Below are 57114 nucleotides of genomic sequence, written 5' to 3' on the forward strand. Positions count from 1 at the left end.
CAGGCCGAGCTGGTGCACCAGCGCGCGGTCCAGGCCGACATCGTCATCACCACCGCACTGATCCCGGGCCGCAAGGCACCGGTGCTGCTGCAGGAAACCACCGTGGCGCAGATGAAACCCGGCTCGGTGGTGGTGGACCTGGCCGCGGCACAGGGCGGCAACTGCCCGCTGACGGTGGCCGACGAAGTGGTCAACCACAACGGCGTCATCATCATCGGCCACACCAACCTGGCCAGCATGGTCGCGGCCGACGCCTCGGCGCTGTATGCGCGCAATGTGCTCGACTTCCTCAAGCTGCTGATCGACAAGGACGGCAAGCTCGTGATCAACACCGACGACGACATCGTCGGGGCCTGCCTGATGACGCGGCGCGAAGAACTGGCGCTGGCCAGCTGCACGGGCATTCAAGGAGATATCGATGGAAATGGTTAGCCACACGGTGATCAACCTGATCATCTTTGTACTGGCGATCTACGTGGGCTACCACGTGGTCTGGACGGTGACCCCCGCGCTGCACACGCCGCTGATGGCGGTGACCAATGCGATCTCGGCCATCATCATCGTCGGCGCCATGCTGGCTGCGGGCCTGACCGAAGGCTACGTTGGTCGCGCAATGGGCACGCTGGCGGTGGCGCTGGCGGCGGTGAATGTGTTCGGCGGCTTCCTGGTCACGCAGCGCATGCTGGAGATGTTCAGGAAGAAGGCACCCAAGGCGCAGACAGAAGCCAAGGGCCAGCCTGGCGGAGAACTGGCGGAGGTGGCGCAATGAATGGCCTGTCGATGAATATGGTGACGCTGTCCTACCTGGGCGCGTCTGTGTGCTTTATCCAGGCGCTCAAGGGGCTGTCACACCCGACCACGGCGCGGCGCGGCAATACCTTCGGCATGGCCGGCATGTTGGTGGCGGCGCTCACCACGGTGGCGCTGATCTTCAAGCTGAAGAGCGAACTGCTGTCCGGCGGGGCGGACCCGTCCGTGCCGGGCACCGGCCTGGCGCTGATCCTGGCGGCGCTGGTAGTGGGCGGCGGCATCGGCGCCTACGTGGCGAAGAAGGTGCAGATGACCAAGATGCCTGAGTTGGTCGCAGCGATGCACTCGCTGATCGGCCTGGCAGCCGTGTTTATTTCGGTGGCGGCCGTTGCGGAGCCCGCTGCCTTCGGCATCACGGTTGCCGGTTCGCATGACATTCCGCTGGGCAACCGCATCGAGCTCTTTATCGGCTGCTTCGTCGGCGCCATCACGTTCTCGGGCTCGGTGATCGCCTTCGGCAAGCTGGCCGGACGCTACAAGTTCCGCCTGTTCCAGGGCGCGCCGGTGGTGTTTGCCGGCCAGCACTGGCTGAACCTGCTGCTGGCGGTGGCGATGGTGGGCTTCGGCATCGCGTTCTTCCTGACGCAGGCATGGATGCCGTTCCTGCTCATGCTGGCGATCGCCTTCGTGCTGGGCGTGCTGATCATCATCCCGATCGGCGGCGCCGACATGCCGGTGGTGGTGTCGATGCTGAATTCGTACTCGGGCTGGGCGGCGGCGGGCATCGGCTTCTCGCTGAACAATCCGATGCTGATCATCGCGGGCTCGCTGGTGGGTTCCTCCGGTGCGATCCTGTCGTACATCATGTGCCGGGCGATGAATCGCTCGTTCTTCAACGTGATCCTGGGCGGCTTCGGCGGCGATGCGTCGGCTGGCGCGGCCGCCGGCGCGCAGGCGCAGCGCAACGTGAAGTCCGGCTCGGCCGACGACGCCGCCTTCCTGATGGGTAACGCCGAGACCGTGATCATCGTCCCCGGCTACGGCCTGGCGGTGGCGCGCGCGCAACACGCCCTGAAGGAACTGACCGAAAAGCTGGCCGAGAAGGGCGTGACCGTCAAGTACGCGATCCACCCGGTGGCCGGCCGCATGCCGGGTCACATGAACGTGCTGCTGGCCGAGGCCGAGGTGCCGTACGACCAGGTCTTCGAGATGGAAGACATCAACAGCGAGTTCGGCCAGGCCGACGTGGTGCTGGTGCTGGGCGCCAACGACGTGGTCAACCCCGCGGCCAAGACCGATCCCAAGTCGCCGATCGCCGGGATGCCGATCCTGGAGGCGTACAAGGCCAAGACCATCATCGTCAACAAGCGCTCGATGGCAGCCGGCTATGCCGGCCTGGACAACGAGCTGTTCTACATGGACAAGACCATGATGGTGTTCGGCGACGCCAAGAAGGTGGTCGAGGATATGCTCAAAGCAACGGACTGATCCCGACGAAGACCGGGAGGAGGTGGTGCAAGCCACTGGGCGAAGGCAGCCACGTCCGCTCTAAGACGGCCATCCCAAAATATCATACGGTCTGTGTTTGCAGGCACTCTATTTTTATGACAGATGTTATTATAAATAGACTGAAAACAGAGTTGCGTAGCGCCTGACCGCTCCTGGAACGCCTCGGCCGCAGGAAGATCGCAACGGCCTGCCAGGGAGGATGATCGACATGAGCACAGCTTTTAGCAATTCCGACATGCAGGGAAACATCCAGCGCGTGGATTTCGGGCGCGTTTCGGTCTTCTTCGGCGAGAAAAGCGGAAAGTATCCCGACGGAAATCAGGTATTGATACGAGGCTCGGAGACTCGCGCGGCGTTCGACACGCCGCTTGTCGCGAACTACATCGGCCCCGAGTTTGACGCGACCGAGCTGGTGGTGATGGGCCATGTACATGAGGACCATATGGCCGGTTTGCATCGTCTTCCGTATGCATCGGTATATGTGCACGAACTGGATTTACCAGCGGCAAGGAGCTGGGAGGGCATGATCGCCGCTTTCGGCAATGCGGAGTACGCATCGGAGACGCTGCTCAAGTTCCAGCGCGAATTCTTTTATGCGCCGCGGCCTGATGCGCAAGGCTACGTCGATGGCGCGTGCTGGGATCTGGGGCAGGCCGGCATTCGCGCTTTCCACCTTCCAGGGCACACCGCGGGCCACACCGTTCTTCTTGTTGAACCGGAGGGAGTGGCTTTCACGGGCGACATCGACCTGACTGGATTTGGGCCTTACTATGGCGACGCGGGGTCCAGCCTGGCGGACTTTCGTCGCAGCCTGGCACGGCTGCCCGAGATTCCGGCCAAGGTTTGGGTTACGTCCCATCACCGGGGCGTCTACACCGATCGCGAGCACTTCCTGCGTGATCTCGCTGCCTATGTGGCCAAGCTGGACGAGCGCGAACAGCGCCTGATGGCCATGCTGCGCGAATCGCCAAAGACACTGGCGCAGCTGGTCGACCTGCGGCTGCTGTATCCGCCGGGCTATGAAGGCTTGTGGGTGGTCAACGCCGAGACCCGTACGATTTCCCAGCATCTGGCGGAGCTGCTGGCTGACGGGCAGGTTGAGGTGAGTGAAGACGGCGTCTATCGGATGAGGTGACATACCTTGGAGGCCATTTCGGCGGTGGCCCTCGGGCCATGTCCCGATGCAGATCGCTGAAGCAGCATCGCATCGGGTTGGCATCGGCAACGGTTTGAGGATATCCGTCGCGCTCAGAAGTTGTGGCGGATACCTAGTGCGGCGCCGAACATGCTGGTCTTGCCAGCACCGGGCTGATAGCCGTTGTTGAACGCAATGGATGCGGTGTCCAGGCACAGGCCGGCATTCTTCGCATAGGCGGTGGTCAGGTACAGGTCCGTACGCTTGGAGAGGCGGTAGTCGGCGATGAACATCAGCTGCCTCGGATTGCCGGCAGGCCTCAGCGCCGGCAAGGTCGAGGGCCGGAACGTCTGGTAGTAGTAGTCCAGCGTCAGGCTCAGGGCAGGCGTCATCTCGTAGTAGACGCCAGCCCAGTACAGATTGTCGCGCGTCAGTGTCTGCCCCGGCGCAGTCGACATGCCCCAGCGGTATCCACTCATGAAGATCGCGGGCCCGACGGCGTAGCTGGCTGCTGCGGCGGCCTTCTTGAATGTGCCGGTACCGGCGAAGTTGCTATTGCCGATGATGCTCGGGTTCACCTGATCATAGGTCACGGTAGCGCTGAACGGCCCTGCCGTATAGGACGCCCGGGCACCATATCCGGTATCGCGGCGAAATTGGCCCGGAACCTCTCCCGATCCGCCAAGGCGGCCGAGGTCCACGGTGCCGCTGCTTCCGCCGGTGCCAAAGCTCCAGTGGGCCCCGACGCTGACCGGACCGAAGGTCCCGGAATACTTGACGGTGTTGTCTTCGCGGTACACCGGTCCGATCTGGGCGATGACGGGTTCATACAGGCTCGACATGGCGGCCGGCGAGAAGTTGGCCAGTGCCTCGAGCATCGAGGTGTATTGGCGCCCGAAGGTGATCTTGCCGTAGGTGGCGCTCTGCAGGCCGATGAATGCCTGCCGGCCAAACAGGCGGCCGCCTTGCTGCATGGTGCCATCGTCGCCGCCGACGCCGCTTTCCAGCACAAAGACGCCGTTCACGCCGCCGCCGAGATCCTCCACGCCGCGCAGACCCCAACGCGAACCAGACAGGCCTTCGCCGTTCAGCGCGTATCGATTGGCCGAGCCGCCGCCCGCGCTCTTGAAGTTGGTATCGATCTCAAGGTTGGTGTCCAGCGTACCGTACAACGTGATGGAGGACTGAGCATGTGCCGCGCCTGCGAAGGCACCAAGTGCTGCCAGTGCGATAACGGGCGTCGTGCCCCAGTTGCGTGCCACATTGCGCGGCACTCGGTGTTTCTCCTCACGGCGCTGTTCCATGACGACGGCATCATCCTTGCTCAACGCATTACGCCTGAATGCATCCATCAACAATCTCCATGTTTGTCAGTTGCCTGGCGGCCGCATGCAAGGACATCGGCCGCGCACTCTTTCTGAAGTCCTGCCCGGCGATTCGCGCGAATCTTGAATTAGCATAACGAGCGTGATGTTAAATAGAAAGGTCGGGTATTCCCTGCGTGGTCCCGGCAAGGAGAGGGGCACAGGCGTTGCCATTTGCTGGCGTGTGCGGACTCAGGCTGCGTGATCCGGATGGAACGGTCCGCACCTGGGAGTTGCTGGAGGCGAGAACGCTGGAGAGGCTAGAATCAGAACATAACGTCGATTCTGTAAAATCAGGCTCCTGGCGGCTAACCAGTGGGCATCCAGTTATCGAGATTTTCAAGAGACAGAACAGAACAATGGACAGCGACGACGATATCGAGCAGGTCTCAACCCGGGGTCGTCCGGTCGGCGACCGCGAAGCGAAGCGCAAGGAGCTGCTGCGCGCGGCATCAATGGTGATTGCACAGGAGGGATATGCCAACGCATCGCTGCGCAAGGTTGCCAAGCATGCGGGCTACACCACTGGCGCGGTGACGTATTACTTCGCGAACAAGGAAGAGCTGGTGGTGGCGCTGATGGAAAGCGCATTCGACCGTTTCGACGCGATGCTGGAGTCGGCCCGGGAAAGGGGTGACATCCTCGCGCCGTTCGAAAGCTGGATCAGGCTGACGGACCGCAGCACGAGGTTCTGGCCGGCGACATCGGAGTTGCTGGCGCAGGGGCGACACGAGCCAGCGTTTGCGGAAGTCATCGCCAGGCGCTACGCGCGTTATCGCCGCTTGCTCGCCGCCATTGTCAAGGACGCTCAGGAACGGGGGACGGTCCGCAACGATATTTCGGCAGACATCCTCACCGACCAGCTCGTTGCCATGGGCGACGGGTGGATGATGATGTACCCCATCGAGCCCAAGCGATTCACGCCAAAGCGAATGCGGGCGCTGATCGATGCCCTGGCGGTGCTGGTTGCGCCTGTGCCAGGCGAGCAGAAGCCTGGCGGACGGGCGGCGCGCGCGTAGCACCGGATCAGGGATGATGGGCGCCATCCAGGGCGCGAGCGACGTCAGCGGCAGCCCTGGTGCCGGTCTCGATGGCACCGTCGATGCCGCCAACCCCGATCGGCGCTATGTCCGCTCCTGCGAAATGGATGCGGCCGTGGGGCCGTCGCATCAAGGGAGCTGCCTGCGTCAGATTGCCGGGGCGGTGATGCATCCATCCGCCTTTGGAAAACGGGTCGTTCGCCCAATCCTGGCAGACGGTGTCCACCACTTCGATGTCCGGAATAAAGTCCCGCAGCGCCTGCTGTACTGCCTCGCGGTCATTGCCGTCCAGCGTTGAGGGATCGGCGCAGAAGCACACCACCAGCGTATCGCCATCGTCGCGGCGTTCGGCATGGGCGGTATTGATGGGATGCTTGCCCGCCGGCGCATAGATCACGAAGGGCTCGATCTCGCCCCTGACCCGTACCCAGATCTTGCTGGGCATGATCGGGTTCTTTTGTTCGATCATGGCGCGCACGGGTTGCGGCAGCGCAGGCGTGACGGAAAACTCGCTCAGCATGTTCAGCGGCAATGCCACCACGGCGCGCCGGGCCCGGATATGCTGTCCATCGCGGGTGGCCACAATGACCTCGTGCCCATTGTCATCGACTGCGGCCACCGGCGTCGAAAGGCGCAACTCGGCTTTCGACTCGGCGCTCATGGCGTCGATCAGGCGACCGGTGCCGCCCTCGATCGGCCAGTGCCCGGCGATTTCCTTGAACGCGCTCCAGTTGCCGAAGCAGATCGCGCACCAGAACAGCAGTTGCGCGAGCCCCTGTTCGTGTTCGGAGCAAACCAGGATGGACATCGCGTTGACCAGCAGGTCACGGTCGTGCGCGGAGAGTTCAAGCGCGTCAAGCCGGTCGCCGATGGTCTGCCTGTCGATCGCGCTGACATCGGCGGCTGCCAGGTCATCTACCTGGGGAAAGTGCATCCGGGCATCGGCAAAGAAGCGGGCGACCAGCGGCGCGGTCAGTTGGTGGAGTTGCTCCCACGTCCCGACGTGTACCACGCCGCCGGCGTACCAGTAAGCTCTGGTCACCGGCATCGGTGTCGCCAGGCCGATGCCATAGCGCTTGAGTTCGCGCCACACATGCGCCTGGGTCCAGTGCACGTAGGTGCCGCCCAGATCGAGGTGCAGGCCAAGGGCCTTTCCCCACCAGGTCCGGCCGCCAATCCGTTCACGCGCTTCGAGCAGTACCACTGAATGGCCTGCCATGCTGAGGTCCCGTGCAGCAGTAACGCCCGCAAAGCCAGCGCCAATCACGGCAACATCGTACAGATCTGTCATGAGTACATCCGTAGTGAGTTTCGGGGGATGCAGGGGTTTCGCAAGGCCCTGCTGTGATGCAATCGCGTAGCAGCCGCCGGCGCTCCTTCATGCGGCGCGTGCCTTGCGGTTCGAGCGTTCATCGAGCCTGCTTGCGACCTTCAGGGCGCCGTTGAGAGCAAACCAGCGCAGCGGCTCGGGCAGCGTCAATGGGGGGACGTGTTGCATCAGCATCGCAAGCAGCGGGTTTTCGATACCGCAGATCTTCTCGGCCAGCATGTGTCCGACCATGCCCTGTGTGCCGACGCCGTGGCCGGAACATCCCGCCGCGTAGTAGATGTTCCGATCCGCTCCGGTGGTGCCGATCACCGGCAGGCCATCGTCGGCATAGCTGATGTACCCGCTCCAGCAGCGCCGGATGGCGATCCCCTTCAGGGGTGGAAAGCGGTCGTGCAGGGCCATCCGCAGCGCTCGATACTGGCCGTGCTCTGGCACGTCCGGCGTCTGCGAGCCGAACGGGTAGCGCAGGCGCTTGGTCGTCACGACAAGCGTGTTGCGCGCCGTCAGGCGATGGCTTTCCATGACCCAGTGCATGGTCGTGATGCCTTCGCGACGATGCCACCCAAGCGCTGCCAGCTGGACGGGTGAAAGCGGTTCGGTTTCGATTGCCGAGAGCCGCAACGGCACCACCTTGTCCGCCAGCGGGCCGAGTTGGGGCGTATCGGCGTTGGTGGCCAGGATCATGACCGGCGCGCTGACGCTGCCGCGCGGCGTCCGCACCTTGACGGTCGGTCCTTCGGTGTAGGACAGCAACGGCGTGTTCTCGTGGATCGTCACGCCCGCCCGCAGGGCCGCGCGCCGCAGCCCCAGGACGTACTTGCCGGGATCGAGCGTGCCGCCGTTCGACACGTAGCTGCCGAACAGGAACGCTGGCGGGATGCCGCGTGCGCGCATCTCGGCCTGGTCCAGATACTCCGATGGGCATCCGAGTTCGGCGCTGATGCGCATATCGTCGCGCACCCTGGCTTCCTGCGAGGGGTCGATGCCGGCACGGATCAGTCCCGACTGGTTGTAGTCGCAGTCTATCCCGTGCTCGGCGAACTTGCCTTCGGCGAAGCTGACGCCGTCCTCGTAGAAGCGGACGATCTGCCTTGCCTTCTCATGGCCTGCGCGCTTGAGGAAGCGGTCGTACTTGAGTCCCTGGCCGCCGGCGAGATAGCCCGCATTGCGGCTGCTCGCTCCATAGCCGCAGAATTCGCGTTCGAGGACGACCACCTTCACGCGGTGCCGGGCAAGCTCCAGCGCCGCGCAAAGGCCGGCGAAGCCGGCGCCGATGATGACCACATCGGCGTTGGTGTGGCCCTCGAGCGGTGGCTGCAGATCGGCTGGCTTTTCTATCCAGCCGCCCAGTGTTCGGTATGTCTTGAAGTCTTCAGTCACGTTGCCGTGCTCCTTGGTCTGGAGATCCATGCTGTCGGGACACAACCACCCGGCAATTTTCGGACATGCCGTGTCAGGCGGCCATGGGCGTGTCCGTGGATTGACGCACGCCGTTTGCAGCGCCGGGCCCTTCGTCGGTAACGGCTTCCAGCGAGCGGTTGGTCGTGCGCGGGCCGAACAGGGCGACGGGGATGGAGAACACGATGTAGCAGGCTGCCGCGGCGAGCATTACGCCCGCCATGCCGTTTGCGGAGAACAGCGCGGCGCCCAGGACGCCGGCGGCCGCTCCGCCGAACCGGCCGCCAGAAATCACGATGCCGCTGCCCAGGGCGCGCAACTGCGTCGGAATCGTCTCCGGGATGTAGGTGTAGTACGCGTTGACGACGAGTCCGGTGATGATGGAGGCGAGGCCCCCCGCACCGATCACCACCCAGCTGGTGGCCGAGATGCCGAGCACGACCAACGGCAGTGCACTGAGCACGGACACGACAAGGATGGTGGACTTGCGTTCATACCGGTCGAGAAACAGCATGGCGACGAACGGCGTGATGCCATAGATCACGTTCCACAGGAACAGGATGAAATACGCATCGTCCTCGGAGTACTTGAGGCTGTACACGAGCGAGTAGACGCCCCACTGCCCGAACAGGTAGTAGCCCAGGGTGGCGCCGAAATAGCCAAGCGTGAGAATTGCTATGGTTCGAAGAACGGCCTTGTCGTTGATGAGGTCGCGCAGCGTTGGTGCTGCGGCGTTCTGTTGAGTTGCGGAAATTCCGGGTTCCTCGAGCGGACCGCGGCGCAGTGCGCGTGCTTCGAGTTCGCTGACGATGCGTTCGGCGCGGTCGGACCGCCCGCGCGACACACACCAGCGCACCGATTCGGGCAGGATGACGCGTGCCAGGGGCGCAATCAGCAAGCCGACGCTGCCAGCAAGGAACAGGTTGCGCCAGGCACCGGTACTGCTGTGCGGCAGATAGAACATTGCCAGTGCCGCAGCTCCGATGCCGGAGACCACGAACCCGATTGTCACGATGGAGACGAAACGGCCACGTGCCTTGCCGGGAAACATCTCGGCGATATAGACAAGCAGCACCGATGTGGCGGCCTGCACGCCGATACCCGTGACGACGCGGGAGGCCAGTATGGTCTCGTAGGTAGGCGCGAAGGCGGTCGCTAACGCGCCCAGCGAGTACAGGACGGTGGTCCATACCAGAACCGAGCGTCGTCCCCACCTGTCAGACAGGCTTCCTCCCGCCAGCGCGCCGATAATCATCCCGATGAAAAACGCGCTGCTGATGAGGCCGATCTGCTCCGTGCTCAGATTGGTATGGGCTTTGATCGTTGGACTGGCGTAGGCAAAGATGGCGTTGTCGTAATACTCCAGCATCAGGTTGGCCGCGAGCAGCGCGGCCCAGACGTAGTGGGAAGCCATCACCGGCAGGCGGTCAAGCCTCGCCAGGATGCTGGATGGCTTATCCGGCCTGACGACCGTATTGGGACGATTCATGTCGGTGTCTCCATCAGCTTTGTCGCTGTTCTTTTTTTCTTTTGGGATCGTGTGCCGCGACCCCGGTGTGCAAACGGGGCCGCGGCATCCGGCAGTCAGCCGGCGCCGCAGCCGGCGACCGCAATGGCGCGTATCTCGACGAGGAACTCGGGGCGGGCCAGCTGGCTTACGCCCACGCCTGTCCACGAGGGATAGCGGTCGGGTAGGTATTCATCCTTGACCTTCACAAACTCATGGATGTCGCCGCGCAAGTCGGTGTGGAAAGTCATGATCTCCACGATATCGGCCATGCTGGCTCCCGCGGCTTCGAGGACCGTCTTCAGGTTTTCAAACGCCTGTCGGGCCTGCGCTTCCATTCCCTGTCCCACCGTGGCCGTCGCCAGATCGAACCCCACCTGGCCGGACACCCAGATCATGTCGCCGACACGGGTCGCCGACGAGAAATGAAGCTGGTCGTAGTGCCTTGCCCGTGCAAGGCCGGGATTGATCATTTGTCGTTTCATGGCTGCTTCTCCGTCCAAGGCGATATCAGGCGATCTGGCGGAAGACAGGCGAGCGGAACGGCTCGCCTTCATTGAGCTTGGCCATTTCTTCGCTGAATAGGGGCCCGTTACGGGCATAGCGCGGGTTCGACAGCGGCAGGGCGCGGAACGTGGCGTCGTCACCGAAGAATCGAAGTACCAGGGTATGGCGGGTCGGACAGTCGGCGTCGACGGCGGCTCCTCCGTGCAGCGAACGCGGATGCAGGAATACGACGTCGCCGGGCGTCACGCCCCAGGAGAGCACGTCCCAGGCGTTCGGATCTTCGGCGAGTTCCTTGTCGATATGCGGAAGGCGGGGCAGAGTGCCGTCGCCGTAGAGCGGATCGGTCGGGTCATCGGCATTCGCGAAGCTGGCCCCGTCGTACTGGATGCCGAGATGCGAGCCGCGAACGATCTCCAGCGAATTCCCCTTTGGAATGGGCTGGAAGGTGATCCAGGCGTTGCCCCAGTGCTTGCCGGCCCAGGGCAGGTTGGCGGTGTCCTGATGCCACGGTCCGCGGCCGCTTTGGCCACCTTCCTTGGCGAACACCTCCTCGGCGAAATACCAGACATGCTCCGATCCCCATAACTCCTGGAATATCTTTCCGAACGGCAGCGTCGAGACCAGATCGTCAAGCTTGTCCTTGACGACCGGATTGGCGTTGTCGATATGGGTCTGCAGGCTCGTGCCGTCCAGCGAGCGGAAGTGATACGGACCCGGATTGGCGACGTTCCACTTGAACGCCTCGTAGCACTGAGCGAGCTGCGCCGGGTCAAGACAGTTTTCTACAAGTACGGCGCCGTCATTGCGAAACGCCTCTCGTTGGGATTGGGTGGTGAGCATGATCGGTCTCCTTCATTCCTCGTGATGGACGCTGGCCGGCGCGATGGACGAACAATAACTCGCAATTCGAATTAACACAACAGGTGTTGTGTTAATATGCGGGCGTTGTTCCCGAGCACGGGCAATGGCACAATGTCATCCATGTAGTCATGGGCTGGGCCGACGAACCTCAGCACACGTTCAGCATTCGTGGCAGGCGTTACGGCAAAGCTGATGAGGGCGTCTTGCGGTACTCCACCGTGAGCCGCAATACCGCAGGACGTTCGGGCGACTGTCGATCGGTCCCATCCGAAATCCCCGAGCCGGGTCCGATCCACGCGATCGGCATTGACGGCGGCGGCCTTCGACGGGGCGCCGCCAGGATGGCTGGTTTGAAGTGATCGTCGGGAAGTCCCTGCGGGATCAGGACCGCGGGCATAGTCTTGCCTACGTGCACAAGCTGGAGCGTCGACCGGCCGATCGTATGTGGAACTTCCTGCTACGAGAAGGTCCGCCACATCTTCGCTAGGCCAGTGATTTGTTTCCTCCGCCAGAGCCAGTCCCTGCCTACATCACGCGCCCGAACCACCACAACGACAGCAGCCCCGCACACGTGGCCAGCAACGCCCCCAGCGCGGCGAAGAACGCAGTAATTTCAACCTGTTCGCGCTTGCCAAACGTCAGCCGCATATTGAGCGCCCGGTACACCCTCTTCAGCTGCGCGGCATCCGCAAGCGGGAAATACTCTGCCCCTGTCGCATTGGCGACTTCCTTCAATACCTTCTCATCCAGCCTGACGCGCGCCGACCAGCCATCGACCGAGAGCACCACACCGTCGGTCGTGCCAACCCCGACGGTATAAACGCGCACGCCGTGCGCCGCGGCAAGCTGCGCCGCCTGCGTCGCGGCCGGGCCGGTGTTGCTTTCACCGTCGGAAAACAGGACGATTGCCCCGGAGGGATAAGAGCCGGGCGTCACGGCTTCGCCGCTGTGGGATGCGTCCGGCTTTTGCAGCGGCGTGGTGTCGCCGTTCATGAGGCGCTCGGCGTCACCAGCCGTCTGCGGCAGCAGCGTCGTCAGCGCGATGAGCAGGCCATTGCCCAGCGCGGTGCCGCCTTGCGGCTTGAGGCGGTCGATCGCCGTGGCCGCGGCATCCTTGCTGCGGCTGGGCGCCTGTGCCACGGCGGCGGTGCCGGCCATCGCGACTACTCCCGCGCTGACGCCCGCGGGCAGTGTGTCGAGTAGAACCTTGGCCGCTTGCTGGGCGGCGCGGATGCGGCTGGGCTGGATATCCTGCGCGCGCATGCTGCCGGACAGATCGATGACCACGACCACGGTCTCGATGTGCGAGGGCAGCATCATCACTGCCTGGGGTCGGGCGATAGCGAAGGTCAGCGCGGCCAGGGCCAGCAGGAGCAGCATGGGCGGCACGTGGCGGCGCAAGGTCGCACCGCCCCTGATGGCAACGCCGACGGATTTCAGGGTGGGATAGTGCACCGTGGCGTGGCGCCGGCGCCTGTCGAGCCATACGTAGCCAGCGGACAGCACGAGGACGAGCGTGAGCAGCCACAGCATGCCTGGCCACAGGAAGCTGAAGACGGGTAGCCGGCTTATGGCATCGGTCATGCTGCCTCCTTGGGCCCGTTCTCCTGCTTTGCTGTTGCGGCGGCACCTTGACGGTGGCGGCGCCGGCGGGTGAAGTGCAGCAGGGCCAGGTCCAGGCGGGCGTAGGTCGACAGCGTCAGGCACGCCACGCCGGCCTGGGTGAAGGCCAGGCGCAATTCGTCCTCGCGCGCCTGGGCGGCGGCGGCGAAGCGTTTGCGGAAGGCCGGGTCGTGCGTGTCGACGAACATCTGCTCGGCGGTTTCGGCATCCTGCAGCACGACCAGGCCCAGGTCGGGCAAGGTCATCTCCAGCGGGTCGACCAGCCGCACGGCGACGACCTCATGGCGCCGGGCCAGCATTTGGAGCGATGCCTGCCAGCCCGGGGCGCTGATGAAGTCGGAGACCACGAACAGCACCGATCGATGTTTCGCGACCGCCCGTGCGCGCTCCAGCAGGTCGCGCAAGCGGGTGTCGCCCGGCGACGCGGCCGGTGTGCCATGCATGCGGTCGAGCAGGTGCAGCAGGTGCCGGCGCCCCGAGCGCGCCGGCACCACCGACGCGCCCGCGTCTGTGGCCCCGCCGTAGAGCAGGGCGCCGACCCGGTTGCCATAGCGCGTCAGCAGCAGCGCCATGACGGTGGTGAAGTCGCTCAGCAGGTCACGCTTGCTCACGCTGCCGGAACCGAAACCGACCGATCCGCTCAGGTCCAGCAGGAACCAGACGGAGACCTCCCGGTCTTCCTGGTACTCACGCACGTGCGGTGTTTGCAGCCGTGCTGTCACGTTCCAGTCGATGTGCCGCACGTCGTCGCCGGGGCGGTATTCGCGCAGGTCGGCAAGATCCAGCCCAAAGCCGCGGAACAGCGTGCGGTAGTCGCCCTGCAGCAGGCCATCGAGGCGGCGCACCACGGTCCATTCCAGGCGGCGCAGCAAGGCCTCGGTCTGCCTTGCGTCGACGCTGGCCAGCGCCGTGCCGGCGGGCATGCTGCCGGGTGCGGCCTCCGGGCCGCTCCGGCGCCGCCTATTGCGCAGGCGCCCGAACATGGGATTCCAATGGGCGCTCCGGGACCGGCAGCGCCTGCAGGATGCGGGTGACGAGCTGGTCGGCAGTCACGCCGTCGGACATGGCCTCGTACGAGAGCACCAGGCGGTGGCGCAAGACATCCGGCACGAGATCGACCACGTCTTCGGGCAGCGCATAGTGCCGGCGGCGCAGGAACGCCAGGGCGCGCGCGCCTTCGATCAGGCCGATGGTGGCGCGGGGGCTGGCACCGAACGCTATGTATCGATCCAGGTCCTCCAGCCCGTAGCCTCCAGGCTTGCGGGTGGCCGCCACCACGCGCACTGCATACTGGAGCAGGCTCGGATCCACATAGATCCTGCCGCATTCGTCCTGCAGGCTTGTCAGGCGCTCCGGCGTCGCGATGGGGCTCACGCTGATGCTGGGGCCGGTGACACGGTTGACGATGACGGCCTCCTCCTCCTCGCTGGGATAGCCCACCAGGACCTTCATCAGGAAACGGTCGACCTGCGCCTCAGGCAAGGGGTAGGTGCCTTCCGTTTCTATCGGGTTCTGCGTGGCCATGACGAGGAAGGGCGTGGGCACCAGATGGGACTCGCCGGCGATGGTGACCTGCTTCTCCTCCATCACTTCCAGCAAGGCGCTCTGCACCTTGGCCGGCGCGCGGTTGATCTCGTCGGCCAGCAGCAGGTTGGCGAAGACCGGGCCCCGCACGGTGGAGAACTCGCCCGTGCCCTGGTTATACATGCGCGTGCCAATCAGGTCGGCCGGCAGCAGGTCAGGCGTGAACTGGATGCGCTTGAAGGAGCCGCTCATGGTCCTGGCCAGCGTCTTGACGGTCAGCGTCTTGGCCAGGCCCGGCACGCCTTCCACCAGCAGGTGGCCACCCGCAAGGATCGCCACCAGCACCCGTTCGAGGAAGTGGTCCTGCCCCACCACCACGCGCTTCACCTCATACAGCAGGCGTTCCATCAATTCGGCGCTGTCCACTGCGCCCCGGGTTTGGTCGTTCATAGGCCCCCGCGATTAGAAAGGAGAGGATCCGATGGAAGCGCCGGCGCTTTCGATCGTGACAGCAAAGCCGATGCCGAGGAAAGTGCCGCTCTGGTTGGGGTTGAGGATGGCGGTGACGATCCCTACCACCTCGCCATCCAGATTCACCAGCGGTCCGCCGGAGTTGCCCGGATTGGCGGCGGCGTCGAACTGGATGAGCTTGTCCAGGTCCCGCTTGCCGTCCGGCAAGACGAACCTGCGGTCGAGCCCCGACACCACGCCGGCAGACACCGACGGGCCGATGCCGAACGGAAAGCCGACCGCGACGACTTCAGTGCCGGGCGCGAGGTTCCGGCTGGAACCGAGCGTCGCCGGCGGCAGGTCGTCGGGGATGGAACTGGGCCGGATCACGGCTAGGTCTTTCTCCGGGAACGCCTGCACAACCGAGGCCTCGGCCGTGTGGCCGTCGTGGAACCTGACCTCCAGGCGCAGGGCGTCGGCGACGACGTGGTAGCTGGTGAGAATGGTGCCGCTTTCGGTCACGACCACCCCCGAACCGATGTGGCGGGCTGTGCGCTTGCCGCCGGACTCGCCCTTGCTGCCCGGTGGGTCGCCTTTTGCGAGTTCATCGCCCGAAGGCGGCGGGGATAGCGGAGCCGATTCGGGAGGTGCCTTGCGGCGTGTGGCAGGGGGATCACGCTTGGCGTGTGGGGCGGATGCCGCTTTCTTCGGCTTGTCCGCAGCCTTTTCGGCTGGCGCATAGCTGCGAACTTCCACCACCGACTCGCGAACCGCCTCTGCCGCCCTGGCTGTGCGCGAAGGCAGGCGCTTGGTTTCCAGCGTGTGCAGCACGGCGGAGTCGATGTCGGCTTGCTTGAGGACGCGCGGCGTCGGCTGCAACAGCCAGGCAGAGCCAACGACCGCCGCGAGCACCAGCGCCACCGCTGCCGAGACCCATCCGTAGATCGTTACCCGTCTCATTGCCGCTCCCGAGGTCCCGTCCCGCCGTGAAAAATACAGTACCATCGTCTTACCCACGCGCCAAGGAGCAGGTGCATGCAGTTTCTCTGGCCGCAAATGCTCTGGCTGTTGCTTGCGCTGCCCCTGCTGGCAGCCGCTTACCTGTACCTGATTGCGCGGCGCAAGAAAATCGCGCTGTTGTATGCCAGCCTTGCGCTGCCGCGCGCCGCCCTGGGTCCCGGCCAACGGCTGCGGCGTCACATTCCGCCACTGCTCTTCCTGCTCGCGCTGGGCGTGGCCCTGCTGGCTTGCGCCCGTCCTACGGCGACGATCACGCTGCCGTCCGACACCATCACCCTGGTGCTGGCCATGGACACCTCCCGCAGCATGGCGGCGACCGACGTTGCACCAACCCGGATCGGCGCATCCAAGCAGGCTGCCCGGGATCTCATCGTCGGGCTGCCGGCCAGCGTGCGCCTGGGCATGGTCTCTTTTGCCGCCACCGCGACCGTGGTGCTGCCCCCCACCGACAACCGGCAGGACATGCTCGACGCAATCGATCGCTTCCAGCTCCAGCTCGGCACGGCGACCGGCAGCGGGCTGATCCAGGCGCTGGCAGTGTTGTTCCCCGACGATGGCATCGACCTGGAAGCCATCCTTTTCAGCGGCGAGTCGCTCGCACCCGGTCCCGGCGGCAGATCGCTGACAGAGGCCGCCGCGGCGGACGCCGTCCGCAAGCGCGAACAGGAACGGCCGGCGGCGCAGCCCGGCTCGTATCGGCACGGTGCGGTAATCCTGCTCAGCGATGGCCGCCGCACCACCGGCCCGGACCCGCTGGACGCTGCGCGCATGGCCGCCCAGCGCGGCGTGCGCGTCTATACGGTGGGCTTCGGTACGCCGCAGGGCGGAGCCGCGGCAGAGTCGGGCCTGTCTTACTACATGCAGCTCGATGAACCCGCCTTGCGGGCGGTAGCGGCGATAACGAACGGCGAGTACTTCCAGGCTGGCTCGGCTGCGGACCTGAGCCAGGTGTATCGCCAGCTCAGCGCCCGCTTCGCGCTCGAGCGCAAGGAAACCGAGATCAGTGCATTGTTCTCGGCAGCAGCGGTCCTGCTGCTGGGGGTGGCGTGCGGGCTCTCGATGCTGTGGTTCCGGCGGTGACCTGAAGCACGGTTGATGAAGCTGCCGGGTTCATTCCCTGAGCCATCCATGGGCGCAGCGGGTGTATTTCCGGCCTGGATCTCACCCGGGAACCGAGACGCCACACGCTAATGGCCGCATGATCCATGCCGTCTTGCGCATGGACTGCGCCAGCTTTCCGCCCCCGGCGGCGCCACAAGGAGCTGGATGGGCGCCCAGACAGTGACGGAAACAAATGTGCCGCATCTACACGAGCCGCACAAGCAGAAGGATAGCCAGTGAACGGATCAATGGAACGGGCCTGCCACTGCGTCAGTCGAAATCCCCCCGATCGGCTGCGAAGCGAACCAGCGTCAGGAAATGGCAAAGTGGCTGCACCGTTCCCAGTGGGAATCGTCCGACTTCTAGCGGCCTTCTTCGACAAGTCCATGCACTTCAACGGTGGCAGAATGGCTTGTGCCCGCTCTCCCGTCACAGCTTTGACGGAGAGGCACGCCACGCGAGGTTGACGACATTGTGCTGACCCTTACGGATGTCTCCAAGACATACAACGGCGCCCGACCGCGCACGGTTCTCCGCGGAGTCAGTCTTGCGCTGGACGCCGGCGAATTTGTCGCCGTCATGGGCGAATCGGGCGTGGGCAAGTCAACGCTGCTCCACCTGATCGCCGGTCTGGATCGGCCCGACAGTGGCCGCATCCAGTTCGACGGACAGGATCTGGGCAAGCTGGACGACGATGCCGCAACCTTGCTCAGGCGTCGCAAGCTGGGGTTCGTGTTCCAGGCCTTCCACGTGCTGCCGAATTTGAGCGCGGCGCAGAACGTGGCGCTGCCGCTGCTGTTGAACGGCCTCGAGCAAAAAGGGGCGTCGGCGCGCGTTGCCGAGATGCTCGCCGCGGTTGGGCTTGAGGGGCGCGAGGACAGTCTGCCGCGCGAGCTTTCCGGCGGGGAGTTGCAGCGGGTGGCGATTGCGCGTGCCCTGGTACACCGTCCAATGCTGCTGCTGGCGGATGAGCCGACTGGCAACCTTGATCACGAGACGGCCGCGCGGGTGCTGAGCCTGCTGCGCAAACTGGTCAACGCAAACGGCACGGCCGCGATTATCGTCACGCATTCGGCAGTGGCTGCGGCGACGGCGGATCGCGTCTTGCAATTGACGCCAGGCGGATTGACGCCGCTGGGGCCACAGCCGCCGATGAGCGCGGCCGCCTAAGCCATGCGAACGCCGCGCTCACTCGGCCTTGCACTACTCCTGGGCGAATTGCGCGCCCATCCCGGACGCGCCATCATCGGCATCCTTGCCGTGGCCATCGGTGTGGCAATGGGCTATGGCGTGCATCTGGTCAACCACGCTGCGTTGGCAGAGTTTTCCCAGGCGGTGCGCTCCTTGATGGGGAATGCCGATCTGGAGATCCGCGGGCCGCGCATGGGCTTCGACGAATCGCTCTATCCGCGCATCGCGGGCCTGCCGGAGGTGGCGTCGGCCAGCCCCGTGGTGGAAGTCAATGCGCTGGTGCCGGGGCGCACCGGTGCGCTGACGCTGTTTGGCATCGATGTGTTCCGGGCGGCGCCTGTAACACCCAATCTGATCGGGCGGCCCGCCGAGGAGCGCGCGGGCAAGCTCGACGTTCTCGATCCCGACGCCGTGTTCCTGTCGCCGGCGGCGCTGAGCTGGCTCGATCTCAAGCCCGGGGACCCGCTCACCGTACAAGTCGGGCTGACCGCGCTTACGCTGCGTATTGCCGGCACGCTGCCGGCGGCGGGCGAGGGCATGCGCCTGGGCGTGATGGATATCGGTGCCGCGCAGTGGCGCCTCGACCGGCTTGGCCTGCTGCAGCGGATCGACGTCAAGCTCAGGCCGGGAGTGGACACCGACAACTTTGCGCAAGCGCTGGCCGCGCTGCTGCCGCCAGGGGTGGTGGCGGGTTCGCCGCAGGACAACGCGCGCCGGACTTCCAACCTGTCGCGCGCCTATCGGGTGAACCTGAACGTGCTTGCCCTGGTGGCGCTGTTCACAGGCGCCTTCCTGGTGTTCACGATGCAGGCAGTCTCGGTGCTGCGGCGGCGCTCGCAGCTTGCACTGTTGCGCGCCCTTGGGGTGACGCGCGCTGGTCTGCTGCGGCTGCTGCTGGCGGAAGGCGCGGTGCAAGGCGCGCTCGGCGCGATGCTCGGCCTGGCGCTTGGCTTCTTCCTCGCCGCCACGGTGCTCGGGTACGCGGGCGGAGATTTGGGCGGCGGCTACTTTGCAGGTGTAAAGCCCAAGGTCCGGTTCGACGCGCTGGCAGCGCTGATCTTCTTCACACTCGGCCTGTCGGCGGCGGTGCTCGGCAGTCTCGCACCGGCATGGGAGGCCGCACGCGCGCGGCCGGCGCAGGCGCTCAAGGCGGGCGATGAGGAGACACCGCTCAAGCGGCTACGCTCGCCGTGGACCGGGCTTGCTGCGATGGCAGCCGGGCTTGTGCTGACGCCACTGCGGCCGGTGGCGGATCTGCCGGTCTTCGGTTATGCGGCGATCGCCCTGTTGTTGGTGGGCGCCATCCTGCTGATGCCACGGCTGGCGCATCTCGTGTTCGGCTTGCTGCCCTCTTGGCGACGGGCTGTGCCGCAGCTTGCCCTGACCCAGCTCGCCGGCGCACCGGGCCGCGCGGCCATCGCGCTGGCCGGCATAGTCGCCAGCTTTAGCCTGATGGCGGCGATGGCGATCATGGTGTCAAGCTTTCGCATCTCGGTGGACGATTGGTTGCACAATGTCCTGCCGGCCGACCTTTATCTGCGTGCTTCGTCAAGCGGCGACAGCGCGTATTTCTCGCTTGACGACCAGGCGGCCATCGCCAGCGTCCGTGGCGTTGCGCGTGCCGAGTTTCTACGTTCGAGCCAGATCCTGCTTGATCCCGAGCGCCCCCCCGTCACGGTCATTGCCCGGCCGATCGATCCGCGCAATCCGGGCGCACGGTTGCCGCTGACGGCAGCGCCCGTCGCGGCGCAGCCGGGGGATCCGCCGGCGGTATGGGTCAGCGAGGCGATGGTCGACCTCTATGGCTTCCGCCCGGGGCAACGTATCACGCTGCCGCTGCAGGGCCGGCCCGTCGCCTTCCTGGTGGGCGGCGTGTGGCGCGATTACGCACGCCAGCATGGTACGGTCGTGATCAGCCAGGACGATTATCGACGGCTCACGGACGAGCGGCGTGTCACTGACGTTGCCCTGTGGCTGGAGCAGGGCACCGGCCCGGCGCAGGTCAAGGAGAGGCTGCGCCAGCGCGTCGCCGGCGGTGAACACATTACCTTCGCCGAGCCTGGCGAGATTCGCACCGTCACCTTGAGAATCTTCGACCGGAGCTTCGCCGTGACCTACCTGCTGGAGGGCATAGCGGTCGTGATCGGCCTGTTCGGCATCGGCGCCAGCTTCAGCGCGCAGGCCCTGGCGCGTGCGCGCGAATTCGGCATGCTGCGGCATCTCGGCTTCATGCGTTGGCAGATCGGCGCGATGCTGGCACTGGAGGGCGCGTTACTCGCTCTGCTTGGCGTGGTAGCCGGTCTTGCGCTGGGATGGATCATCGCCCTGATCCTGGTTCACGTTGTCAACCCGCAGTCGTTCCACTGGACCATGAGTTTGCATTTGCCCTGGGCATTCCTCGCCCAGTTGGCGAGCGCGGTGGTGGCGGCGGCCTCGCTGGCTGCGCTGGCGAGCGGGCGGCAGGCGATGTCGCGTAGCGCAGTGCGCGCGGTTCAGGAGGATTGGTGAAGAGGCGCTCATTCCTGCTGTTGTTGCCGGGTTCCGGCGTGGCGGCCGCGGCGCTGGGCGCAGCGCCCGCTTATCCGCCAGTCGCCGCGGGACGAACCCTGGCCTTCCCGCGCGACCACGGCGCGCACCCCGACTATCGCACCGAATGGTGGTATGCCACCGGCTGGCTGCAGACGCCGGCAGGAGCGCCGCTCGGCTTCCAGGTTACGTTCTTCCGCTCGCGCCCGCCGTTCGACCAGGCCAACCCAAGCCGCTTCGCGCCGCAGCAACTGCTGTTCGCCAATGTCGCACTGAGCGATCCCGTGGCCGGCAAGCTCCAGCACGACCAACGCGCGGCGCGCAGCGGCTTCGGCCTTGCGCTTGCCGATACTGCCGATACCGATGTGTACATCGACAACTGGTCGCTGCGCCGAGAGGCGACGGGGCACTACCGAGCCAGATTTCCCGCGCGGGATTTCACGCTCGATCTGACAATGGAGCCAACCCAACGGTTGCTGCTACAGGGCGAACGGGGATACAGCCGCAAGGGACCGCTGGCGGCCCAGGCGAGCTATTACTACAGCCAGCCGGGGCTCAAGGTGAGCGGCACCCTGGAGCGGCGCAGCCTGCAGGAAACCGTGCACGGCACCGCCTGGCTGGATCACGAATGGTCGTCGACCTTGCTGGCCGACGAGGCCGTCGGCTGGGACTGGCTCGGCCTCAGCCTGGATGACGGCAGCGCGTTGATGGCCTTCCAGATCCGGGACAAGCCGGGGCGCAAGTTCTGGGGAGGCGGCACGCTGCGCGGCAGCGACGGTCGCGTCCAGGTACTGGCTCCCGACGAGGTCAACTTCATGCCGGCACGCCGTTGGCGCTCGCCTCGTACCGGCACGAGCTATCCGGTTGCCATGCGGTTGAACGCAGGCGGTCTCACGCTCGAACTGCTACCGCTGATGGATGATCAGGAACTCGATAGCCGCGCGAGTACCGGCGCGGTCTATTGGGAGGGCGCGGTGACGGCGTTGCGGGGAGGCAAGGTGGTCGGACGGGGCTACCTCGAACTGACCGGGTATTTCCAGCGCCTCAATCTTTGACTTGAGGCCCGGCCCGGGTAATAGGGAGCGGCCGGTCGGAGTGCCCGCCCGCCGCTTCGCTCGGCGATTCACACGATTTCCCTCAATCGCAAGATTCTCGCCATACCCCCTCTTTGGTGGGACCTTCTCCAGAGGAAAGCCGATTGCCCTGCTATTTCCGTCACGCTATGATGATTTTCAAACAGCGCGCCGCGTGCTCCCTACTCGTTGGTGATTGCGGGCAGCGTAAAGAAAGGTGCCGCCGGGCAATGGAGGGGTCAATTGGTAAAGGACGACTACAAGCACTGGAGACGCCGGTGGCTGCGGTGGCACTCGCGGTCTCTGCTGGCAAGCGCACTAGTATTGCAGCGAAGTGAGTGTGATGCCTACCTTAACCAGATGCTGAGGGCATACCTTGCCTACGGCGACTTCACCGAAAACGAAGTTGAATTCATTTTTCGGCGAGTCTCCCACGGCGTACGGAAGCTCGGGTCAAACCTGGATGCATCAGTCTTTGCCCGGCGTGCCCAGGAGCGAATCCGAGCCCATGGGCTTAGACTGATGACGGACGCATCCGAGGTCTTCGGCTAGGACCTTGCGGGAAAGGGAGTGACTGCTCGTCGACATTGGCCGGATGGGACGCGCCAACGCGAGTATAGTCACGGAAGGCGCTCGCGCGGGCTTGGGTGTTGGAGAGTTCCCGCACGAGCGCTAGCGCAGCGCGCACCGCACGCTGCCTACAGGAGCTCCCCATCGCTTTGTGCCGCATTGCGCTCCAGCATGACTTCGCAGGCCCGCTCCTCCGTCCGTTTGTTTGGCGAGTTCCAGCTCGACGGCGCTGGCGCGCCCCTGTTTAACGCAAACTCCCCCCGCTTGCAGGCGCTGCTCGCCTGCCTTGTCCTGCATCGCGACGCACCGCAGACGCGGCAGCAGCTCGCCGTACTGTTCTGGCCTGATTCCTCGCAGGCGCAGGCGCGCAATGCCCTGCGTCAACTGCTGTTTCAGCTGCGCAAGACCTGGCCGGAGGCAGATCAGTTTGTCCATGCCGATGCGCAAACGGTGCGATGGCTGCCCGATTCGCCGCTTGACCTCGATGTAGCGCAGTTCCAGTCCGCGCTTGCGGCTGCGGCCAGGGCCTCGAGGCACGGCGACGCAGGCGCTGAAGAAGAACTGCTGACGCATGCCGCGGATCTCTATCGCGGTGACCTGCTGGCCAACTGCTATGACGAGTGGATCCACCCCGAGCGCGAAAAGTTGCGCGAACAGTGCATCGCGGCGCTCGCGCGCCTCGGTCAACTGAGTGAGGACCGGCGCGACTATGCAAAGGCGTTGAAGTACACACAGCAGTTGCAGCGGCTCGACCCCTGCCGCGAACCCACCTGCCTGGCGCTGATGCGCCTGCACGCGCTGAACCACGATCACGCATCGGCCATGCGCGCCTATCGTAGCTGTGTGGAAACGCTCGCTCGCGAATTGGGCGTCCTGCCCGGCGACCCCATGCGCGAGGCCTATGCGCGGTTGGCTGCGCAGGCTGCGTCAATGCAGCGCCAACGCCCGCGGCGGGATGCGATGCTGCCAATGATTGGCCGGCATGGCGAATGGCGCCGGCTGCTTGAAGTCTGGCAGCGTACCCAGCTGGGCGACAAGCAGTTTGTCCTGATCCTGGGCGAAGCCGGCATCGGCAAATCGCGCCTGGCGGAGGAACTGCTGGTCCATCTGGCCGAGCAAGGCATCACCGTGGCGCATTCGCGCGCCTATGCGGCCGAGGGACAGCTTGCGTTTGCGCCGGTGACCGGCTGGCTGCGCAGCCCTGGCCTGAGTGGTGCGATCGGCAAGCTCGACAGACTGTGGCTGACCGAGGTCACGCGCCTGTTGCCCGAACTTCTCACGCAGCAATCCGGACTGTCGCCGCCGTCGCCTCTTACCGAATACTGGCAACGCCAACGGTTCTTCGAGGCGCTTGCGCGAGCGGTGCTTGCACAAGGCGGGCCGCTTCTGTTGCTGCTCGACGACCTGCAATGGTGCGACGGCGAGACGCTCGAATGGCTGCGCTTCCTGATGCGTTTCGACGTGGCGGCAAGGCTGATGGTGGTCGCAACGGCGCGCCCCGAGGAAATCATGCCGCTGCACGCGGCGAACCGGCTGCTGGACGCACTACGCCGCGACGACCAGTTCATCGAGATCTCATTGGGGACACTCGACGCCGCGGAAACGGCAAAGATAGCGGCCCAGATCCTGGACCGGCCGCTGGCCGACACGGAGGCAACCCGGCTGTTCGAAGAGAGCGAGGGTAACCCGCTGTTTGCCGTCGAAATGATGCGGGCCCGCTCCGACACCATGCCGGTCGGGGACGCACAGGGCGGCATGGCGTCGAAGTTGCCGCCCAAGGTTTACTCCATCATCTCGAACCGGCTGGCACAGCTTCCTCCGGGCGCCCGCGAAATCGTCGGGGTTGCTGCAATCATTGGACGGGCGTTCACGACCGACATCCTCGCCCAGGCAAGCGACCTCGGCGAGGATGCCCTGGCAGGCGCACTGGACGAGCTGTGGCAGCGGCGCATCGTGCGCCAGACCGACGCTGGCGGCCTGGCCTTTGACTTCAGCCATGACAAGATCCGCGACGTGGCATACGCCGACGTGAGTCCGCTACAGCGCCGCCGCCTGCATTTGCGCGTGGCGCGAGCGGTCGAGCAGGCGTCAGGCGATGCGCCCGACGCGGCAAGCGCGCAGATCGCCTCGCACTATGAGCGGGCGGGCCTGCCAGCCCAGGCGGCGGCGTTCTATCGGCGCGCGGCCGTCGTTGCGCAGAGTGTGTATGCCTATGACGATGCCATTGCATTGCTGACGCGCGGGCTGGTGCAAGCGGACCGGATTGCCGATCCGCAGGAGCGCGCCAGTCAATCGCTGGCCCTGCAACTCGACCTTGCGCCACCGATTCGCATCGCCCGAGGCTGGGCGGCACCCGAACTGGAGGCGCCGCTGCGACGCGCGGTGGAACTGAGCCGGCTGGCGGGTGACGCCAGTCAGCAAGCACGCGCCCAGGTCAGCCTTTCATTTTTCCTGGTAGTGAGGGCGGAACTTGCACAGGCACGTAGCCTGAGCGAGGAACTGATTGCGGGATTGGGGCCGCTGGGCTCCGGTACTTACTCGGTGATGGCATGGACCAGCGTCATGGGTAGTCTGGTCCAGCAAGGCGACTGGATGGCTGCCGAGCCCGCGTATCAACGCGTGCACCGCGCTTATGACGAGGCCCAGCACGCCGAGCATGCGTCCCTGATGGGCGGTAACTTCGGCGTGCTGGCCGCCGCGTGGTCGGCGCACGCATTGTGGTTCAGGGGGCTTGCCGATCAGGCCCTTCAGCGTGGACGCGAAGCGCTGGAGGTGGCAAACCGGGTAGCACACCCGTTCTCCCAGGCGCTCGCGCTGTCATATCTCGCGACGCAGCATGCGCTGCGACATGAGCACGGTCTCACGCTGCACTATGCCCGCCTGGCACACGAGATCGCCGAACAGTACCACGTAGGCTACTACCTTGCCTGGGCAGGCATACTGCTCGCCTGGGCGAACGCGAAACAGGCGCCCGGCGCCGACGCCGTGGTGGCGATGCAGGCGGCGATCGAGGGCTTTCACGTAACGGGCGCACGCCTGCGTCTGCCGCTGTATCTGGCCATGCTGGCTGAATGCCTGGGCGACGTAGGAGAGACCGAGGCTGCGTTGGCGGCTTTGGACCAGGCGCTCGAATGCGCCGGGCGCACTGGCGAGCACTGGGTGGACGCCGAGCTGTACCGTCTGCGCGGTGAATTGCTGCTATGCAGCAGCGCCAGCCTCGCCGAAGCCGAGTCATCGCTGATCAAGGCGATCGAGATCGCCACAGCCCAGCACGCGCTACCGCTTGAACTACGTGCCACCCTGTCATTGACAACGCTGCGAACCTCGCAGGGGCGCGTCAATGCGCATGAGGTGGTCGAGGCGCCGCTTGCGCGATTCACCGAGGGCTTCGATCAGCCCGACATCGTCAAGGCGCGGGCGTTACTCGCGCGTTAGCTTCGGCTCGACCACCGCGCCCCGGTCGGGAGGCAGAATCCCCTTGTAACGGTTCACCTAACGCTTTCAAAACGCCGAGGTTGCTAAAACTCCTGCATACCAACCGGACAGGAGGCAACCATGGAAGCTTCATTGAGCGAACCCGTCGCAACCGCCCTCAAGGCGCATTTTCGGGGACAACTGATTCAGCCGGGCGACGCGGCTTACGACCAGGCGCGTGCCGTCTACAACGGAATGATCGACAAGCGACCTGCGATCATCGCGCGCTGCGTCGATGTTGCGGACGTCATCGCGGCGGTGAACGCCGCGCGCGACGGCGGGATGCTGCTGGCCGTGCGTGGCGGCGCGCACAATGGCGCCGGGCTCGGCACATGCGATGGTGGACTGGTGATCGACCTGTCGCCCATGAAGGGCGTGTTTGTCAATGACGGAAGCAAGACACTGCGGGTTGGCGGTGGCTGCACCTGGGGCGATGTGGATCACGCCGCCAGTGCCTACGGGCTGGCGACGCCGAGTGGCTTCATCTCGACCACCGGCGTGGGCGGACTGACGCTCGGCGGCGGCATCGGCTACCTCAGCCGCGCCTACGGCCTGACGATCGACAATCTGCTCAGCGCCGAGGTCGTTCTGGCCGACGGGCGCATCGTCACAGCAAGCGAGGACGAAAACGCGGACCTGTTCTGGGCGTTGCGCGGCGGCGGTGGCAACTTCGGCGTGGTGACGTCGTTCGAGTTCAAGGCTCATCCCGTAGCCACGGTCTATGGCGGCCCGATGCTGTGGCCGATGGAGCAGGCCCGCGAGCTGATGAAATGGTGGCGCGACTTCATCCTGAGCGCGCCGCAGCACATCAATGGCTGGTTCGGTTTCGTCACGGTGCCTCCCGCAGCGCCCTTCCCGGAGGAAGTTCACCTGCAGAAGATGTGCGCAGTGGTGTGGTGCTACACCGGCCCGATCGATCAGGCCGAAACGCACTTCCGTCCGATTCGCGAGGCCATGCCGCCAGCGGTGGACTTTGCCGGACCAGTCCCCTGGCCTGTCCTGCAGAGCCTGTTCGACGGACTGTATCCGGCGGGCTTGCAGTGGTACTGGAAAGCGGACTTCGTCAGCGACCTGAGCGACAAGGCCATCGATCTGCACATCAAGTACGGGCAGCAGTTGCCGTCGATGCACTCGACCATGCACCTGTATCCGATCAATGGTGCAGCGCATCGCGCCGGCTGCGACGACACGGCCTTCAGCTACCGCGATGCCAACTTTGCCAGCGTGATTGTCGGCGTGGATCCCGACCCGGCCAACAACGATCGCATCGTGCAGTGGGCGAAGGACTACTGGCTGGCCCTGCATCCGCACTCTGCTGGCGGCGGCTACATCAACATGATGATGGACGAGGGCAATGACAACGTGAAGGCGTCCTATCGCGACAACTATGCGCGGCTGGCGGAGATCAAGCGCAAATACGACCCGGCCAACCTGTTCCGCGTGAATCAGAACATCAGGCCCGCCTGACGCACCACGCTTTCGACATGGGGCGCAGGTACCCCTTATCCAGAAGCCCGGCGCGACACCGCTGCCACGGATGGCAGCCGGTACACGCCAGGCAACGGCTTGCACGGCAGAGGCGATCCCGTGCGGCCTGTACCGTTCCGTAGCTGGTCGCCTGCACGAGGAGTGCCGTCGCGGCAACGCCGCCGACACCCCTGTTGGAGATAGCAATGCATAAGACTCTTGCCAAGACCCTGCTTGCCGCTGCCGCACTTGCCGCCGGGCTCAGCCAGACCGCCCACGCCGGTGCCTATGCCGATGGGCTGATCGTCGCCGTGCCGGGACACAGCGACCAGCGCGACGCCTTTACCGATGGCGCGCACAGTCCGCCCACCGAGGCCACCATGCTGCCCGTGGTCGCGTATCAGGGCAGGTCCGTGTGCGCGGTCCGTGGCTTTGATCCGTACCTGGACGGCATGCGCAAGCCTGACCCTTACACCGATGGCGCCCGCATCAGCTCGCGCGATGGCTTCACCGACGGCGCGCGCAGCGATGCGCGCGACAGCGGGGAATGCTTGTCCTGAGCAGGGCAGGGCAACGGGGCGGTTGGTCTGGGCCTGCTCCGTTGTCCAGGCGCGGGAATATGCGCCATGACTTGGGCATGCCCCGATATGACGCAACCCTGCGGTCAGGCAACCGAGTCCCGATCGACAGGGGTGTAGTCAAATCGCATTGCAATCGCAATGGCCTGTGACAGAACCCGCGTCGATTCGATCGTGGCGATCATGCGTCGTTGATTCTCCGTTTGGCAATAGCGGATCTGCAAAGCAGCAGACCACCTCGGTGAGGAGTCTCCGCGGTGGAATCATCGCGGATGACCCCACCTGCAAGCTGGGACATGACGCAAGCGGTTGCGAGGCATGGCTTCGCCATTCGTACTCTTGCAAGGCCATCACCTGGCGCTTACGAACAACTTGCCAGAGCGTCACCGCTAGTCGATCAGCTTGCCCTGCGCGTCAAAGAACGGATGCGCTGCCCCATAGTCCCCGATCGCTGCCGCATGCGTCACGAGTCCGTGTGCCGGATGCCACCAGTGCAGCAGGTAGCCGGGCGGCTCCATGCGAAAGCACGAGGGCGCCTGCGGGTCCAGGTCCAGCGCCACCTGGTGCGCCGGCCCGGGCGCGGTGATCGCGACCGTGCCACCGAAGCGGCGCGTGATGTGCCGATGCAGATGGCCGCACAGCACGCGTTCCACTTGCGGGTGGCGGCGCACGATGGCTTCGAGCGCGTCGGCGTTGGCCAGGCCCTGCTCGTCCATGTGGCCGATGCCGGTAAAGAACGGCGGATGGTGCAGCAACAGCAGGGTGGGGCGGGCCGGGTCGGCAGACAGTGCGGCTTCCAGCCATGGCAGCGCGCCGGGATCGACGCGCCCGCCGGGCTGGCCCGGCACGGTGCAGTCGAAGGCCACCAGCCGCAGCGGTCCCGAGTCGATGCTGTAGTGCACCGGGTCTTCGCCGCTGCCGGTGGCGAACAGATAGTCGTGATCGGCAAAGACGCGGCGTAGCGCGCCGCGGCTGTCGTGATTCCCCGGCAGCAACCGCACGGGCATGGATAGCCGCTGCAGGATCTGGCGCAGGAACTGGTATTCGCTTTCGGCGCCGAAGTCGACCAGGTCGCCGGTGACAATCACTGCGTCGGGCTGTTGCGGGGCTGCCAGCAGGGTGTCGATGCAGCGGTGCAGTGCACCGGCGGTGTCAACCAGCCGGTACGACAGCTTGCCGCCGGCCTTGATGTGGAGGTCGGTGATGTGGGCGACCAGGTAGGGGGCGGTGTTCATGCTGCCAGGGCTTCGGGAAGTGTGATGAGGTGGCCGGTGTCGATGCGCAGGCCGACGCGGTCTCCGGCGTGCCAGTTGTCGCGGCGCGTGGTGTCGACGATGAGCGGCGCGGAGGCGCCGACTTCCACCAGCAGGCGGGTGCAGTTGCCCAGGAACAGGGCCGTGACCACGCTACCGTGCAGATGGGCGTCGTCCGTGTGCACCAGCGCCACGTCTTCGGGGCGGAACATCAGGTCGGCGCGCTGCGCCGGCGCGGATTCGTGCGTCCGGGGCACGACGCCGCCAGGCACGCGCCAGGCGCCGTTCTCGGCAGCGGCGGACAGGCGGTTCATGGTGCCGATGAAATCCGCCACGAAGGCATTGGCCGGCGCGCGGTAGATATCCTGCGGCGTGCCCGTCTGGGCGATGCGGCCCTTGTCCATAACGATGATGCGGTCGCCCAGCGCCATGGCCTCGGCCTGGTCATGCGTGACATAGACGGCGGTGATGCCCAGGTTGCGCAGCAACTGGTTGATGTCGGCGCGCAGGGCGTCGCGCAGCTTGGCGTCGAGCGCGGTCAGCGGCTCGTCCAGCAGTAGCACGCGCGGCTGCACGGCAATGGCGCGTGCGAGCGCCACGCGCTGGCGCTGGCCGCCCGAGAGCTGGTCCACGCGGCGGTCGGCGAAGGGTTCGAGATGCATCATCGCGAGCATGTCGGCAACCCGCGTGCGGCGCATGGCGGCGTCCACGCGCCGCACGCGCAGCCCGTAGCCGATGTTCTCGGAGACGGTCATATTGGGGAACAGCGCGTAGCTCTGGAACACCATGCCCACGCCGCGCTGCTCGATCGGCAGCGCGGTCACGCAGGTATCGCCGAACCAGACTTCGCCGCCTGCATCGGGATACTCCAGCCCGGCGATGATGCGCAGCGTGGTGGTCTTGCCGCAGCCGGACGGGCCTAGCAGTACCACGGTTTCCGCGGCGCCGATGTCGAGATCCAGCGGCTGCAGCGCCAGCGTGCCGTCGGCAAACGTCTTGCCGCAATCGCGCAGCCTGATGGTGGTGGGTTCATGCATGACGGGTCTCGGTATGAGGGTTGGCCGGCGTGGCGGCAACAGCAGGGGCGGGCACCGCTTCGGGAACATATTTGCGGGAACGCGCGCCCAGCGCGCTGAGCGCTTGCATCAGCACCAGCAGCGGAATGATCATGACGAAGAAGACGATGGTGTAGGCCGAGCCGATCTCCAGCCGCATCGAGGCATAGCTGTCGGCCAGGCCCACCGGCAACGTCTGGGTGGTGGGCGTGTGCAGCATCCAGGTGAGGTTGAATTCGCCCACCGACAGCGTGACCACCATGAGCGCGCCGGCCAGGATGCCCTGGCGGCAATTGGGCAGCACCACGGTAAGGAAGCGCTGCAGGCGGCTCGCGCCAAGGCTGGCCGCTGCGTCCTCCAGCGTGCGGATATCGATGGCGGAAAGGATGGCCAGCACCGAACGCACCATAAAGGGCAGGGTGAACAGCACATGGCCGATCAGGATAAACAGCCAGCTCGTGCGCAGCGCCTGCCAGGTGCCGTAGAGCAGGATCAGGCCAAGCGCGGTCGCGAGGCCCGGAACGGCCACCGGCAGCATCAGCAGTTCCTCGATCAGCCGGGTGATGCGGTTGCGCCGCAGCGCCATGTAGTACGCGGCCGGCACGCCCAGCACCAGCGTGCAGGCAAGGCAGGCCAGCGCGATCAGCAGCGACAGGAAGATGGTATTGCGATAGAGCGACCAGACTTCCGCGAGCCAGCGCGTGGTCAGGCCGCTTTCCAGGCCGATGAAGATATTGTTGGTCAGGCCAGCCAGCACGGAGAGCACGACCGGCACGGTCATGAAGGCGCAGACCGCCAGTGTGAGCGCCAGTTGCAGCCAGTAGCCGGGGCGGCGATGGGTTGGGGTCATGGGATGGCTCCTAGGCGGTCGCGGCCACGGCGTCGCCGGAAAACCAGCGCGCGAGCGCCAGCAAGGCCCAGGTGACGGTGCCCAACAGGATGGACAGCGCAGCGGCCATGCCGAAATTGGCGTAGTTGGTGAACTCGTTGTAGATGGTGAGCGGCAGCACGTCGAGTTGCGTGGCCAGCGTGAAGGCGGTACCGAACGCGCCCATGCTGGTGGCAAAGCAGATCGCGCCGCTGGAGATCATGGCCGGCATCATCGCGGGCAGCATCACGTCGCGCACCACGCGCCAGGGCCCGGCGCCCAGCGAGCGGGCAGCTTCTTCCAGCGAGGCGTCGAGCTTCTCCACTGCCGCCATCACGGTCAGGATCACGCGCGGGATCGAAAAGTACAGGTAGCCGACGAACAGCCCGGCCAGGCCGTAGGCAAAGGTCCAGCGCTCGCCGGCGAGCTTGTCGCCGACCATGGCCAGCAGGCCGTTGCGGCCGCCGAGCATGATGACCATGAAGCCGATCACCACGCCGGGAAACGCCAGCGGAAAGGTCAGCATGGCCACCAGCACGGACTTGCCAGGCACCGCGTTGCGCTGCAGGAAGGTGCCGGCAATGCCGGCAATCACCAGCGTGACCAGTGTCACGGCTGCCGACAGCAGCACGGTGACCATCAGGCTGTGCAGGTAGCGCGGACTGGAGACCACGGTCCAGTACACGCCCGCGCCTTGCTCGCCGTTGATGCTGACCGCCACGAGCCGCGCCATCGGCAGGCAGAAGAAGGCCAGGAAGACCACCAGTGCCGGCAAGGCAAACAGGAAGAGGGAGGGGGATCGGTTTGTCATGGCAGTGACGGGGTGATGGGCGGTGGGCGATGGCTTGGGTGAGCCGCCCGGCTGTCTGCCCGCTTGCGGGAAGACAGCCATCAGGCGGGAGACACCATCGCCAGTCGTCAGCGCGCTTGTCAGCGCACCTCCTTCAGATACTGCTCGCTGAACGCCTTTTGCACGTCGGCCATCTTGCCGAAGTCCACCGCCTTGGCCCGTGCGTATTCGGTGGCCGGCAGGAAACGCGCCTGTACTTCCTTAGGCACCACGCCGGCGCGCACCGGGCGCAGGTAGGCGTTGGCCCACAGCGCCTGGCCGGCGTCGGACAGCACGTAGTCGAGCACCTTGCGGCCTTCGGCCTCATGCGGCGCCTTGTTGACCAGGCTCATCACGTAGGGAACCACCACCGAGCCCTCTTTGGGGATCACGAAGGCAACGTTGGCGTGGTCCTTGTAGCGGGCGCGATAGGCGTTGAAGTCGTAATCGAGCAGGATAGGGATTTCACCGGACAGCACGCGCGCATATGCGGTCTGCTTGGGCACGATCGGCTGGTTCTTCTGCAGGTCCTTGAAATACTTGAAGGCCGGGCCGAAGTTGTCGAGCGTGCCGCCCATGGCCTGGTTGACGGCCACTGCGCCCACGTAGCCGACGAAGGCGCTGGCGGGGTCGAGATAGCCGACCAGGCCCTTGTACTCGGGCTTGAGCAGGTCGGCCCATGACTGCGGCACCGGCTTGCCGCGCAGCGCGTCGACATTGACCATGAAGCCCAGCGTGCCGGAATGGATGGCGAACCAGTTGCCCTGCGGGTCCTTCAGGCCGTCGGGAATGTCGTTCCAGTGGGCGGGCTTGTAGGCGGCGGTGACGCCGTCCTTCTTGGCCTGGATGCCGAAGGTCACGCCGTAGTAGACCACATCGGCCACCGGGCTGGCCTTCTCGGCGACCAGCTGCGCCAGCGACTGGCCGGAGTTCTTGTTGTCCAGCGGCACGGCAACGCCGGTCTTTTCCTTGATGGCGCGGATCTGTGCCGCCCAGTCGGCCCATTCGGGCGGGCAGTTGTAGCAGATCGCGGTCTGGGCGGCCACGCCCTGGCTGAACGCGGCGGCGCTTAGCGCCAGGGCAATCCAGCGCAGCGGGCGGCGCCAGGAAGGAATAGGTTGCATGAGAGGCTCCTTGGTTGAGGACAGGGGTGGGGGATGCAACATGCGCACGCGGTTACGCGCGGTTACATTGATGGCGGAGCGGCCACGGTGCCGTTGACGCGCAGTGCGTGCGGCAGCAGCGTGACGCGCGGCGGCGCCGCCGAGGCTCGTCCGCCATCGTGCAGCCAGGCAAGCAGCCGGCCGACGGCGCTGGCGCCGATCTCCGAATTGGGTTGCACGACGGTGGCCAGCGGCGGTTCGACCACGCTGCCCAGCGCGATACCGTCATAGCCCAGCACGGAGATGTCGCGCGGCACGCTCAGGCCGAGGCGCCTGAGGTCGGAGATCACGCCGATGGCCAGCAGGTCATTGGTGCAGAAAAAGGCGGTGGGCGCATCGTTTGCCCGGACCAGCGCGCGGATCTGTTCGGCATTGCTGGCGGTGTGCGATGGCAGGCAGACTGGCGCGGCGGGCCTTAGCCCGTGCGCGCGCATGGCGTCCTGATAGCCGGCAAAGCGCTGGCGCGCGCGGTCCGAGGCGACGAAGGCGCCCGATACCACGGCGATGCGGCGGTGCCCGGCGGCAATCAGGGCCTCCACGCCGGCGCAGGCGCTGCGCCGGTTGTCCACCGATACCGAATGACGCCGGCTGCGCGGTCCGGCCTGGTTGTACGCCAGCACGTATGGCACGCCCTCGCCGTCGAGTTGATCCAGCACCGTGCTGTGCGCCGCGTCGGCCACGGTCAGCACCATGCCGTCCACGCGATGGCGCAGCAGGTACTCCACACGCTCGCATTCGCGAGCCGGATCGTAGCCGCTGGTGACCAGCATCAGCGAATAGCCGCCCGCCAGCGCCGCTTCCTCGATGCCGTGCCAGCATTCGGCGAACACCGCGTTTTCCAGCGTTGGCACCATCACACCGATCATCCGGGTCTGCTGGGCGCGCAGCTTGCTGCCGAGCAGGTTGGGGCGAAAGCTGAGCCGGCGCGCCGCCTCGCGCACGCGCTGCGCCGTGCTGTCGCGCACCAGGTGCGGGCTGCTGAACACGCGCGATGCGGTGGCGAGCGACACCCGCGCGGCTTGCGCCACGTCGATCAGGGTGGCGCCACCTGTCGTGTCGGGCCTGCCCCCCGCTGGATCTTTGCGATTCACGCTTAGAGCTCCGGATGAAAACGTTTTCATTGAAGGTGGAAAAAACGGGGCGTCAAGACATTCCGTCGCTGCACTGCCGCAGAAGGCGGCTGGCGGACGGGCGCCTGCACCCTGCCTGGATGGCATTTTGTTTGGCGTGGATGACAGGGGGATGACATCCGGGTGCAAAGGCCGGATGCCGGCCGCGTAGGAAAACGCCGCCTACGGAGTGCGCACCGCAGGTCGCGTGTCGCGTACCGTGGTCGGGGCGGGGTACACGTCGTCGCTGGGCGCAATCGGCTGACGCGGCGGTGGCGGTGTCGCCGCGGTATCCCGGGGGACTCCCTCGCATCCCGCCAGGGCCGCGGCCAGAAGGGCGATGAGGGAGCACTCAGCCAAGCCGCAACGGAAGGCGTGACCGGTGCGGGGGAAGAGCGTGCGGTGCTGCATAAGCGGACCCCAGGTGGCAATCCTGCCTCTAGCTTATGCTACTGGCGCACAACAGAGCTCTCCTGGAATGTGTGGTTCAAGCCTGACATCCCCGTATCCACCCGACAGTTGTATATTCTGGGCCGCGACGCATAAAGGCACGTGCCTGACTCACAAGCCTTGCTTCGTGGAAAGAGCTGCCGCCTGTGTATGCACTTCCTGATGCCGGCTCCTGTTGGCCCCTGACTGTTTTGCGCAGCATTTTCATAAGCCAATGCCTGCTGGCTAAGACATGAAGCCATGTGCCTGCAAACTCGCAACAAGCCGGGGCAGTGTGTAACGAATCTATATGTAGTGGTGCATATGCCACATTTGAGCGGATGCAAGCAGGTAGAATCGCGCCTTCCGTGCCAATCGCAACATTCCTATAACAATGAGCCCCCGTCCGTCGCGCCTGCCGTGCATTGACGCCCTGAAAGCGGTCAGCTCCCAGTTGATCGTGCTCCATCACCTGGCCTTCTATGGCCCGATGTCCGATACCGCGTATCGGCTGGCCCCGGGGCTGGTGGACTGGCTCTACGACTACGCCCGCATCGCCGTGCAGGTCTTTCTGGTGGTCAGCGGTTTCCTCGCCGCGCGCAGCCTGGCGCCGCATGGCCAGCTGGAAATCAGCCAGCATCCGCTGCTGGTGCTGTGGCGGCGCTACCAGAAGCTGGTGGTGCCCTTTGCTGCGGCGCTGCTGCTCAGCATTGCCGGGGCCGCCCTGGCGCGCCAATGGATGGTGCATGATTCGATCCCTGCGCCGCCCGGCCTGCTGCAGTTCCTTGCGCACGTGACGCTGCTGCATAACGTGCTCGATGTCGACGCGCTCTCGGCCGGGGTCTGGTACGTGGCCATCGACCTGCAGCTGTTTGCGCTGCTGCTGGGTGCGCTGTGGGCCGCGCGCGCCGTGGCGCGCGGGAAAGCGCCGGCGGGTGCCGGGGTCAGCATTGGCATTGTGGTGCTGGTGGCGGTGGCATCGCTGTTCTGGTTCAACCGCGATGCCGCGTGGGATATCTGGGCGCTGTACTTCTTCGGCGCCTATGGCATGGGGGCGCTGGCCTACTGGGCGTCCAACCCCGGTCGCCCGGTGTCGCCGCTGCTGGTCCTCGGCGCGGTAACGTTGGCGGCGCTGGCCTTCGATTTCCGGCTGCGCATCGCGGTGGCGCTGGCGACTGCGCTGCTGCTGGCGGTGGCGCGCCGCGGCGGCTGGCTGGAGCGCTGGCCGCGGGCGCGCGTGATCGGCTTCTTCGGGCGCATTTCCTATTCGGTGTTCCTGGTTCACTTTCCGGTCTGCCTGCTGGTCAACGCGCTGGTGTCGAACCTGGCGCCGGGCCAGCCGGTGCTGAACGCGCTCGGCATGGTTGCCGCATGGGCGCTCAGCAATGTGGCCGGCGCGTTGTTCTATCGCTACATCGAAAGCGCCCGGCCGTTGGCGGCGCTGCGTGCGCTGCTGGGCAACGGCCGCGACCGCGCCAGCCGGCAAAGCGTGTAACGTTTGCAGGCATGGCCGTGCAGCGGTGGTACGGTTTCTCCCGGACGGCGACGTGCCAGCATGGCCGTGCGCGCTTCTTGTTGGTGCTTGTGCACCCGTTATGCCACGTCGCCTGCACGCCATGCGTGCATGCCGCCCGCGCAAACTTGCGTTCGGCGCCACACACATCGGAGCAACACTCGCGTAAATGGCATTGGGCGATGGCACAAAGGTTGCCTAGTATGGAATCGTAAACCTGACCATTTGGTCAGGATTCCATCGGGAACCGAGGGTGCCATGTCCGACCATATCGTCCTGACCTCGCACGCACGCCGCGACAAGCCGGCCGAGCCTATCCACTGGGGCGCCCCCACGGCGGCCGAGCGCGGGCCGGTCATCGCCAGCCTGGCGAATCCGGCGCAGCGCAATGTGATCGGCACTCACGCAGGTGCCTACGCCATCTACCGGGCCCTGGCGGTTGCCGCGGGCGCATTGCAGCGCGACCATCGCACCGACCTGACCGATACCGCGCCGGCGGAGGCGATCGGCCCGCATCCGCAGTGGGGCGACCCGGAGAAGATAGTTTCGCTGGATCCGTGGGGCCACCTGGTGTCCACCGTGTTTGCCGACCGCATCGCGGCCGGCGTGGATATCCGCCCGACCATCGCCGTCACCCGCGCGCATATCAACATGCCGGAGCTGATGTCGGCCATCGCGGCCGGCCGGCTCAAGCCCGACGGCGACATCCTCCATGCCAATGGCGATGTGCGCGTGACCAAGGCTGCGGTCGATCCGGTCTGGTATCTGCCCGGGCTGGCGGCCCGTTTCGGCATCAAGGAAAGCGTGCTGCGCCGCAGCCTGTTCGAGCAGACCGGCGGCATGTTCCCGGAACTGGTGACGCGGCCGGACCTGAAGGTGTTCCTGCCGCCCATCGGCGGCATGACGCTGTATTTCTTCGGCGACGTGAGCCAGCTGGGCAAGCCTGAAACCCGCGTGGCCTGCCGCGTGCACGATGAATGCAACGGATCGGACGTGTTCGGGTCAGACATCTGTACCTGCCGGCCGTATCTGGCACATGGCATCGAGGTGTGCATCGAGATGGCGCAGCAGGGCGGTGTCGGGCTGGTGGTCTACAACCGCAAGGAGGGCCGCGCGCTGGGCGAGGTGACCAAGTTCCTGGTCTACAACGCCCGCAAGCGGCAGGTGGGCGGCGACCGTGCCGAGACTTACTTTGCCCGCACCGAATGCGTGGCAGGCGTGCAGGACATGCGTTTCCAGGAGCTGATGCCGGATGTGTTCCACTGGCTGGGCATCCGCCGCATCGACCGCTGGGCGTCGATGAGCAACATGAAGCATGGCGCGCTGGTGGCGCAGGGCATCGAGGTGGTCGAGCAGGTGGCCATCCCCGAGACCCTGATTCCCGCCGACGCCCGTGTCGAGATCGATGCCAAGGTGGCCGCGGGCTACTTTACGCACTACACGCCGCCGGATGCGAACGAACTGGCCCTGGCAAAGGGCAGGGGGTTGAACGAATGACGATGTTTCCCGAGGATGGCAAGCCCGGCATGGACCGCCAGGGCACAGGTAACGAGATGCGGCCTGGTGCCGGCTGGCTGAGCCCGGTGCCGGAAGGGCATCCCGCTTCGGCGCTGCTGTGTGCCGAGGCGGTGCGCACGCATTGCGCGGCGGTCACCGAGAACGTGGCCAGCGGCGCGTCCGAACTTTTCACCTGGCATCCGGACCGCGTGCATGCCATTGCCGACTATGTCGCCAGCACCATCCGCCAGCGCTATCCTGACCTGCAGGTGCCGTACCACAGCCGCTGGCGCCATTTTGAAAGCGCCGGCGTCGACCAGCGCGCGGACCGGTGGCAGGTGCTGTGCGAGCGTGCCGCGCTGAGCGGGCCCGAGCACCGCGAGGAGCGCGCCCGCATCGGCATCGACCTGGTGATTCCAAGCGTATTGCTCGATGCCGGCGCCGGCCCTGACTGGCGTTACCGCGATCCGGCCAGCGACCTGGTGCTGACGCGCTCGGAAGGGCTGGGCGTGGCCAGTTTCGACCTGTTCGCGCGCGGCGGCTTCTCGGCCGCGCCGGGCGATCCGCTGCGCGCGGACGCCGAGCGGCTGCAGCGCATCGATGCCGACAGCATCGCCCACGCCTTCCAGGTCGCGCAGCACAACCCGCTGGTGGGGCTGGAAGGCCGCGCCGGCCTGCTGCGCCGCCTCGGCGAGGTGATGGAGGCGACCCCGGCGCTGTTCGGCCGGCCGGCACGGCTGGGCAACCTGTACGACTACCTGAAGGCGCATGCGGTCAACGGGCACCTCGACGCCGGCTTCCTGCTGCGCACGCTGCTGGTCGGCCTGGGGCCGGTATGGCCGGGGCGGATCATTGTCGAAGGCGTGTCGCTGGGCGACTGCTGGCGGCATCCGGCCGCGCCGGGCGGGCTGGTGCCGTTCCACAAGCTCACGCAATGGCTGACGTATTCGCTGCTGGAGCCGCTGGAGGACGCCGGCCTGACCGTGACCGGGCTGGACGCGCTGACGGGCCTGCCCGAATACCGCAACGGCGGCCTGCTCTACGACTTCGAGCTGATGGTGCCGCGCGACCCCGGCTTTGCCGCCGTGCCGCATGCGGTGGATGAGCCCGTGATCGTCGAATGGCGCGCGCTGACCGTGACCGGCCTGGACCTGGTGGCCGACGGCGTGCGCCAGGCGCTTGGCTTGCAGGAAGAAAATTTCCCGCTGGCGCGCGTGCTCGAAGGCGGCACCTGGGCGGCGGGGCGCCGCATTGCCGCCAAGCGGCGCCCGGGTGGCGCGCCGCCGTTCGCCATCATCAGCGACGGCACGGTGTTCTGAGCAAGGTCGGCCGCCAGGCGGCCGACCTTGCCGGCAGGCATTGCGTGTGAAACCTGGCATCTGGAGCGTCACCATGAACGACATGTCCGCTGTTCCCGCTGTTGAACCACTCGATGCCGATCCTGCCGGCCTGGCCGGGGTGCTGGTCGTCGACCACCCGCTGGTGCAGCACAAGGTCACCCTGGTGCGCAGCGAGGACACCACCACCGACAACTTCCGCCGGCTGGTGCGTGAAATCAGCCAGTTGCTGACCTACGAAGCCACGCGCGACCTGGCCATGGAGACGGTCGCCATCCGCACGCCGATCGCGCCGATGCAGTCGCGGGTGCTGTCGGGCAAGAAGCTGTGCCTGGTGTCGATCCTGCGCGCGGGCAACGGCTTTATCGACGGCATGCTGGAGCTGCTGCCGGCGGCGCGCGTCGGGCATATCGGCCTGTACCGCGACCCCGAGACGCTGGAGCCGATCGAGTACTACTTCAAGATGCCGGAAGACATCCAGGAGCGCATGGTGATCGTGGTGGACCCGATGCTGGCCACCGGCAACTCGGCCATTGCCGCGCTGAACCGCCTGAAAGAGGCCGGCGTCACCACCATGAAGTACGTGTGCCTGATCGCCTCGCGCCCGGGGCTGCGCGCGCTGCGCGCGGCGCACCCTGAGGTCGGCATCGTCACCGCGGCCATCGACGAAACGCTCAACGAGCACGGCTATATCGTGCCCGGGCTGGGCGACGCCGGCGACCGCCTCTACGGCACGCGCTGATGGACACGCAGGCCAGCGCCGCGGCGCGGCGCCCGCTGCCCGCGTGCGATGCGCCGGGCGGGCGCATCCGGCAGGAGAACCAGGCCATGATCCTGCGCGCGGCCGAGCATGTCTTTGCGCGCGCGGGCTTTGCCGGCGCCACCATGGCCGAGATCGCGGTGCGCGCCGGCGTGCCCAAGTCCAACCTGCATTACTACTTCCGCACCAAGCAGGCGCTGTACCGCGCCGTGCTGGCGCATACGCTGCAGCTGTGGCTGTCGGAGACTGACATCATCCGCGCCGAGCTGCCGCCGCAGGTGGCGCTGGAACAATACATCCGCGCCAAGATGCGGCTGTCGGCCAGTCATCCGGATGCATCGCGCGTATTTGCCAACGAACTGCTGCACGGCGCGCATGAGATCGGCGAGGTCCTGCGGCAGGTGCTGCGCGAACTGGTGTCGCGCAAGGCCGCGGTGGTGCAGCAGTGGATCGACCGCGGCCAGATGGCGCCGGTCGACCCCCAGCACCTGTTCTTCACGATCTGGGCGGCCACGCAGACCTATGCGGATTTCGAGTCGCAGGTATGCGCGGTGCTCGGCGTCAGCCAGCTGGAGCAGCGGGACTATGCGCAGGCCACCGAGCACCTGGTGGCGCTGCTGCTGCGCGGCTGCGGACTCGACCCCGAGCCCGCGGCGCCCGACCGGCGCGCATGACGCCGTGGCGCCGGAGCCGGCGCCGTGAGAACATCGCCGTATCGCCGTGCCTCCTGCCTGAGAGACCTCCATGCTCGACCTGATCCTGCGGCACTGCAACCTGCCCGACGGGCGCACCGACATCGATATCGGCATTGCCGCGGGCCGCATCGCCGCGGTTGAGCCGGCACTGGCCGCGCACGCCGCCGACGAGATCGATGCGGCCGGCCACCTGGTGACGCCGCCGTTCGTCGATGCGCACTTCCATATGGACGCCACACTGTCGTACGGGCTGCCGCGCGTGAACCAGTCGGGCACGCTGCTCGAAGGCATTGCGCTGTGGGGCGAGCTCAAGCCGATGCTGACGCAGGACGCGCTGGTCGAGCGCGCGCTGGCCTACTGCGACTGGGCGGTGGCGCGCGGGCTGCTGGCGATCCGCTCGCATGTGGACGTGTGCGATCCGCGGCTGCTCGCGGTGGAGGCGCTGCTGCACGTGCGCGAGCGCGTGCGCCCCTACCTGGACCTGCAGCTGGTGGCGTTCCCGCAGGACGGCGTGCTGCGCGCGCCCGGCGCGCTGGACAACCTGAAGCGCGCGCTGGACATGGGCGTCGACGTGGTCGGCGGCATCCCGCATTTCGAGCGCACCATGGCGCAGGGCGCCGAATCTGTGCGGCTGCTGTGCGAGCTGGCGGCGGACCGCGGCCTGCGCGTCGACATGCATTGCGACGAGAGCGACGACCCGCTGTCGCGCCATATCGAGACGCTGGCCAGCGAGACCGTGCGGCTCGGCCTGCAGGGCAGGGTGGCGGGCTCGCACCTGACCTCGATGCATTCAATGGACAACTATTACGTATCCAAGCTGATCCCGCTGATGCGCGAGGCCGGCGTGGCGGCGATCGCCAATCCGCTGATCAACATCACGCTGCAGGGGCGGCACGATACCTATCCGCGGCGCCGCGGCATGACGCGGGTGCCGGAGTTGCTGGCGGCCGGCGTGCCGGTGGCGTTCGGCCACGATTGTGTGATGGATCCGTGGTACAGCCTGGGCTCCGGCGACATGCTGGAAGTGGCGCACATGGGGCTGCATGTCGCGCAGATGACCGGGCAGGAAGCCATGCGCGCGTGCTTCGCCGCCGTGACCGCCATGCCCGCGCAGATCCTCGGGCTGGATGGCTACGGCGTGGCGCCTGGCTGCCGCGCCGACCTGGTGCTGCTGCAGGCGCGCGACCCGGTGGAGGCGATCCGCCTGCGCGCCACGCGGCTGCGGGTGCTGCGTGCCGGCAAGACCATCGCCAGCATGCCTCTGGCGATGGCTGCGCTGGACCTGCCTGGCCGGCCGGCGCAGGTGGATTTCCTGCGGCGCGGCGGCGGGCAATAAGGATCACAAATTTTTTGTGTCAGGGTGTTGACAGTCCCTGACGCGCTCGGCATAATTTCTTTCTTCGCATCGCGGCAGCAATGCAGCGAAACGAAGCCCAGATGGCGGAATTGGTAGACGCACTAGGTTCAGGTCCTAGCGGTGGCAACACTGTGGAGGTTCGAGTCCTCTTCTGGGCACCAATATTTAGAAAGGCTCGCGCAAGCGAGCCTTTCTTCGTTTTAGCCCGGCGTGAGTGACCGGGTCACCGCCATTCGATACCGAGGCGGCGGTGCCGGATATGTGGAAGAAGCCCGCAGCGATGCGGGTTTTTTTCGTCCATTGTTTCCGTGCTGGTGCCGGGGCCGGCCTGCTTCAGCCGGCTGCCACCCCTTCCTCGCGCTGTGCCTCGCGCACGCAGTTGCGCCCTTCGGCCTTGGCGCGGTACATGGCAGCGTCGGCCGCGCCGAACAGCCGCTGCCAGTGACGCTCGCCGCCGCGCCCGATGGCCACGCCGAAGCTGGCGGTGACGCACAGCTGGGTGCTGCCCGACAGGTAGACCGGGCGCGACGCGATTTCCGCGCGCAGGGTTTCGGCCAGCGCGGCGGCCTCGCCCGGCCTGCCGTGCGGCAGCAGCAGCGCGAACTCCTCGCCGCCGAAGCGTGCCAGCACGCCTTCGGGCGGCACCAGCGCGCGCATCATCGCAGCGATGTCGCGCAGCACCTGGTCGCCGGCGGCATGGCCATGGCGGTCGTTGATCTGCTTGAAGCGGTCCACGTCGATCAGCACCAGGCTGGCGCTGTCGTGTGCCGCGTACTGCGCGGCCACCAGCTCCAGCGCGCGCCGGTTCAGCAGCCCGGTCAGGCTGTCGGTGCGCGCCTGGTGTTCCAGTTGTTCGGTCAGCGAGGCGCGCTCGCGCAGCTTGCGGCGCAGGATCTCGATGGCATCGAACAGGCGCCGCATCTCCGCCGCGGGCCTGGCGGACGCCGCTGGCGCAGCGTAGTGCGGGTGTTCGCGCGCCTCGGCCAGGCCGATCACTTCGTCGCCGGCGCGCAGCAGCGGCAGGATCACCGAGCGCTGCATGAACACCAGCACGTAGCCCAGCACGGCAAGGATCAGCGCCGACGTGCCGCACGCTGCCGTCAGTTCGCGCAGCGCTTGTGCGCGCGCTGCGGTGAAATGCGCGACCACCTCGTCCAGGAATACCCTGCGCAACCGCTCCAGCGGCTCCAGCGTGCGCACGTAGCGGTTGGTCAGCTCCGTCGGCGTCATCGAGTAATTGCCCGAGACGCGGCCCTGCGCAACCAGGCTGTCGATCATCGACAGGCCCTGGCCGAAGAACTGGTGGCCGGCGTCGGCGTATGCCTGCTCCAGCGCGGGCACGGCGCCGAACATGTTGTACGCCGGCCCCGCCAGCTGCCATAGCTCCAGCAGCCGGCCGCGCGAGCGCGTGGCGTCCACCAGGCTCTGCACTGGCATCGGCTGGCGCGCCGCCACGGGCGCCATGATCTGCGAGGCGATGCGCCCGCCATACTCGCGCAGGTCGCCCAGCATCCTGCCGGTCAGCGCCGGCGCCGCCAGGCCGTCGTCGCAGGCGGACAGTTCGCGCACCTGCCAGGCGATGACCGGCTGCAGCGCGTCCACGACCTCGAACATGCTTTCGATGGCATGGCGGATCTCGTCCATGTCACGGTCCTGGCGCGGCCGCCCGGCGAGTTCGTCGATCTCGGCCCGCGCCCGCGCCAGGCGTTCGCGCACGCGCTCGACCATCAGCGGCGGCAGGTGGTGGTTGTGCAGGCCGAAGGGTGCCGGCGGCGGCGCGGCCAGGCGCGCCAGCGCGGCGTCGCTGCGGGCGCGGAACGCTTGCAGGCGCTCACGCGCGGAGGTGTTGGGCGAGGGTGGATCTCCCAGCACGCTGTTGGCCGGTCCACGTTCCGCGGACAGCACGTTGGCGGCCTCGAGCAGCTCGCGGTATGCCGAGATGTCGTACAGGTTCTGCCGCGCCGAGGTGAAGTCGCCATACGAGCGGGCCATCACCAGCGCGGCGAGCACCAGGGTGCAGAGCCCGCCGACCGCCGTGGCGATCGCCAGCTTGCGCTTCAGGCTGCGGCTGCGTCCGGCCGGCGGTGCCATGCCCCCGGGTTCGGACTCACGCCGGCGCGCACGTTGCCACAAGGCCATAAGGTTTGCTCCCGGCGGCAGCTTGCCGGGCGATGTCTGCAAGATTTGTCATTACCGCCATTATTAACGAAAAGGCGCAGCGGCCAGGCCGAATTTGCTCGCTGACAGGGTCGTACGGGGCGCGCGCGGCCGAACATTCCCGGCTAACGCTGGCAGGGCATTTGACCTATGCTCGAACTCATCGGGCAGGCACATATAACGTCCGAAGGTGGTTGCCATGACTACGGTCTTGTCATCGAGAGAAAGGGAGGCGGGGACTTGCCCCGGGTGGCACGCATGTGCCGCGCATCACGGCATGGTCCTGCATCACCTGCAGTACAGCGTCATCCTGGCCATGCTGATGTGTGCACTGGCCCATGCAGATGACGCCGTTCCGGAAAGCCAGGGCGTCTCCGGCTGGGACCAGCCGCTGCAGGCGCAAGCCGGGCAGCCCGCCATGGCCGACGTGCCCGATCTGCTGGTTGCCGACACCGCTGCTCCTGCCTGGTCCGCCACGCCCGCCGAGCCCGTCACCGTCGAGTATGCCGCGCCGTCGCAGTCATCCCCATCCGCGTTAACGCTTGCCATGGGCCCCGGGCCCGATGACGATGCGCCCGGCCTTGCCGCGGTCGACCGTGAAACCGCCGCCATGGCCGAACGCCCGCGCCGGGTGTCGCTGCACCTGGATGACATCACCAGCGCAGGCGGTTTTGCCGACAGTCGCATGCGCACCATGGCGCTGGCGGTCGATGCCGTGGTGCCGCGCGCAGGCGGGCTGACCATCCAGCCGCGCTTGCAGCTGGCCTACCAGCCTGGCATGTCGCCCGTCTCCGGCATGCCGATGCAAGCCATGCCCGGCGATGCCAGCGCCGCCGGTATCGGCGTGCGCCTGTACGGCGCGCAGCCGACGCGGCTGGCCGGCATTTATCCCTTTGTCGAGGCTGACTGGTGGCAGGACAGCCGCAAACAGGTCATCAACATCAACGGCACCAAGATCGATGCCGACCTGCTGCGCGGGCTGTTCTCCTTCAACATCGGCGCGCATGGCAATACATCGACCGGCATGAAGCTGTGGTTCAAGGTGAGGGCGGGGCGCAACCCGGGCGGAACGGTCGGGGCGCGCTATCGGTGGTAGTGGTGGTAGTGGGGAGGGTGGCGCCAAATGCGAGCGCCGCAATGAAAAAAGGGCTTCCGTTTCCGGAAGCCCTTTTTCTTTCTGCATAGGTGGCGCGGCTGGCAGGATTCGAACCCACGACCCCTTGGTTCGTAGCCAAGTACTCTATCCAACTGAGCTACAGCCGCACACGAGAGGCGCCATTGTAGCGCAATTTCTGGTTTGCGCAAGCCCCCCGCCAAAAATCTTCAACTGGCCCCGATGCCCGCGCCGGTGCTACGCCGTGGCGTTCGACCAGATGCCGTCCGCTTCCTGCGCCTTGCCGTCATCGCGCAGCTTGAGCAGGTGCGCCAGCAGCGATCGCTGCGCAACCGGATGCATGCGCGGCGGCACATCGTCGTAGACGCGCAGCAGCAGCTCGCCGATCGGTGCCGGGCCCAGTTCGCGCAGTGCGGCAACGACCTTGGCCTCGCGCTGCAGCCGGTGCCGGACCAGGATGCGGATGGCGTCCTGCGGGCGCGCGATCAGGAAGCCATGGCCCGGCGCCAGCCAGTCGAGGTCTTCATCCTGCAGTGCTGCGAGCGAGTCCAGGTAGGCGCGCATGTCGCCATCGGGCGGGCCGATGACGACGGTCGAGCCCTGCATCACGTGGTCGCCGGTAAAGAGTGTCTGTTCTTCTTCCAGCAGGTAGCAGAGGTGGTTCGAGGCGTGGCCCGGCGTGTGGCACACGCGCAAGGTGCAGTCCTCGGTGATGGCAAGGCGCTCGCCGTGGTTCAGTTCGCGCTGTGGCTCGAAGCTGAGGTCCTGCCACTGGCCGGCAGGCGCGGCACGCCCGAGCACCGTGGCGCCGGTGGCGGCCTGCAGCGCGGCGGCAGCGGGCGAATGGTCCAGGTGGGTATGCGTGGCGAGGATCCAGCGGATCGGGCCGGGTGCGGCAGCAAGGATGGCGCGCACATGCTCGCCATCGTCCGGGCCCGGATCGATCACGGCCCATTCATTGCGCGCGCCGCCGCCTATCAGGTAGGTGTTGGTGCCCGGGCCCGTCATCACGTTGCCGTTGTTGGCGGTCACGCGCCAGACGCGCTCGGACAGTCGTACCGGCACGCCCGGTACCAGCTCATAACGGCCGTGCGTGTTGCCGTCGGGATCGATGCGGCCGATCTCGGCGTAGCACGGCTCGTTCGGCATCACCGGGCGCACGCCGGCCGCGCCGGTGGCCAGCCGCGGCATGATGCAGGCAATGCCGCGCAGCTGCGAGTAATAAGCGAAGCAGGCCGCGGCGCTTTCAAACTGCGCGATCGAGCTCAGCGTGCGGCGCGTGACGTGCATCAGCGGCAGGCCGCTGGCGGGATCGGCGGCCTCGCCGGGGCGAATCCAGCGGTGCTCCACGATCTCGGTGCCGTCGGGCACGGCCACCTGGCCTTCGGGGGCGATGGCGACAAAGAAGCGGGTATCGAAACGCTTGGGCAGGCCGGGGGGCGTCAGCCAGTAGCTGTGATAGGCGAGCCGGTCGGCCGCCAGGCGCAGGCCCAGTTGCTCGCAAGCGTGGGCCAGGCCGGGGCCGCCGCGCTGCACTGCCTCGCGCAGCAGCGCCTGGCCGGCGGCGCCGAGCTGGTGCGGCGAATGCGGGCGCCCGTCGCGGTCACAGGCAAACAGCAGGCCGGCCTCTTCATAGCATTCTCGCAAGGCGGCCAGGTAGAAGTCCAGGCCGCTGGCCGGCATGCCCAGGCGTTCGCTGGCAAGGGCGTCGTCCAGGCCGTGGGCATGCGCGTGCAGGGCCTTGTCCTGCGCGTCGAGCGTGCCGCCCGGGAAAACGTAGGCGCCGCTGCTGCGGTCGTTGGCGCGTTCGACGCGGCGTACCAGCAGCACTTCCATGCCGGCCGGCGCATCGCGCACGACGAGCAGGCTGGCGGCGGTGCGCAGCAGGGGAGCAGGGGTGGCAGGGCGGTTGCCGCTTGTCTCTGTGGTTGTCATTGTGTCGGCATCGTGGTTGTGCTGGCGGCACGCACCTGGCCGGAACCCGGGGCGCTGCCGCGTGCCATAGTTTAGCCGCGTTCAAGGATTCGCTATCGGCGGGGCATTGCCGGGCTGCCCGGGCGCGCCGGCTTTGGCTTTTCCGGCCAGAGGCAGTAACCTGATAGCTCCGCTTCACTTTTTGGGGTGCCCGTTGCCGGCGCCCTCCTTCTGAGGAGGTCCGCGTGATCCGAGCTTCTTGCCTGTGCCTGCCGCTGGTGTGCCTGCTGGCCGCCTGCGAAACGCCGCCGCAGATGGCACCGCGCCCTGTGCCCCCGGCCACCACCCGCATCACCGTCGATCCACAAGCCGCATCCAGGGCCGCGTCCATGGCCTGCGAGCCGGCCGTGGCGGAAGCCCTCAAGCGCCGCTACCCGCAGCCCGGCAGCGTGATGCTGATGGCCGACCGCGAGCAGTACTACCTGCGCCCCAATGCGCAAACCTCGGTCAATGGCGAAGGCGTGTTCGAGCCTGACGACAGTTCGTCTGCGATCGGCTTCCACTACGCCTGCCTGTACAACGCGCGTACGGGCAAGGTCGATGATGTGCAGATGCGCTATTGATCCTGCCGATCGGCCGCATTGCAAGGCCTGCGTAGAAAATTCCAGGCCTCATTCAACAATTGTTGCGCGAAACGAATGTAATCGCGCGTCCCCATTTCCTTGACCAACCGGTCGACCGGCTCTTAGCATAGCCACGCGTATTTTTGAAGTTCGCATATAGAACTGTAGTTCTAGTGGCGTAACTTTGGCCGAAACTGGAGACAAGGAAGCTATGAGCAAGATTGCCGGGTTCTTCACCGAACTCATGCGCCGGTACCTGCCGGATCCCTTTGTATTTGCCATCGGCCTGACCTTGCTGACGATGGCGCTGGCGGTGACGGTGCAAGGGCAGGCAGCGCCGGCCGTGATCGCCAGCTGGGGCAAGGGGTTCTGGAACCTGCTGGCATTTACCACGCAGATGGCGGTGATCCTGGCGATGGGCTACGTGCTGGCCACCGCGCCGTTCACTGACCGCATGCTCGACCGCATCGTCAGTGCCGTGCACTCGCCGCGCACCGCGGTGATCGTCGCCACGCTGGTGGGCGGCATCGGCAGCTACCTGAACTGGGGCTTCGGGCTGGTGATCGGCGGCATCATCGCCAGGAAGCTGGCGCTGAAGGTCCGTGGCGTGCATTACCCGCTCATCATCGCCGCCGCGTACAGCGGCTTCACCCTGTACGGGCTGGGCCTGTCGGCCAGCATCCCGGTGCTGATCTCCACCCCGGGCCACCCGATGGAAAAGCTGATGGGCGTGATCCCGCTGTCTGAAACCATCTTCTCCACGCCGATGCTGCTGACCAGCCTGGCGGTGATCGTCACGCTGCCGCTGCTCAATGCCTGGCTGCATCCGCGCAACCCGGCCGATGTGGTGGAGATCCGCCGCGACCAGGAACCCGCCAAGGCCGAGGCCGGCTCGGCCCACAGCATGGGCGGCGAGAACACCCTGGCCGCGCGCCTGAACAACAGCCGTATCCTGAGCCTGGCCATCGGCCTGTGCGGCATGGCCTACGCGGTCATCTACTTCACGCAGGGCGGCTCGCTCGACCTGAACCTGATCAACTTCCTGATCCTGTTCGCGGGCGTGCTGCTGCTGGGCACGCCGGTCAACTACGTGGCCAAGCTGAACGAAGGCATCAAGACCATTTCCGGCATCATCCTGCAGTATCCGTTCTATGCAGGCATCATGGCGATCATGGCCGGCTCGGGGCTGGTGGATACCATCTCGCGTGTGTTCGTGGAGATCGCCACGCCGCAGACGCTGCCGTTCTGGGGGCTGCTCAGTTCGTTCGTGATCAACTTCTTCGCACCGTCGGGCGGTGGCCACTGGATGATCCAGGGCCCGTTCATGGTCGATGCGGCCAAGGCCATCAACAGCTCGGTCAGCCAGACCTCGATGTCGGTGATGCTCGGCAATGCCTGGAACGACCTGGTGCAGCCGTTCTGGATATTGCCGGCGCTGGCGCTGTCCAGGCTGAACCTGAAGGACGTGATGGGCTACACCGTGATCATGATGTTCTGGGTGGGCCTGATCTACATTGCCGCGCTGCTGCTGTGGGGCGCGCAGATTGCCTGACTTTGACCCGCGGCCAGCGTGCCGCTGACAGGAGGATTGCCATGCCGTACCTGATCGAAACCGTCGACAAGCCCAATCACCAGCATGTGCGCCAGGCCACCCGTGCCAGCCACCTGGATTACCTGGAAGCCAACAAGGACTTGCTGCTGGCTTGCGGCGCCAAGCTCAACGACGATGGCTCGGATGCCGGAGGCGGCATCTATATCGTCGATGTCGACACCCGCGACGCGGCACAGCAATTCATCGACGCCGATCCGTTCACCGAGGCGGGTTTGTTTGCCGAGGTGCGCATCGTGCGCTGGCGCAAGGCCTATCTCGACGGCGTGCGCCATCTTTGACGAGGCAGCCCGCGCTGCCTCCATCCCACCATACCCCCGGACAAGGAGACCCCCATGTTGTTCATGGCAGAAATGACCGTCAAGATTCCCGCATCGCTCGATCCACAACTGGTGGAGCAGCTCAAGGCCGACGAGAAGGCCATGTCGCAGCGCCTGCAGCGCGAAGGCAAGTGGCGCCACCTGTGGCGTGTGGTGGGCCAGTACGCCAACGTCAGCATCTTCGATGTCGGCGACAACGACGAACTGCACACGCTGCTGACCATGCTGCCGCTGTACCCGTACATGGAGATCAAGGTCACGCCGCTGGCGCAACACGGTTCGGCCATCGCGCCGAACTGAGCGCCTGCCATCCAGCCACCTGATCCTGAGCCAAACGCCATGCCATACGCCGACCTCGCCAACCTCCGACTGCATTACCGCCTCGATGGCGCCGAGCACCTGCCGGTGCTGGTGCTGTCCAATTCGCTGGGCACCAGCTTCAGCATGTGGGAGCCGCAGGTGGCGGCCTTCAGCCAGCACTTCCGCGTGCTGCGCTATGACACGCGCGGCCATGGCGAGTCGTCGGTGCCGGCGGGTCCGTACAGCATCGCGCAACTCGGCGGCGACGTGATCGCGTTGCTCGATCACCTTGGCATCGGCGAAGCCAGTTTCTGCGGCTTGTCGATGGGTGGCATCACTGGCATGTGGCTGGCCCTGAACCATGGTCCGCGCCTGCGCAAGCTGGTGTTGTGCAATACCGCTGCCTATATCGGCCCGCCGGAGAACTGGACCAACCGCGCCGCTGCGGTCGGGCGCGACGGCGTGGCATCGATCGCTGCCGCGGTAGTCGACAAATGGCTCACCCCGCCGTACGCGGCCGCGCATCCGGGGCTGGTGGCATCGCTGCGCGCCATGCTCGGGGCCACCCCGGCTGCGGGCTACGCGGCCAACTGCCTGGCGGTGCGCGATGCCGACCTGCGCGCGCAAATCGAAAAGATCACCACGCCGACGCTGGTGATCGCTGGCTCGGGCGACCTGCCCACGCCGCCGCGCGATGGCGTGTTCCTGGCGCAGACGATCCCGGGCGCCCACTATGTCGAGCTGGAGGCCGCACATATCTCCAACCTGGAGCAGGCCGAGGCGTTCAGCAAGGTGGTGCTGGATTTCCTGACGCGCTGAGGCTCTGAGGCGGAAAGGCCGAGCCATGCGTGCGGCTTTCATCACCCCTGATAGTGCTTCATGATTCACCCGTGACCGATGCCGCCGGCGTTCGGTGCGCTTGCCCTCGCTTCCCGGCTTCAGAGGAATTGACAGGTCACCGGCGCGCGGGACAAGATGCGCACGGAATAGATGCGCCTTCGGGACGACATGCCGGCAGTCATAGCCGCAACACCCGAAAAGCCGCAAAAACATTGGGAAAACGGGGTCATGAAGCCATCCTTGTGTCAACTGGCGAGCGCGGTCACGCTTGCCGTCATGCTGTCCGGCTGTGCGTCCGCGCCGGATCACGGAACCAGCCCGGCAGTCGCCGAGCAACCGCCGTCCGACCAGGCGATGAAGGCCTTGTCCGCCGAGGTCTTCACCTTCGCCTATCCGATGGTGCTGATGGACGTGACGCGCGAGCTGATGACGCTGCGCACGCCGGCCAATACCTTCCACCACAAGCGCACCTTCCCGGACGCCAGCTTCACCGACGTGGTCAGCCCCAACGCCGACACGCTGTATTCGTCGGCCTGGCTCGACCTGTCCAGGGAGCCGGTCATCCTGTCGGTGCCCGATACGTACGGGCGCTACTACCTGATGCCGCTGATGGATGCGTGGACCAATGTGTTCGCGTCGCCGGGCAAGCGCACCACCGGCACCCGCCGCGGCAACTTCGCCATCACCGGGCCTGACTGGCGCGGCACGCTGCCCAAGGGCATGCAGGAGATCCGTTCGCCCACGTCGATGGTCTGGTTGATCGGCCGTACGCAGGCCAATGGCAAGCAGGACTTCCCGGCGGTGCACCGGCTCCAGGACCAGTACCGGCTGACGCCGCTGTCGGCCTGGGGTGGCGGGCGGCGCGTGCCGGAGAGGGCCGCGCCGCGGCCCACGGCCATCGACCCTGAAAGCTCGCCCGTGGAGCTGGTGGCGGCAATGGATGCACAGGCTTTCTTCACGCGCTTTGCCGCCTTGCTGCCGGCCAATCCGCCGGCGCCCGCCGATGCCGCCATGGTGGACAAGCTCCGCCGCATGGGCATCACCCCGGGGGTGCCGTTTAAGACCACGGTGATGGAGCCCTCCACCGCGCGCGCGGTGCAGGAGGGTGCTACCGCTGCGCTGGCCGCGATCGTTCAGGGTGCGCGCAAGGGCAATGCCGATGCCGGCAACGGCTGGGTCATGCATCGCGACCTGGGCACCTATGGCACCAGCTACGGCCGCCGCGCGGTGACCGCGTGGGTGGGCCTGGGTGCCAACCTGCCCGAAGACGCGATCTACGCCTCCACCCGCACGGATGCCAACGGCAAGCCGCTGCAGGGCGGGGCGCGCTATGTGCTGCATTTCGACAAGGACCAGTTGCCGCCGGCGCGCGCGTTCTGGTCGCTGACGCTGTACAACGACCGGCAGGCGTTCATTCCCAACCCGATCCAGCGCTACGCCGTGGGCAGCCGCGACCGCCTGCGCTACAACCGCGACGGCTCGCTCGATATCTATATCCAGCACGAGCGCCCGGCCGGCGCCAAGGCGGCGAACTGGCTGCCGGCGCCGCCCGATGGCCTGAACATGATGCTGCGCGCGTACTGGCCGGAGCAGGTGCTGCTGGACGGCAACTGGATGCCGCCGGCGGTGATGCAGGTGGACTGACGAGGCCGCCATCGAGGACAAAGGCCGCATGCCTGTGAGGGGCATGCGGCCTTTGTCTTTTCCTGCCAGCGCAATTGGCGCTACGCCGTCTCAGTTCGCGTGCGTGGCGCAGGCCGTGCAGGCGTTGCCGGCGTGGGGCACTGCCGCGGCGGTGGCGGCTGCAGGCTTGCTGAGGCGCTTCCAGGTCGTTGCGCCCCGCGCCGACAGCCGCGCGCGCAGCGCGCGGGCCGCGCTGACCATATTGGCCAGCGCTGCTTCGGTCTCTTCCCAGCCGCGCGTCTTCAGGCCGCAGTCCGGGTTGACCCACAGCCGCTGCGGCGGCACCACCTCGCAGGCGCGGTCGAGCAGCCGCTCCATGGCCTGCACCGACGGCACGCGCGGCGAGTGGATGTCGTAGACACCCGGCCCGATCTCGTTCGGGTAGTCGAAGTCGCCGAAGCCTTCCAGCAGTTCCATCGCCGAGCGCGAGGTCTCGATGGTGATCACGTCCGCGTCCATGGCCGCGATGGCGGGCAGGATATCGTTGAACTCGGCATAGCACATATGCGTGTGGATCTGGGTCTGGTCCTGCACGCCGCTGGCCGACAGGCGGAAGGCAGTGACGGCCCAGTCCAGGTAGGCATCCCAGTCGGCACGGCGCAGCGGCAGGCCTTCGCGCAGCGCGGGCTCGTCGATCTGGATCACGCGGATGCCGGCCTGCTCCAGGTCGCACACTTCGTCGCGGATGGCCAGGGCCAGCTGGCGCGCGGTGGTGGCACGCGGCTGGTCGTCGCGCACGAAGGACCACTGCAGCATGGTGATGGGGCCGGTGAGCATGCCCTTCATCGGCCGCTCGGTCAGCGATTGCGCGTAGCGGGCGGTATCGACCGTCATCGGCTCGGGCCGGTACACGTCGCCGTAGATCACCGGCGGCTTGACGCAGCGCGAGCCATAGCTCTGCACCCAGCCGTTCTCGGTAAAGCCGTAGCCGCACAGCTGCTCGCCGAAGTACTCGACCATGTCGTTGCGCTCGGCTTCGCCGTGCACCAGCACGTCCAGGCCCAGTGCTTCCTGCTTGCGCACGGCCACCGCGATCTCGGCACGGATGCGCTCCAGGTATTCGAGCGCGCCGATCTCGCCACGCTTGAACGCGGCGCGGGTCTGGCGGATGGCCGCGGTCTGAGGGAACGAGCCGATCGTGGTGGTCGGCAACAGCGGCAGCTGCAGCGCCTGGCGCTGGCGCTCGATGCGCTCGGCAAAGGGGCTGGCGCGGTCGGCCATGCCGGCGCTCACGGCTGCCAGCCGCTGCTGCACCCGCGGGTTGACCACCCGGCGCGAGGCGCGGCGCGAGGCCTGCGCGGCGTCGGATGCTGCCAGCGCTTCGGCGACCACGGCGTCGCCTTGATTCAACGCGCGGCCCAGCACGGACAGCTCGTCGAGCTTTTCGGTGGCAAAGGCGAGCCACGACTTCAGCTCGACATCGAGACGCACTTCATGCGCGAGCGACACCGGCACATGCAGCAGCGAGCACGACGGTGCCAGCCACAGGCGCTCGCCCAGCGCGGCCTGCACCGGGCGCAGCGTGTCCAGGACTCGGCGCAGGTCGGTGCGCCAGATATTGCGGCCGTCGATCACGCCCAGCGACAGCACGGCGTGCGCGGGCAGCGCGGCCTGCCATGCGGCCAGTTGTTCCGGCGCCCGCACCAGGTCGATATGGAAGCCGTCGACCGGCAGGGCGGCGGCGCGCTGCGCATGGTCGGCGGCGGTGTCGAAATAGGTGGCCAGCAGCAACTTGGGGCCGGCTTCGCGCAAGGCAGCGTAGGCGGTGTCGAATGCGTCGAGCCAGGCCGGCTCCAGGTCCAGGCACAAGGCCGGCTCGTCGATCTGCACCCATTCGATGCCGCGCGCCTTGAGCTGGTCGAGGATGCGGCGATAGCCCTGCAGCAGTTGCGGCAGCAGGGCCAGGCGGTCGAAGCCCGCCACATGGCTCTTGGACAGCCACAGGTAGGTGACCGGCCCGATCAGCACCGGGCGGGCGCGCAGGCCAAGCGCCAGCGCCTCATCGGCTTCCTCGAAGAACCAGGCCGGGCCGCCGTCGAAAGTGGTCTCGGCGTCCAGCTCCGGGACCAGGTAGTGGTAGTTGGTGTCGAACCACTTGGTCATTTCCATGGCCGGCTGCTCGCGGTTGCCGCGTGCCAGCTCGAAGTACTGCGTCAGCGTGAGCCGGGCCGGATCCAAGCCGAAGCGGCGCGGCAGCGCACCCAGCAGCGCGGTCAGGCTCAGCATCTGGTCGTAATAGGCAAAGTCGCCGGTGGCCACGGTGTCCAGGCCGCGGTCGGCCTGCAGCTGCCAGTGGCGGCGGCGCAGTTGCGCGGCCACGTCGCGCAGCTCGGCTTCGGTGCGATCGCCGCGCCAGAACGCTTCTTGCGCAAATTTCAGTTCGCGGCGTTCGCCGATGCGGGGAAAGCCGAGGATATGGGTGCGTGCCATGGAGGTTGCTCCGGAAGATGTCTGGCGCACAGTGTCGGTTTGCCCGTAAAATGAATCAAGCGACAAGTTTTAAACAACATATGAATGAGTTTCATATCAAGACAGACGGGCAACAGGTTGGGGGCGCCGCATGATCGAAGTCCGCCATTTGCGCTCGCTGGTGGCGATTGCCGAGTCCGGCAAGCTGGCCACCGCGGCCGAGCGCGTGCATGTCAGCCAGTCAGCGCTGTCGCACCAGATCAAGGCGATCGAATCGCACTACGGCCTGCCGCTGTTCGACCGCACGCGCCAGGGGCTGCGCTTCACGCCGGCGGGCGAACGCCTGCTGGCGCTGGCGCGCGAGGTGCTGGCCGCGGTCAGCGCCGCCGACCGCGATATCGAACGGCTCAAGGGCGACACCCGTGGCGAGCTGCGCGTGGTGCTGGAATGCCATACCTGCTTCGACTGGCTGATGCCCGTGATGGACGAGTTCCGCCGCCGCTGGCCGGAAGTGGAGGTGGATCTGGTGGCGGGCTTCCACGCCGACCCGATCGCGCTGCTCAGCGACGGCCGCGCCGACATGGTGATAGGCTCGCAGCCGGCGGCCCGACGCGGGCTGGAGGTGGCGCCGCTGTTCCGCTTCGAGATCCTGGCGGTCATCGCCAATGAACACCGGCTGCGCAACAAGCGCCGCATCGAAGCCGGAGACCTGGCCGGCGAAACGCTGATTACCTATCCGGTGCCCGAGCAGCGCATCGACCTGATCCGCGAGGTGCTGGAGCCCGCGGGCATCCACCTGGAACGGCGCACGGCGGAACTGACGGTGGCGGTGCTGCAGCTGGTAGCCAGCCGCCGCGGCGTGGCGGCGCTGCCCAACTGGGGGGTGAAGAACTACGTCGACCACGACTACGTGCTGGCCAAGCGCATCGGTGCCAGAGGCTTGTGGAGCGAGCTCTATGCCACGGTGCCGGCGGCGATGGCGCGCAGGCCCTACGTGGCGGACTTTGTCTCGATCGTGCGCGATACGTGCGCGGCGCAGCTCGATGGGATCGAACTGCTGCCGCAGGCTGCTTAGGCGCGGTTCACGCGGGCAGGGCCAGGGCCGGCTCACTGTTGGTGCGGCGCATGGCGGCGCGCGGTGCCGGCTCGGCCACGGCGTCGCTGTCGGGGTCATCCACGTCGGCAAACAGCAGTTCCACGTCGAAACCATTGTCGAGGCGGCGCAGGAACAGCCACAGCTGGCCGGCATCCTGCGCCGTCAGGGTGGCATGCAGCACGGCCTGCCGGGCCGCGTCGAAGCTGAGTTGCGCGGGCGCCAGGCCGGTACGGCGCGCATTGGCCAGCACCCATTCCATGGCGCCGAACAGGTCGGCGGTTTCGAGTCGCAGCGAGAGGTGCAAGGTGGGGAGGGTGGTGGCTGGCATGTGTTGTTTCCGGCAGGTCGTTCGATAAGGTAAATTTACCAGCCGTTACGCAAAATTGGCTTCTAAATTTTCTTCGATATGGCTTCTATTGGAGAATAAACATCCATTCATGGCAGAATATAAGGATGTTTCTTTTCTTGTAGATATTGCGATGGCACAGCCGCCCAAACTCGACGACACCGACCGGCGCATCCTGCGTGAACTGCGGCGCGATGGCCGCCTGTCCAATGCGCGGCTGGCCGAGCAAGTCGGCCTGTCGGCCACGCCCTGCTGGAACCGTGTGCGCGCGCTGGAAGAAAGCGGGGTGATCGAAGGCTACGCCGCGCTGCTGAACCAGAAGGCGCTGGGATTGCCGGATACCGTGCTGATCGAGGTCACGCTGGAGCGGCACGACGACGACATGCTGTACCGCTTCGGCAAGGCCCTGGCGGAATTGCCTGAGGTGATGGAGGCCCACTTGCTGACGGGCGAATATGACTACCTGATCAAGGTCGCCGTGGCGGGGACCCTGGGTTATGAGGAGTTCCTGCGGCACAAGCTATACAAGCTGCCTGGCCTGCGCCACAGCCGCTCGACCTTTGTGCTGCGCACGCTCAAGCGCGAGCCTTCGGTCGAGCCCTGAGCAGCTAGTCAGGCTGTCCTGAGCACCTCGGCGGTGGTATTGCGCAGCGCGCGCATAGCCTCGTTGCATTGCTGCGGCGTGGTCGGGTGTACCAGTAGCGCCCAGCGGCCATGCTGCACGGCCTCACGCACCGGCGTTATTACCAGTTGATGGTCCGGTCGTGCGGTCACCAGCCCCGCCAACAGCATGCCGAACACCATGCCCAGGAAGAGGGCCGCCCCGATTGCGAATCCCGG

Annotated in this window: 47 protein-coding genes, 2 tRNA genes and 2 pseudogenes (1 of these 51 only partly in view); 29 read left to right on the plus strand and 22 right to left on the minus strand. The window is 66.3% G+C overall.

Annotated elements, in window-relative coordinates; genetic code table 11:
* From AC3WRI_RS01025 to AC3WRI_RS01040, 4 genes and pseudogenes are all read left to right on the plus strand, one after another.
* Positions 1–432 (plus strand): annotated as a pseudogene (locus tag AC3WRI_RS01025) (NAD(P)(+) transhydrogenase (Re/Si-specific) subunit alpha); the annotation flags it as partial.
* Positions 419–769: an NAD(P) transhydrogenase subunit alpha part 2 gene (locus AC3WRI_RS01030; protein ID WP_058696833.1), complete on the plus strand. Its 351-nt coding sequence runs from the start codon at positions 419–421 to the stop codon at positions 767–769. The pseudogene AC3WRI_RS01025 and the gene AC3WRI_RS01030, both read left to right, overlap by 14 nt.
* The gene (locus AC3WRI_RS01035; RefSeq protein ID WP_492292361.1) at positions 766–2238 is read left to right on the plus strand and encodes an NAD(P)(+) transhydrogenase (Re/Si-specific) subunit beta; all 1473 of its coding nucleotides are present in this window, start codon (positions 766–768) and stop codon (positions 2236–2238) included. Before AC3WRI_RS01030 ends, AC3WRI_RS01035 begins: the two co-directional genes overlap by 4 nt.
* A gap of 229 nt (positions 2239–2467) precedes the next feature.
* Complete coding sequence (locus AC3WRI_RS01040) at positions 2468–3394, plus strand: MBL fold metallo-hydrolase (protein WP_010814608.1); 927 nt, start codon at positions 2468–2470, stop codon at positions 3392–3394.
* Between the two features lie 113 nt (positions 3395–3507).
* On the opposite strand, the gene AC3WRI_RS01045 is transcribed toward AC3WRI_RS01040, so the two are convergent.
* The gene (locus AC3WRI_RS01045; RefSeq protein ID WP_492292363.1) at positions 3508–4746 is read right to left on the minus strand and encodes a porin; all 1239 of its coding nucleotides are present in this window, start codon (positions 4744–4746) and stop codon (positions 3508–3510) included.
* A gap of 371 nt (positions 4747–5117) precedes the next feature.
* Here AC3WRI_RS01045 and AC3WRI_RS01050 point away from each other — a divergent pair, with 371 nt between their 5' ends.
* Positions 5118–5777, plus strand: coding sequence for a TetR/AcrR family transcriptional regulator (locus tag AC3WRI_RS01050; RefSeq protein ID WP_010814606.1), 660 nt, complete (start codon positions 5118–5120; stop codon positions 5775–5777).
* Positions 5778–5784: 7 nt separating this feature from the next.
* On the opposite strand, the gene AC3WRI_RS01055 is transcribed toward AC3WRI_RS01050, so the two are convergent.
* From AC3WRI_RS01055 to AC3WRI_RS01075, 5 genes are all read right to left on the minus strand, one after another.
* The gene (locus AC3WRI_RS01055) at positions 5785–7089 is read right to left on the minus strand and encodes a flavin monoamine oxidase family protein (RefSeq protein WP_010814605.1); all 1305 of its coding nucleotides are present in this window, start codon (positions 7087–7089) and stop codon (positions 5785–5787) included.
* 87 nt (positions 7090–7176) lie between these two features.
* The gene (locus AC3WRI_RS01060; RefSeq protein ID WP_492292365.1) at positions 7177–8538 is read right to left on the minus strand and encodes an NAD(P)/FAD-dependent oxidoreductase; all 1362 of its coding nucleotides are present in this window, start codon (positions 8536–8538) and stop codon (positions 7177–7179) included.
* 43 nt (positions 8539–8581) lie between these two features.
* On the minus strand, positions 8582–10015 hold the full coding sequence (locus AC3WRI_RS01065) for an MFS transporter (protein WP_492292367.1): 1434 nt from the start codon (positions 10013–10015) through the stop codon (positions 8582–8584).
* A 95-nt stretch (positions 10016–10110) separates the two neighbouring features.
* The gene (locus tag AC3WRI_RS01070) at positions 10111–10518 is read right to left on the minus strand and encodes a RidA family protein (RefSeq protein ID WP_037024242.1); all 408 of its coding nucleotides are present in this window, start codon (positions 10516–10518) and stop codon (positions 10111–10113) included.
* A 25-nt stretch (positions 10519–10543) separates the two neighbouring features.
* Positions 10544–11380: a phytanoyl-CoA dioxygenase family protein gene (locus tag AC3WRI_RS01075; RefSeq protein ID WP_010814601.1), complete on the minus strand. Its 837-nt coding sequence runs from the start codon at positions 11378–11380 to the stop codon at positions 10544–10546.
* Positions 11381–11673: 293 nt separating this feature from the next.
* On the opposite strand from AC3WRI_RS01075, the pseudogene AC3WRI_RS01080 reads away from it, so the two are divergent.
* Positions 11674–11870 (plus strand): annotated as a pseudogene (locus AC3WRI_RS01080) (ISKra4-like element ISBte1 family transposase); the annotation flags it as partial.
* Between the two features lie 56 nt (positions 11871–11926).
* Here the strand turns inward: AC3WRI_RS01080 and AC3WRI_RS01085 are convergent.
* From AC3WRI_RS01085 to AC3WRI_RS01100, 4 genes are read right to left on the minus strand one after another with little or no spacing between them, the layout of a single operon-like run.
* The gene (locus tag AC3WRI_RS01085) at positions 11927–12985 is read right to left on the minus strand and encodes a VWA domain-containing protein (RefSeq protein ID WP_010814600.1); all 1059 of its coding nucleotides are present in this window, start codon (positions 12983–12985) and stop codon (positions 11927–11929) included.
* Positions 12982–14007 (minus strand): DUF58 domain-containing protein, encoded by a 1026-nt coding sequence (locus AC3WRI_RS01090; RefSeq protein WP_492292369.1) that lies wholly within the window; start codon positions 14005–14007, stop codon positions 12982–12984. The genes AC3WRI_RS01085 and AC3WRI_RS01090 overlap by 4 nt, the downstream gene beginning before the upstream one ends.
* Positions 13985–14998: an AAA family ATPase gene (locus tag AC3WRI_RS01095; protein ID WP_011617339.1), complete on the minus strand. Its 1014-nt coding sequence runs from the start codon at positions 14996–14998 to the stop codon at positions 13985–13987. Before AC3WRI_RS01095 ends, AC3WRI_RS01090 begins: the two co-directional genes overlap by 23 nt.
* A gap of 12 nt (positions 14999–15010) precedes the next feature.
* Positions 15011–15958, minus strand: a complete 948-nt coding sequence (locus AC3WRI_RS01100) for a S1C family serine protease (protein WP_011617338.1) — start codon at positions 15956–15958, stop codon at positions 15011–15013.
* A 75-nt stretch (positions 15959–16033) separates the two neighbouring features.
* On the opposite strand from AC3WRI_RS01100, the gene AC3WRI_RS01105 reads away from it, so the two are divergent.
* From AC3WRI_RS01105 to AC3WRI_RS01135, 7 genes are all read left to right on the plus strand, one after another.
* Entirely contained in the window at positions 16034–17098 is a 1065-nt protein-coding gene (locus tag AC3WRI_RS01105) for a VWA domain-containing protein (protein WP_010814596.1), read from the plus strand.
* 495 nt (positions 17099–17593) lie between these two features.
* Positions 17594–18289 carry an ABC transporter ATP-binding protein gene (locus AC3WRI_RS01110; protein WP_011617337.1) on the plus strand — a complete coding sequence of 232 codons (696 nt, stop codon included), beginning with the start codon at positions 17594–17596 and terminating at the stop codon, positions 18287–18289.
* A 3-nt stretch (positions 18290–18292) separates the two neighbouring features.
* Positions 18293–20818: an FtsX-like permease family protein gene (locus AC3WRI_RS01115; RefSeq protein WP_492292371.1), complete on the plus strand. Its 2526-nt coding sequence runs from the start codon at positions 18293–18295 to the stop codon at positions 20816–20818.
* Entirely contained in the window at positions 20815–21891 is a 1077-nt protein-coding gene (locus tag AC3WRI_RS01120; RefSeq protein WP_492292373.1) for a lipocalin-like domain-containing protein, read from the plus strand. Before AC3WRI_RS01115 ends, AC3WRI_RS01120 begins: the two co-directional genes overlap by 4 nt.
* Positions 21892–22650: 759 nt before the next feature.
* Positions 22651–25914: an AfsR/SARP family transcriptional regulator gene (locus tag AC3WRI_RS01125; RefSeq protein WP_492292375.1), complete on the plus strand. Its 3264-nt coding sequence runs from the start codon at positions 22651–22653 to the stop codon at positions 25912–25914.
* A gap of 120 nt (positions 25915–26034) precedes the next feature.
* Complete coding sequence (locus AC3WRI_RS01130; RefSeq protein WP_492292377.1) at positions 26035–27420, plus strand: FAD-binding oxidoreductase; 1386 nt, start codon at positions 26035–26037, stop codon at positions 27418–27420.
* A 206-nt stretch (positions 27421–27626) separates the two neighbouring features.
* A complete protein-coding gene (locus AC3WRI_RS01135) occupies positions 27627–27980 on the plus strand; it encodes a hypothetical protein (protein ID WP_492292379.1) in 354 nt (117 codons plus the stop codon).
* 407 nt (positions 27981–28387) lie between these two features.
* On the opposite strand, the gene AC3WRI_RS01140 is transcribed toward AC3WRI_RS01135, so the two are convergent.
* The 6 genes from AC3WRI_RS01140 to AC3WRI_RS01165 form a co-directional block, all read right to left on the minus strand.
* Positions 28388–29233, minus strand: coding sequence for a phosphodiesterase (locus tag AC3WRI_RS01140; RefSeq protein WP_010814588.1), 846 nt, complete (start codon positions 29231–29233; stop codon positions 28388–28390).
* Entirely contained in the window at positions 29230–30288 is a 1059-nt protein-coding gene (locus tag AC3WRI_RS01145) for an ABC transporter ATP-binding protein (protein WP_011617332.1), read from the minus strand. The genes AC3WRI_RS01140 and AC3WRI_RS01145 overlap by 4 nt, the downstream gene beginning before the upstream one ends.
* A complete protein-coding gene (locus AC3WRI_RS01150; RefSeq protein ID WP_011617331.1) occupies positions 30281–31156 on the minus strand; it encodes an ABC transporter permease in 876 nt (291 codons plus the stop codon). The genes AC3WRI_RS01145 and AC3WRI_RS01150 overlap by 8 nt, the downstream gene beginning before the upstream one ends.
* A 10-nt stretch (positions 31157–31166) precedes the next feature.
* Positions 31167–31985, minus strand: coding sequence for an ABC transporter permease (locus tag AC3WRI_RS01155; protein WP_037024235.1), 819 nt, complete (start codon positions 31983–31985; stop codon positions 31167–31169).
* Positions 31986–32104: 119 nt separating this feature from the next.
* Positions 32105–33127, minus strand: coding sequence for an ABC transporter substrate-binding protein (locus AC3WRI_RS01160; protein WP_010814584.1), 1023 nt, complete (start codon positions 33125–33127; stop codon positions 32105–32107).
* 62 nt (positions 33128–33189) lie between these two features.
* The gene (locus AC3WRI_RS01165; RefSeq protein ID WP_081050156.1) at positions 33190–34287 is read right to left on the minus strand and encodes a substrate-binding domain-containing protein; all 1098 of its coding nucleotides are present in this window, start codon (positions 34285–34287) and stop codon (positions 33190–33192) included.
* A gap of 811 nt (positions 34288–35098) precedes the next feature.
* On the opposite strand from AC3WRI_RS01165, the gene AC3WRI_RS01170 reads away from it, so the two are divergent.
* The 7 genes from AC3WRI_RS01170 to AC3WRI_RS01200 all read left to right on the plus strand — a co-directional run bounded on the left by AC3WRI_RS01170 (position 35099) and on the right by AC3WRI_RS01200 (position 42024).
* Entirely contained in the window at positions 35099–36199 is a 1101-nt protein-coding gene (locus tag AC3WRI_RS01170; protein ID WP_492292381.1) for an acyltransferase family protein, read from the plus strand.
* 276 nt (positions 36200–36475) lie between these two features.
* On the plus strand, positions 36476–37714 hold the full coding sequence (locus tag AC3WRI_RS01175; protein ID WP_010814581.1) for a GTP cyclohydrolase II: 1239 nt from the start codon (positions 36476–36478) through the stop codon (positions 37712–37714).
* Entirely contained in the window at positions 37711–39033 is a 1323-nt protein-coding gene (locus AC3WRI_RS01180) for a URC4/urg3 family protein (RefSeq protein WP_010814580.1), read from the plus strand. The genes AC3WRI_RS01175 and AC3WRI_RS01180 overlap by 4 nt, the downstream gene beginning before the upstream one ends.
* Positions 39034–39106: 73 nt before the next feature.
* A complete protein-coding gene (gene upp, locus AC3WRI_RS01185) occupies positions 39107–39793 on the plus strand; it encodes a uracil phosphoribosyltransferase (protein WP_010814579.1) in 687 nt (228 codons plus the stop codon).
* Positions 39793–40485 carry a TetR/AcrR family transcriptional regulator gene (locus tag AC3WRI_RS01190; protein ID WP_010814578.1) on the plus strand — a complete coding sequence of 231 codons (693 nt, stop codon included), beginning with the start codon at positions 39793–39795 and terminating at the stop codon, positions 40483–40485. The genes upp and AC3WRI_RS01190 overlap by 1 nt, the downstream gene beginning before the upstream one ends.
* Positions 40486–40555: 70 nt before the next feature.
* Positions 40556–41842, plus strand: a complete 1287-nt coding sequence (locus tag AC3WRI_RS01195; protein WP_492292383.1) for an amidohydrolase family protein — start codon at positions 40556–40558, stop codon at positions 41840–41842.
* 95 nt (positions 41843–41937) lie between these two features.
* A tRNA-Leu gene (locus AC3WRI_RS01200) sits at positions 41938–42024 on the plus strand.
* Between the two features lie 172 nt (positions 42025–42196).
* Here AC3WRI_RS01200 and AC3WRI_RS01205 read toward each other — a convergent pair.
* On the minus strand, positions 42197–44002 hold the full coding sequence (locus tag AC3WRI_RS01205; RefSeq protein ID WP_037024232.1) for a GGDEF domain-containing protein: 1806 nt from the start codon (positions 44000–44002) through the stop codon (positions 42197–42199).
* 217 nt (positions 44003–44219) lie between these two features.
* Here AC3WRI_RS01205 and AC3WRI_RS01210 point away from each other — a divergent pair, with 217 nt between their 5' ends.
* Positions 44220–45116: a hydrolase gene (locus AC3WRI_RS01210; protein ID WP_037024230.1), complete on the plus strand. Its 897-nt coding sequence runs from the start codon at positions 44220–44222 to the stop codon at positions 45114–45116.
* A 90-nt stretch (positions 45117–45206) separates the two neighbouring features.
* On the opposite strand, the gene AC3WRI_RS01215 is transcribed toward AC3WRI_RS01210, so the two are convergent.
* Positions 45207–45283, minus strand: a tRNA-Arg gene (locus AC3WRI_RS01215).
* An 88-nt stretch (positions 45284–45371) separates the two neighbouring features.
* A complete protein-coding gene (locus AC3WRI_RS01220; RefSeq protein ID WP_492292384.1) occupies positions 45372–47069 on the minus strand; it encodes an MBL fold metallo-hydrolase in 1698 nt (565 codons plus the stop codon).
* Positions 47070–47293: 224 nt separating this feature from the next.
* Between AC3WRI_RS01220 and AC3WRI_RS01225 the strand changes: the two genes are divergently transcribed.
* From AC3WRI_RS01225 to AC3WRI_RS01250, 6 genes are all read left to right on the plus strand, one after another.
* Positions 47294–47671 (plus strand): hypothetical protein, encoded by a 378-nt coding sequence (locus AC3WRI_RS01225; RefSeq protein ID WP_010814573.1) that lies wholly within the window; start codon positions 47294–47296, stop codon positions 47669–47671.
* 211 nt (positions 47672–47882) lie between these two features.
* A complete protein-coding gene (locus AC3WRI_RS01230) occupies positions 47883–49223 on the plus strand; it encodes a short-chain fatty acid transporter (RefSeq protein ID WP_011617321.1) in 1341 nt (446 codons plus the stop codon).
* A 41-nt stretch (positions 49224–49264) separates the two neighbouring features.
* Positions 49265–49561 carry a YciI family protein gene (locus tag AC3WRI_RS01235; protein ID WP_010814571.1) on the plus strand — a complete coding sequence of 99 codons (297 nt, stop codon included), beginning with the start codon at positions 49265–49267 and terminating at the stop codon, positions 49559–49561.
* Positions 49562–49615: 54 nt separating this feature from the next.
* A complete protein-coding gene (gene catC, locus AC3WRI_RS01240; RefSeq protein ID WP_010814570.1) occupies positions 49616–49900 on the plus strand; it encodes a muconolactone Delta-isomerase in 285 nt (94 codons plus the stop codon).
* 39 nt (positions 49901–49939) lie between these two features.
* The gene (gene pcaD, locus AC3WRI_RS01245; protein ID WP_011617320.1) at positions 49940–50719 is read left to right on the plus strand and encodes a 3-oxoadipate enol-lactonase; all 780 of its coding nucleotides are present in this window, start codon (positions 49940–49942) and stop codon (positions 50717–50719) included.
* A 249-nt stretch (positions 50720–50968) separates the two neighbouring features.
* Entirely contained in the window at positions 50969–52384 is a 1416-nt protein-coding gene (locus AC3WRI_RS01250; protein ID WP_011617319.1) for a DUF1254 domain-containing protein, read from the plus strand.
* 90 nt (positions 52385–52474) lie between these two features.
* On the opposite strand, the gene metE is transcribed toward AC3WRI_RS01250, so the two are convergent.
* Positions 52475–54853, minus strand: a complete 2379-nt coding sequence (metE, locus tag AC3WRI_RS01255; protein WP_011617318.1) for a 5-methyltetrahydropteroyltriglutamate--homocysteine S-methyltransferase — start codon at positions 54851–54853, stop codon at positions 52475–52477.
* 130 nt (positions 54854–54983) lie between these two features.
* Between metE and AC3WRI_RS01260 the strand changes: the two genes are divergently transcribed.
* Positions 54984–55907 carry a LysR family transcriptional regulator gene (locus AC3WRI_RS01260; protein ID WP_010814566.1) on the plus strand — a complete coding sequence of 308 codons (924 nt, stop codon included), beginning with the start codon at positions 54984–54986 and terminating at the stop codon, positions 55905–55907.
* A gap of 7 nt (positions 55908–55914) precedes the next feature.
* Here the strand turns inward: AC3WRI_RS01260 and AC3WRI_RS01265 are convergent, their stop codons facing one another.
* Positions 55915–56256: a hypothetical protein gene (locus AC3WRI_RS01265; RefSeq protein WP_010814565.1), complete on the minus strand. Its 342-nt coding sequence runs from the start codon at positions 56254–56256 to the stop codon at positions 55915–55917.
* A gap of 151 nt (positions 56257–56407) precedes the next feature.
* On the opposite strand from AC3WRI_RS01265, the gene AC3WRI_RS01270 reads away from it, so the two are divergent.
* The gene (locus AC3WRI_RS01270; RefSeq protein ID WP_010814564.1) at positions 56408–56878 is read left to right on the plus strand and encodes an Lrp/AsnC family transcriptional regulator; all 471 of its coding nucleotides are present in this window, start codon (positions 56408–56410) and stop codon (positions 56876–56878) included.
* A gap of 8 nt (positions 56879–56886) precedes the next feature.
* Here the strand turns inward: AC3WRI_RS01270 and AC3WRI_RS01275 are convergent, their stop codons facing one another.
* Positions 56887–57114, minus strand: partial view of a hypothetical protein gene (locus AC3WRI_RS01275; protein WP_010814563.1) — the 3' portion only. It continues 303 nt past the right edge of the window; the window shows 228 of its 531 coding nt (coding positions 304–531); its start codon lies beyond the right edge, outside the window — the gene reads right to left on this strand; it ends in the stop codon at positions 56887–56889.

The sequence above is a fragment of the Cupriavidus sp. FW305-27 genome (assembly GCF_058787995.1).

Coding starts and splice junctions, on each gene's coding strand:
- AC3WRI_RS01035 (WP_492292361.1), top strand. CDS start 766: ATGAATGGCCTGTCGATGAATATGGTGACGCTGTCCTACCTGGGCGCG.
- AC3WRI_RS01170 (WP_492292381.1), top strand. CDS start 35,099: ATGAGCCCCCGTCCGTCGCGCCTGCCGTGCATTGACGCCCTGAAAGCG.
- AC3WRI_RS01030 (WP_058696833.1), top strand. CDS start 419: ATGGAAATGGTTAGCCACACGGTGATCAACCTGATCATCTTTGTACTG.
- AC3WRI_RS01270 (WP_010814564.1), top strand. CDS start 56,408: ATGGCACAGCCGCCCAAACTCGACGACACCGACCGGCGCATCCTGCGT.
- AC3WRI_RS01135 (WP_492292379.1), top strand. CDS start 27,627: ATGCATAAGACTCTTGCCAAGACCCTGCTTGCCGCTGCCGCACTTGCC.
- AC3WRI_RS01075 (WP_010814601.1), bottom strand. CDS start 11,380: ATGCTCACCACCCAATCCCAACGAGAGGCGTTTCGCAATGACGGCGCC.
- AC3WRI_RS01160 (WP_010814584.1), bottom strand. CDS start 33,127: ATGCAACCTATTCCTTCCTGGCGCCGCCCGCTGCGCTGGATTGCCCTG.
- AC3WRI_RS01175 (WP_010814581.1), top strand. CDS start 36,476: ATGTCCGACCATATCGTCCTGACCTCGCACGCACGCCGCGACAAGCCG.
- AC3WRI_RS01115 (WP_492292371.1), top strand. CDS start 18,293: ATGCGAACGCCGCGCTCACTCGGCCTTGCACTACTCCTGGGCGAATTG.
- AC3WRI_RS01055 (WP_010814605.1), bottom strand. CDS start 7,089: ATGACAGATCTGTACGATGTTGCCGTGATTGGCGCTGGCTTTGCGGGC.
- AC3WRI_RS01265 (WP_010814565.1), bottom strand. CDS start 56,256: ATGCCAGCCACCACCCTCCCCACCTTGCACCTCTCGCTGCGACTCGAA.
- AC3WRI_RS01230 (WP_011617321.1), top strand. CDS start 47,883: ATGAGCAAGATTGCCGGGTTCTTCACCGAACTCATGCGCCGGTACCTG.
- AC3WRI_RS01235 (WP_010814571.1), top strand. CDS start 49,265: ATGCCGTACCTGATCGAAACCGTCGACAAGCCCAATCACCAGCATGTG.
- AC3WRI_RS01195 (WP_492292383.1), top strand. CDS start 40,556: ATGCTCGACCTGATCCTGCGGCACTGCAACCTGCCCGACGGGCGCACC.
- AC3WRI_RS01220 (WP_492292384.1), bottom strand. CDS start 47,069: ATGACAACCACAGAGACAAGCGGCAACCGCCCTGCCACCCCTGCTCCC.
- upp (WP_010814579.1), top strand. CDS start 39,107: ATGAACGACATGTCCGCTGTTCCCGCTGTTGAACCACTCGATGCCGAT.
- AC3WRI_RS01095 (WP_011617339.1), bottom strand. CDS start 14,998: ATGAACGACCAAACCCGGGGCGCAGTGGACAGCGCCGAATTGATGGAA.
- AC3WRI_RS01130 (WP_492292377.1), top strand. CDS start 26,035: ATGGAAGCTTCATTGAGCGAACCCGTCGCAACCGCCCTCAAGGCGCAT.
- catC (WP_010814570.1), top strand. CDS start 49,616: ATGTTGTTCATGGCAGAAATGACCGTCAAGATTCCCGCATCGCTCGAT.
- AC3WRI_RS01165 (WP_081050156.1), bottom strand. CDS start 34,287: ATGAAAACGTTTTCATCCGGAGCTCTAAGCGTGAATCGCAAAGATCCA.
- AC3WRI_RS01205 (WP_037024232.1), bottom strand. CDS start 44,002: ATGGCCTTGTGGCAACGTGCGCGCCGGCGTGAGTCCGAACCCGGGGGC.
- AC3WRI_RS01140 (WP_010814588.1), bottom strand. CDS start 29,233: ATGAACACCGCCCCCTACCTGGTCGCCCACATCACCGACCTCCACATC.
- AC3WRI_RS01100 (WP_011617338.1), bottom strand. CDS start 15,958: ATGAGACGGGTAACGATCTACGGATGGGTCTCGGCAGCGGTGGCGCTG.
- pcaD (WP_011617320.1), top strand. CDS start 49,940: ATGCCATACGCCGACCTCGCCAACCTCCGACTGCATTACCGCCTCGAT.
- AC3WRI_RS01180 (WP_010814580.1), top strand. CDS start 37,711: ATGACGATGTTTCCCGAGGATGGCAAGCCCGGCATGGACCGCCAGGGC.
- AC3WRI_RS01060 (WP_492292365.1), bottom strand. CDS start 8,538: ATGGATCTCCAGACCAAGGAGCACGGCAACGTGACTGAAGACTTCAAG.
- AC3WRI_RS01070 (WP_037024242.1), bottom strand. CDS start 10,518: ATGAAACGACAAATGATCAATCCCGGCCTTGCACGGGCAAGGCACTAC.
- metE (WP_011617318.1), bottom strand. CDS start 54,853: ATGGCACGCACCCATATCCTCGGCTTTCCCCGCATCGGCGAACGCCGC.
- AC3WRI_RS01260 (WP_010814566.1), top strand. CDS start 54,984: ATGATCGAAGTCCGCCATTTGCGCTCGCTGGTGGCGATTGCCGAGTCC.
- AC3WRI_RS01085 (WP_010814600.1), bottom strand. CDS start 12,985: ATGACCGATGCCATAAGCCGGCTACCCGTCTTCAGCTTCCTGTGGCCA.
- AC3WRI_RS01145 (WP_011617332.1), bottom strand. CDS start 30,288: ATGCATGAACCCACCACCATCAGGCTGCGCGATTGCGGCAAGACGTTT.
- AC3WRI_RS01125 (WP_492292375.1), top strand. CDS start 22,651: ATGACTTCGCAGGCCCGCTCCTCCGTCCGTTTGTTTGGCGAGTTCCAG.
- AC3WRI_RS01040 (WP_010814608.1), top strand. CDS start 2,468: ATGAGCACAGCTTTTAGCAATTCCGACATGCAGGGAAACATCCAGCGC.
- AC3WRI_RS01150 (WP_011617331.1), bottom strand. CDS start 31,156: ATGACCCCAACCCATCGCCGCCCCGGCTACTGGCTGCAACTGGCGCTC.
- AC3WRI_RS01105 (WP_010814596.1), top strand. CDS start 16,034: ATGCAGTTTCTCTGGCCGCAAATGCTCTGGCTGTTGCTTGCGCTGCCC.
- AC3WRI_RS01065 (WP_492292367.1), bottom strand. CDS start 10,015: ATGAATCGTCCCAATACGGTCGTCAGGCCGGATAAGCCATCCAGCATC.
- AC3WRI_RS01045 (WP_492292363.1), bottom strand. CDS start 4,746: ATGGATGCATTCAGGCGTAATGCGTTGAGCAAGGATGATGCCGTCGTC.
- AC3WRI_RS01155 (WP_037024235.1), bottom strand. CDS start 31,985: ATGACAAACCGATCCCCCTCCCTCTTCCTGTTTGCCTTGCCGGCACTG.
- AC3WRI_RS01190 (WP_010814578.1), top strand. CDS start 39,793: ATGGACACGCAGGCCAGCGCCGCGGCGCGGCGCCCGCTGCCCGCGTGC.
- AC3WRI_RS01250 (WP_011617319.1), top strand. CDS start 50,969: ATGAAGCCATCCTTGTGTCAACTGGCGAGCGCGGTCACGCTTGCCGTC.
- AC3WRI_RS01210 (WP_037024230.1), top strand. CDS start 44,220: ATGACTACGGTCTTGTCATCGAGAGAAAGGGAGGCGGGGACTTGCCCC.
- AC3WRI_RS01050 (WP_010814606.1), top strand. CDS start 5,118: ATGGACAGCGACGACGATATCGAGCAGGTCTCAACCCGGGGTCGTCCG.
- AC3WRI_RS01090 (WP_492292369.1), bottom strand. CDS start 14,007: ATGTTCGGGCGCCTGCGCAATAGGCGGCGCCGGAGCGGCCCGGAGGCC.